The organism is Sphingomonas dokdonensis, assembly GCF_002197685.1.
GTDB classification, from domain to species: Bacteria; Pseudomonadota; Alphaproteobacteria; order Sphingomonadales; family Sphingomonadaceae; genus Sphingomonas; species Sphingomonas dokdonensis.
Window position 1 is genome coordinate 955,974 of the sequence record NZ_NBBI01000001.1, and the last position, 57,671, is coordinate 1,013,644.

Genomic DNA, 57,671 nt, shown 5'->3' on the forward strand with positions numbered 1-57,671 from the left:
TACGACCTCGATCTGGCGCGCCAGGTTTCCGCCGATGCGGTGAAGCAGTTGCGCGACGGGCAGCGCAGCGTCGTCACCGTGACCGGCGATCGCATCCAGACGGTGACGCGGCTTCCCGGCTCGGCCAGCGTCTATCTATACGCCGCGCGGGTTACCAATCCCAAGGAAATGACCACCCAGACCGAGCGTGCGGAAGCGGCGCTGGCGAATTATCGCACATTGCTGGTGCGCGCGCGCACATTGCAGCTGCAATTCAACGCAGCGCTGCTGCTGCTGTCGCTGCTGATCGTCGGAGTGGCGGTGTGGATCGCGCTTGCGGTGGCGGATCGGTTGGTGCGCCCGGTCGCCGAGCTGGTCGATGCGGCACGACGTGTGGAGAGCGGCGATCTGGCAGCGCGTGTGCCCGAGACAAAGGCGCGCGACGAGGTCGGCACACTGTCGAACACCTTCAATCGCATGACCGAGCGGCTCGAAGAGCAAAACAATGCGCTCGTCACGGCGAACGCGCAGCTCGATAACCGGCGTGCGCTGATCGAAGCGGTGATGTCGGGGGTGTCGGCGGGCGTGATCTCGATCGCGCCCGATCGCACCATCCGCCTGATCAACAGCTCCGCACAATCCTTGCTCGGCCTGGCGGATACGCCGACCGGGCGACCGTTGTCGCTGGTGGCGCCGGAGCTGGATGCCTTGCTTGAGGGCACGGCGCGCGAGGCGATCATCCAGCTCAATGCCGCCGGTGAGGCACGCACCCTTGCGGTGCGTATCGCGCGTGACGGCTCCGGCCCGATCCTTACCTTTGACGATATCACCCAGCAGTTGCTGGACCAGCGCCGCGCGGCCTGGTCCGACGTCGCCCGGCGGATCGCGCATGAGATCAAGAACCCGCTGACCCCCATCCAGCTTGCGGCCGAGCGCCTGCAACGGCGCTACGGCGCGAAGGTGGAGGAGGGGGACACCACCTTCTCGCGCCTGACCGAGACGATCGTTCGGCAGGTGGGCGACCTGCGCCGGATGGTGGACGAATTCTCCTCGTTCGCGCGCATGCCCAAGCCCGAGTTTCGAGAGGAAGCGCTGGTGGATGTGGCGCGGCAGACGATGTTCCTCCACGAAGTGGCGCATGGCGCGATCCGCTTCGAGATCCGGCATGACGAACCCGGCCCCGTGCTGGTCTGCGATCGCCGGCAGATCGGGCAGGCACTCACCAACATCGTGAAGAATGCCGTCGAGGCGATCGAGGCAACCGGCCGCGGCGCGGGCGAGATCCTGATGGAGGTCGCGGCGGAAGGTGGCCGTGCGGTGATCACCGTCGCAGACGACGGCATCGGCCTGCCGGCGGAACGTGACCGGATCGTGGAGCCGTACATGACCACGCGAACGCGCGGGACGGGGCTCGGCCTCGCGATCGTCAAGAAGATCGTGGAGGAACATTTCGGAACGATTTCGTTCGCCGACCGTCCCGGTGGCGGAACCCTTGTGACAATGATCTTTGATGCAACCATGCTGGCCGGCCTGATCGGCCACGACGACGCCGCAAGTACCAACGACGGCGGAGAGCTCGCCGCGCTTACCCGTAATCGGACTGCATAATCATGGCGCTAGACATCCTTGTCGTTGACGACGAACTCGACATTCGCGAGCTGGTTTCCGGCGTTCTGGAAGACGAAGGGTATGAAACCCGCACCGCAGCGGACAGCGACGGCACGCTGGAGGCGATCGCCGCGCGGCGTCCCAGCCTGGTCATCCTTGACGTGTGGTTGCAGGGCTCCCGGCTCGACGGGCTCGACCTCCTGGCGGAGATCAAGCGGCGTGATCCCTCGATCGCCGTGCTGGTGATATCGGGGCATGGCAATCTCGACACGGCGGTCGCTGCCATACGGCAGGGTGCCGCGGATTTCATCGAAAAGCCGTTCCAAGCCGAGCGCTTGTTGCTCATGGTGGAGCGGGCAACTGAGACCGAGCGACTACGGCGCGAGGTCGCGAGCCTGCGCCAGTCCGCCGGGCGCGAAACCGACCTGACTGGCAGTTCTGGCGCGATCAACACCGTCCGCGCGACGCTGAAGCGGGTCGCGGCGACCGGTAGCCGGGTGATGATCGTCGGACCGGCGGGCGTTGGCAAGGAAGTCGCGGCGCGGCTGCTTCACGGGTGGAGCCAGCGCGCGAGCAGCCCCTTCATCGTCGTCAGCGCGGCAAACATGACGCCAGAGCGCGTCGAGGAAGAATTGTTCGGCGTGGAGGAGGGCGGGGATCTCGTGCGCCCGGGCCTGCTCGAACAGGCGCATGGCGGGACGCTGTTCCTTGACGAGATCGCCGACATGCCGATCACGACGCAGGGGCGCATCCTGCGCGTGTTGACCGACCAGAGTTTCACTCGCGTCGGCGGCACCCGCATCGTGAAGGTCGACGTGCGCGTCGTGTCCGCGACTGCACGCGACCTGACCCAAGAGATCGCCGAAGGGCGCTTTCGCGAAGACCTCTATTACCGGCTAAACGTGGTACCGGTGTCGATCCCGTCTTTGTCGGAACGGCGCGAGGACATTCCGGCGCTGGTCGAGCATTTCGTCGCGCATTATGCCGCCGAGCGCCGGGTCAGCACGCCCGAAGTCGCGACGGAGGCGATGGTGGCGCTTCAATCCTACGATTGGCCGGGCAACGTGCGGCAGCTGCGCAATGTGGTGGAGCGAACGATCATTCTGGCGCCGGGCGACCGGATCGGTCGGATCGACGTCGACCTGCTGCCGCAGGAGGTGCTGGGCGATCAGGGTGGTGGCAGCGGCGCCGGCGCGATCATGGGCGCTCCCTTGCGCGAGGCGCGGGAAACGTTCGAGCGCGAGTATCTGAAGGTGCAGATCCGCCGCTTCTCCGGCAACATCTCGCGCACCGCGACCTTCATCGGCATGGAGCGATCCGCGCTCCACCGAAAGCTGAAGTTGCTGGGGATCACCGAAACCAAGGACGATTGAGCCGCTGGACCAGCGCGATTGCGCTTCCTACATAGCGGCTTGCACGCAGCATGAGCTGCAAACCGACGCCGGGCACCGGCGCATCGCGGAGCAAACTCCGCCAAAAACGAAAGGGCAACGCCTTATGGCCGACAAACAAAGCTCCTTGCAGGACCTGTTCCTCAACGCGCTTCGCAAATCCAAGACTCCGGTGACATTGTTCCTGGTCAAGGGCGTGAAGTTGCAGGGGATCGTGACCTGGTTCGACAACTTTTCCGTGCTGCTGCGCCGCGACGGCCAGAGCCAGTTGATCTACAAGCACGCGATCTCCACCATCATGCCGGGCGCGCAGGTCGATGCGCAGTCGATCGTCGAGCAATTGGGCGAACAAAGCCGCAAGCAGCCGCTGCTGCAGGAAATCTTCCTCAATGCCGTGCGCAAGTCGGAAGACGCGGTCACGATGTTCCTGGTGAATGGCGTGATGTTGCAGGGGCAGATCGCAGCGTTCGATCTATTCTGTATGCTGCTTCAGCGCGATGGCACGTCGCAGCTTGTGTACAAGCATGCGGTGTCCACCATTCAGCCGTCGCGTCCGCTGAACCTGAGCGACGATACCGCCGAAACGGATGACGATTGAGCACCGGTTTCGATCGCGATCGCGAGGAATTCGCGCGGGGCGCGCGCGCGATCGTCGTGTACCCGGATCTCGGCGGCTCGTCGCGGGATGCGGACGCGCGTCTTGAGGAAACCGCCGGGCTGGCCGCGGCCATCGGTGTGGAAGTGGTCGATCGGCACGCGGTGCGTGTCCGTACGCCGCGTGCCGCGACTCTGATCGGCTCCGGCCAGATCGAGCAACTGGCGGTCAACGGGCGGCAGGAAGAAGCGTCGCTGTTCGTCTTCGACGCCGCGCTTTCGCCGATCCAGCAGCGCAATCTGGAAACCGCGCTGGAAGCGAAGGTGATCGACCGCACCGGGCTGATCCTCGAGATCTTCGGCGAGCGGGCAGCGACCGCCGAGGGCCGACTACAGGTCGAGCTGGCGCACCTCGATTATCAGGCAGGCCGGCTGGTACGCAGCTGGACCCACCTGGAGCGTCAGCGTGGCGGCTTCGGCTTCCTGGGCGGCCCCGGCGAAACGCAGATCGAGGCCGACCGTCGGCTGATCCGCGATCGCATGGCCCGGCTGCGGCGCGAACTGGATCAGGTGACGCGAACGCGGGGGCTGCATCGCGAGCGCCGGCAGCGGGCACCGTGGCCGGTGATCGCGCTTGTCGGCTATACCAATGCGGGCAAGTCAACGCTGTTCAATCGCCTGACTGGTGCGCAGGTGATGGCGGAGGATCTTCTGTTCGCCACGCTCGATCCGACGTTGCGGCAAATCAGCCTGCCCGGAATCGACAAGGCCATCCTGTCCGACACCGTGGGTTTCGTGTCTGAGCTGCCGACGCAGCTCGTCGCCGCCTTCAAGGCGACATTGGAAGAGGTCGTTTCCGCCGATCTGCTGGTTCATGTCCGCGACGTGGCGCATCCCGACAGCATCGCGCAGAAGGCCGATGTCGAGGCGGTATTGGCCGATCTCGGCATGCCGGAAACAACACGGCGGATCGAGGTGTGGAACAAGCTCGATCTGCTCGATCCTAACGCGCGGGCCGAAATGATGAGCGAGGCCGAGCGGCGCGATGACGTGGTTGCGCTATCCGCCTTGAACGGAGAGGGCGTCGACACCCTGCGCCGACTGTTGTCCGATCGCCTGACGCAGGGTCATCAGCGGTACACCATCCACTTGCCGTTGGGCGATGGCGCCAGCGCCGCCTGGCTGCACCAGCATGGTGAAGTGCTGGATCAATCCGTGGAGGACGGCGAGGCCGTTTACGAGGTTCGCATGGCGCCTGGAGATTTCGAGCGGTTCTCCGACTCCAGGAGCGCCGGCGACGAACCGGTTAACGGCTGACGACAGGCTATCGGCTATGGCTTGCGCTCGTTGCGTTTCGCTGCGAGCCATAGCTCCTCCTGATCGGCGAGCGCCTTCCCGGCAATCGATCCGCCGGCTTCGGTCTCCATTGCGGTAAAGCGGCGCTCGAATTTGGCATTGGCCAGACGGAGCGCCGCTTCGGCATCGATGCCCAAGTGCCGTGCCCAGTTAACCACGGCGAACAGGAGGTCGCCGATTTCCTCTTCACGCTCTGCCGGCGCCGCGGCGGCGACCTCTTCGAGTTCCTCGTCGATCTTGGTCCGCGGCCCGGCGGCATCCGGCCAGTCGAACCCGACGCGAGCGGCGCGCTTCTGGAGCTTCTCCGCGCGCAAGAGCGCCGGCAGGCCGAGCGCCACGCCGGCGAGCGCGCCGCTGCCGGCCTTCTCGGCACGCTCCTGCGCCTTGATCGTTTCCCATTGAGACGCCGGCTCGGCCGGATGATCGCCGAAGATGTGCGGGTGGCGACGAGTCATCTTGTCGGCGATTGCGGTCGCGACATCGTCGAAGTCGAAGGCGCCGCATTCCTCGGCCATTCGGCTGTGGAACACGACCTGGAGCAGCAGATCGCCAAGCTCGTCCTTTAGGTCGCCCAAGTCGCCGCGTTCACAGGCGTCCGCGACCTCATACGCTTCTTCGATCGTATAGGGAGCGATCGTCTTGAAGCTTTGCTCCCGATCCCAGGCGCAGCCGCTTTGGGGATCGCGAAGCTGCACCATGATGGTGCGAATGCGGTCGATAGGGGGCATGTTGGTCAAGCTCATGTCTTCCGCCGATAATAAGCATTATGTAAAGCGTGCTAAGTAGCTAGCTTTTTACCCATAGCCATACGAGCGCCGTGACCGCCGTAAAGATTACCAGCCATATGGCTGCCAGTCGGGCCGCCCCCGCGATGGGCACTCGGCGTGCCAGCAGAGCGGACAGCGGTAGCGTCAGCATGAGTACTAGCAAAAGGATCTCTGGGCCGCGGTTCACAGTTCGAAAACCTGGCCATCGTGACATGGTGCCACGGCGTCGGGCAGCATTGCCATCAGCGCAGCATAATCCATCGAGTGGTCCATATGGGTCAGCCCGGCACGACGCGGCGCGAGTTCCTCGATCCACGAGAGCGCCTGCGACAGATGCGGATGTGTGGGATGCGGCTGGCGGCGCAAGGCGTCGACGATCCAGAGATCAAGATCTTCATACAACGCCTGCATGTCCGGCGTCATGCCGCTGATGTCGGTGGCATAGCCGAAAGATGCGCCGGCAGCCTCGAAGCGAAGTCCGGCAGACGTGATCGAGCCATGTGGCTGATCGACCACGCGGATCGCTATCGATCCGATCGTCAGCTTATCAGGTAGAAGCTGAAGGTCGACCGTCGGCGGATAGCCATGATGGCCATCAAAGACGTAGCCGAACATGGCGCGCAATTCCGCGCCGGTCCGCGCGCGCGCAAACCCGTGAACGGGATGGCCGAGCCGGTGGTAGATCTGTCGCAGGTCGTCGATCCCGAATACGTGATCGGCGTGTTCGTGCGTCCAGATCACGGCATTCACCGTCGCTACGTCGGCATCGAGCAGCTGCTGGCGCATATCCGGTCCCGTGTCGACCATGATGCGTGTATCCTCATGCTCGACGATGACGGATACGCGGCGACGGCGGTTACGCGGCTCGGCCGGATCGCAGGCGCCCCAGTCGTTTCCGATCCTCGGCACACCTGACGAGGTACCGCAGCCGAGAACCGTTACCTTCATGCGCGCGTTTTACTGAACAATGCGTAAAAGTTTTCGGCCGTAGCGCGTTGTAGATCCTCGACCTTTTCGCCGCGTAGCTCGGCGAGAAAGCTGGCCGTCTCGGCCACGAACGCAGGTTCGCCGGTTTTCCCGCGGTGCGGCACCGGCGCGAGGAACGGTGCGTCAGTTTCGATCAGCAGCCGGTTGAGCGGCAGCCCGGCGGCGGTCTCCTGGAGCTCCTTCGCGCTCTTGAAGGTGACGATACCCGAAATCGAAATATAGAAGCCAAGCTCCATCGCAGTCTCGGCAAACGCGCGCGTGCCGGTGAAGCAATGAATGACACCGCTGAACGCGCCCTTCCCCATTTCGTCGCGAAGGATCTGCGCGGTATCGGCCTCCGCGTCGCGCGTGTGCACGACGATCGGAACACCGGCCTCTCGGGCAGCGGCAATATGCGCCCGAAAGCTAGATTGCTGCCGATCGCGATCCGAGTGATCGTAGAAGTAATCCAGACCGGTTTCGCCGATGCCGACAACGCGGGGATGCTGGGCGCGCGCCACCAGGCGCGCGGTGTCGACGTGTGGATGCTGGTCGGCCTCGTGCGGGTGGATGCCCACGGTTGCCCAAACATCCGGCTCGCGCTCGGCGGTCGCGAGCACGTCGTCCCATTCACGCTCGCGCGTTGCGATATTCAGCATAGCGGTGACGCCACGCGCGCGCGCGCGTTCTAGCACCGCCCGCTGTTCCTCGGCCAAGCCTTTGTAATTCAGGTGACAATGGCTGTCGACGAGCATCAGGCTGCCTCCACCGGGAGGTCGAGACGCGGGAATGCCGGAGTCGGTGGCGAGAGCGGTTCGCCGCTTTCGGCACGGCGCGCATACCAGCCATCGTCGTCGATCGCGGCATGATCGCGCGCGTCATCGGAAACGCCGAGTTGATCGAGGATCGCGCCGGCACCGCGCGGCACGACCGGTAGAATGGCAATGGCGAGGATGCGGATCGCGCGAACGAGCGTGCAAAGCACGGCATTCATCCGCTCCGGGTCGGTCTTGCGGAGCGCCCATGGGGCCTGAACATCAATATATTGATTACAGGCAAAGACACCGCGCATCCAGATCTCGATGCCCTGACTTAACATCAGGTCACCAAAGGCTTGCTTAAGCCCCGCCGCCGCCACAATAACCTCTTCGATCAATGCGGCATCGGCCGGGTCGGCCCGCCCCGCGGGCGGCAGTGCGCCGAGGTTCTTGGCGATAAACGATAGGGTGCGCTGCGCGAGATTGCCGAACGAATTCGCCAGCTCGGCATTTACCCGCGTCACGATGGCTTCGGCGGAGTAGCTGCCGTCCTGCCCGAAGCTGACTTCACGCAAGAGGAAGTAGCGCAGCGCATCGACGCCGAACGCGGTGGCGAGGTCGGCGGGGTCGACGACGTTGCCGACACTCTTGGACATCTTCTCGCCGCGGTGGAGAACGAAGCCGTGGCCGAACACCGAGCGCGGCAACGGCAGCTGCGCGGAGAGGAGAAAGGCCGGCCAATAAACGGCGTGAAAGCGGACAATATCCTTGCCGATCAGGTGCAGATCGGCCGGCCAATGGCCCATTTCTGCGTCAGGGTAGCCAGCACCGGTGAGGTAGTTGGTCAGCGCATCGACCCACACGTACATGACGTGTCCGGGGCTGCCCGGCACCGGCACGCCCCAATCGAAACTGGTGCGCGAGACGGACAGGTCCGACAGTCCGCCTTCGACGAACCGCATGATCTCGTTTCGTCGGGCCTCAGGCCGAATGAAGTCTGGGTTCGCATTGTAGAGGTCGAGCAGCGGCTGCTGGTACTTCGACAGGCGGAAAAACCAGGTTTCCTCCGCCGTCCAGGTTACCGGCGTGCCCTGCGGGGAAAGCTTCGCGCCCCCTTCCCCGTCGACCAGTTCTTTCTCGTCGTAGAACGCCTCGTCACGCACCGAATACCAGCCCTCGTAGCGATCGAGGTACAGATCGCCCGCCGCCTCCATCGCCTGCCAGATCGCCTGGCTGGCGCCATAGTGATCGGCATCGGTGGTGCGAATGAAGCGATCATAGGAGATATTGAGATTGTCGCACATCGCGCGGAAATGGCCCGACATTTCCGATGCGAGTTCGGCGACCGGCATATTCCGATCGCGCGCGGTCTGGACCATTTTCAGGCCGTGTTCGTCGGTCCCGGTCTGAAAGCGGACGTCGCGACCGGCCTGGCGCTGGAATCGTGCGATCGCGTCGGCGGCGATCGCCTCATAAGCGTGGCCGATGTGCGGCTTGCCGTTGGGATAGCTGATCGCGGTGGTGATGTAAAAGGGGTCGCCCATAGGAGCCCGCCTCTACTATCGTGCGAGCCGCGCGACCACCCCTGCCAGTTCAAACACCGTACCCCCCGGATCAAGCGACAGACCGCGCGCACTGGCAGCAATGCGGCGCACCTCGTCATAGGCATCGAGCGCGACTTTGAGCGCGGTACCCGAGCGATACGGCGCCTGCTCGGCGACAAAGGTCGGTACGCGATCAAGGAACGCTTCGTAGCGTGGCTGCGCTGCCTTCAGAGACAGAGCACGCATCAGTTTCACCCGCTCGACATTGTCGCGGTCGCCATGCTGCGCGATTGAGGCGAGCGCCGCATCGAGGCGGTCGAGCTCCAGACCAGCGAAGCGAAGCGCGCGGCCTGGGGAGCCGGCGCCGGCCTTTGCCAAAGCGTCACGCTCCTGCGCCGACGATTCCGGCAACAACTGTTCCAGTGCAGCGAGCATGTCGTCATGGTCAAGCGGGTTGAAGCGCAGCAAACGGCAGCGCGACCGGATCGTTGGCAGCAAGCGACCCGGGGCATGGCTGATCAGCAGAAAGATCGTGCCGGCCGGCGGCTCCTCCAGGTTCTTGAGCAGCGCGTTGGCGCCGGCGCGTTCGAGATCGTCCACGGCGTCGATCAAGACGACGCGACGCGACCCGAGCGATGGCGTGGTGGCGAATAGCGGTTGAAGGCCACGCACCTGCGATATCGTAATGCTGCGCGCGAGATCGCCGTCCGGCTTGCCGTCCTTCGGCAAGCGTTCCAGCACGCGAAAATCGGGGTGCGAACCCGCCTCGATCAGCGACTTGGTACGCTCCAGCCCCAAGTCGCCCGACGCGCAGGCGAGCAGGTCGGCCGCCGCCTCGCGGGCAAAGCTGCCCTTGCCGATCCCCTGCGGCCCGGCGAACAGCCACGCATGATGGAGGGTGCCGCCCGTGGCTGCCGCCTCGAATGCCCGCCGCGCTGCCCCGTTGCCGCGCAGCATCGTCACGGCAGCAGATCGCTCAGTTCGGACAATAGCAGCGCGGTCACGTCGCCCGGCGAGCGACCGGCATCGACGATGCGGAAGCGGCCAGGCTCGCGCACAGCAAAAGTGCGAAAGGCGCGGCCGACATCGGCGTGAAAATGGGGGCTGCGCTGCGCGAAACGATCTGCACCGGCACCATCGCGCAGCGCAGCCCGGCGGCTACCCTCCGCGACGGGCAAATCGAGGATGAAGGTGCGATCGGGCAGCAGCCCGCGCGAGCCGAAGCCGTGCAGCGCCATGATCGAGGCATCGTCGAGGCCGCCGGCCGCTCCCTGATAGGCGCGGGTCGAATCGATGAAGCGATCGGTGATTACCCAGGTGCCCGCCTCCAGCGCCGGGCGGATCACCTTGTCGACGTGATCCGAACGCGCAGCGGCGAACAGCAATGCCTCGGCACGAGCACCCCAGCGGCTCACCTCGCCCTGCATCAGCAAGGTGCGGATCGCCTCCGCACCCTCGCTGCCGCCGGGTTCGCGGGTGACGCGCACGGACAGGCCGCGCGATTCGAGCGCCGCGGCGAGCGCCCGTACCTGCGTCGACTTGCCCGCCCCCTCCCCGCCTTCAAGCGAGAGGAAGCGTCCGGTCATCCGAACAGACCGGTTAAACCGGCCCAGGCGCGACCGAAGAAGCCGGCCTGCTCGACATCCTTGTCGGCGACCAGCGGCAGCGTCTGCACCGGCAGGCCCGGCGAGGTGATGACGAGATCGGCGACATGCGCGCCAGCCTTGATCGGCGCCTTCAGCGGGCCCTGATAAACGACCTTGGCGGACATCGCAGGCACCGCGCCCGATGGCAGCGCGACCTTCAGATCGCGCGGCGCGACGAGGCCGACGGTGGAAGCGTCGCCAAGCTGCACCTCCGCATCGCTGACCTTGCGCCCCTGCTTCACCACCGGCTTCGCCTGCCAGGCGCGAAAGCCCCAATCCATGAAGCGGACCGATTCGCTAATCCGCTGATTGAAGCTGGTCAGCCCGGCGAGCACCATGACGAGGCGACGACCATTCTGTTCGGCCGAGCCGGTGAAGCCGTAGCCGGCCTCCTCGGTATGGCCGGTCTTCAGCCCGTCGGCACCCTGCACGCGGCCGAGCAGCGGATCGCGGTTCGCCTGGGTGATCGCACTGCCCGAGCCGAGCGTCTTGCCCCAGGTGAACTCGCTGCGCGAATAGAACTGCTTGTAGAGGCGCGGATGATCCTCGATCGTCGACGATGCGAGCTTCGCGAGGTCGCGCGCCGTGACATAGGTGACGCCGTTATCGGGCCAGCCGTTCGACGTGCCGAAATGGCTGTTCGTGAGGCCGAGACGCTTTGCCGCCTCGTTCATGCGCTGGGTAAAGGCTTCTTCGGTGCCGGAGATGCCCTCTGCCAGAACCACGCAGGCATCGTTGCCGGACAGAACGATGATACCGTTTAGCAGGTTCTCGACAGACACGCGCTCGCCCGGCGACAGGAACATGGTGGATCCGGCGGCGGGACCATGCCAGCGCTGCCAGGTTTCGGGGCGCACCTCGAACTCCTGATCGAGCTTCAGCTCGCCGCGCTTGATGAGATCGAACGCCACATAGGCCGTCATCATCTTGGCCATCGAGGCCGGCGGCATCCGGCGATCGGCGTCCTTGGCGAACAGCACTGCGCCGGTGGACAGATCCTTCATGAACGCCACGGGCGCGACCGTCTGAAACTGCGGCGCAGAGGCAGCGGAGGGATAGGCCACCGACAAGGCGATCGCCGGAACCGCCAGATAGGACAAAAGCTTGGTCATGGACGCTCTACTCGGTGCTCTGCTCAAGGCTGGGTGAGGATGGTGGCATCGCCATAGCCGCGCCGCTTGGCGTCGTCACGTGCGCGTTGAGCGGATTTCATGTCGACAAACGGGCCGAGGCGAACGCGGTGCAGCGTGCCCGCAGTCTCGACATGACCATCAAGCGTTCTGGCCAGGGCGCGGGCGCGGGCCGCATCGGAGAGTGCGGCGACCTGCACGAGATACTTCCCCTGCACGGCGCGCGGCGCTGGCGGCGGTGTTGGCTTTACCGTCGATGCTTTCGCAACAGCCGGGCGCGGCGCTGCTGATGCAACCTTCGGCGGCGAAGCTGCAGGGCGCTGTGCGGCCGTGACCGGTTCGGCAGATGGCGCACGGAGCCGCTGGCGCAGCGCAGCAAGCAATGCCGGCGGTGCGGCCAGCCGGCGAGCGGCAGGACGCCCGGCCTTCAATGCCGCGAGATCGGCCGCACTCGCCACGACACCGCGCACCCGGACGGCGGCGTCGCCGTTCCCCGCCAGCACCAACAAGCGGGCGGCCGCAGGCGACAGGATAATTTCGCGCGCGGGAGCGGTCGGTCCGAGCGCGCGATCGACGAGAACAAGGATCGTCTGCCCGCAGCCGAGCGCGGTCACCTCCGCGACCGTTCCCGGCGACAAGGATGAGTGCGCAGCGGTGATCGGCCCCTCACCTAGCGCGGCGGCACCTTCACTGACTCGCGCAATCTCGGCCAAACCAACGGCGTCGTAGCGTGCGGCGCCCATCCCCGATGTGCCGGCCGGCCCACTCGCAGCGGCGGCCTCGGGCGGCAGCGGCACCGACACCTGCCTTTCCGCCTGCGCGGTCGCAACGCTCGTGTGACAAGCGATGGCGATGGCGAGCCCGGTCAACCCGGGCCGCGCGCTATCGCTCCACCGCATCGGCCAGCAGCCCTACCGAAAGCGCGTAAAAGTTCGAGCAATTGTAATCGAGGATGACACGGTAGTTGCTCGTCAGCAGATAGGCGGTGTTGCCCGGGCCGTCCGGCTCCAGCAGCGTTGCCATTACGGCGTCGCCCGGCCAGGCGGCGCCCTGTGGCACGATGCCGAGCGCGCGCCATTCCGCTATGGTACGCCACCCGCTGTGCCGCTCGAACACCCGCTTGCAACGTGGCGAGACGAGCTCGTTGCGCTCGCCGGAGCGATCGTAGCTCGCGGGTACCGACACGGCGATCCCCCAAGGCTGCCCGGCACGCCACCCGGCGTTCAACAGGTAATTGCCGATCGAGGCGAGCGTATCGGCCTGGCTGTTCCAGATGTCGGCGCGGCCATCACCGTCGCCGTCTTTGGCGAGGCGGAGGTAGATCGAGGGGAGAAACTGCGGATTGCCGGTGGCGCCCGCCCAGCTGCCCTTCAGCGTTTCGCGAGGAATGCCGCGATCCATAATCTTCAGCGTTGCGACGAATTCGCCGGCGAACAGCGAGCGACGGCGCCCCTCATAGGCCAGCGTCGCGAGGCTGCGGAGCAGATCGAAATCGCCGGTGTAGCTGCCGTAATTCGTTTCATGCCCCCAGATGGCGACCATGACCGACTCCGGCACGCCGGTTTGTGCCTCGACGCGTGCCAATCGATTGCGATTGGCAGAATAAGCGGCCCGCCCACGCGAGATGCGCGCCGCATCGACATGTCGCGCCTTGTATGGCGCAAATGCCGGAATGCTGGTCGATTGCGGATTGCCCGGCTGCGCACGGTCAAGCTCGACCACCCGGGCGCTATAGGTGAGCGAGGGGAGAACGGCGTCCACGGTTGCCGGCCGCACGCCCTCCCGCAGCGCCTGCGCGCGCAATTCGGGCAGATATGCCTGGAAGCCGGCCTCGTCCTGCGCCGCGGCGACGGTGGGCATGGCGCAGGCAACAACGCACGCGGCGGCCGCGACCTGAACAAAACGACGGGTTATATTGTAAGCCTTCACCCTGCCTGTGTGACACAGGCAGGCTCCAATCGAAACCGCCAATCATCGACGGGCTTGCACGCATCGCCGCAGCACGCCACAGGGCAACGACGACGGATGGGTGGCCGAGTGGTTTAAGGCAGCGGTCTTGAAAACCGCCGTGGGTTCACGCTCACCGTGGGTTCGAATCCCACCCCATCCGCCATGGCGCCGATAAAAGGCGCCGTGCGGGGCGCGTCAGAGCGCAAGCAACTTCGTCAGCAGCTTTTCGGTGAGCGGCTTGTGGAAGCGGCAGCCGGCGGTGAAATCGTCCGCCCACATCACGTCAGCGGCGACCACGCCGACCACGGGAAGCGTGAGGCGGATCGTGCTGCCGCGGCGTAGATTGGAGTGCGTCTGCATGCGGGCGCCGTCGCGCGAGATATCGACGATCTTGCACAAGGTGCGGCGCAGGCCATCGTCGGCGATTCGCACATCAAGCGAAACCGGCGCACGCGGGCTGCGGCGCCGGCCATCGCTTTCAGCTGGTTCATATTCCGCCGCGAACATGACGAGGACGCTAGGTCCGCGGCGGTTAACCAGTCGTTTACTTGCGGAGCGAAAGCCCGCCGAAGCGCTTGTTAAAGCGGGCAACCTGACCACCCTGATCAAGCATCTGACCGCGACCGCCGGTCCATGCCGGGTGCGCCAGCGGATCGATTTCGAGCGTCATCGTGTCGCCTTCCTTGCCCCACGTGGAGCGGGTTTCGTACACGGTGCCGTCCGTCATCTGCACCTTGATCATGTGATAGTCGGGGTGAATATCGTTCTTCACGTCTCTTCTCCGAAACGGCTGGTTCCGACCAGCCTGAAAGAAGCGGCGCGCCTAGCAGACGCGCACACTTCCTGCAATGCAGCATGGCGCATACCGACTAAGCGGCAGGCGGGTCCGCGATCATGGCGGTGAATTCGCATTCCGCCGCCAGTTCATCACCGATCAGCGCGCGACCGGCGAACTTGCACACCCGCGCACGCTTCTGAACGAACGACACCTCCAGCCGAAGCAACACGCCGGGCTCCACCGGCTTGCGGAACTTCACGCCGTCGATCGACATGAAATACACCAGCTTGCCGCTGCCCGACAGGCCCAGGCTTTCGACCGCGAGGACGCCGGCGGCCTGCGCCAGCGCCTCCACAATCAGAACGCCCGGCATGATCGGCCGACCGGGAAAGTGCCCCTGGAAGAACCCTTCGTTGATCGTCACCGCCTTGATGGCGGTGATCGACACGTCGGGCACCAGCTCTTCGACGCGATCGACGAGCAGCATCGGGTACCGATGCGGCAGCGCCGCCATTACCCGGGTAACGTCGAACGGGCCGAGCGCCGCCGAAGAAGCCGTATCGGTCATGTGCGGGATCAGCGGCCCTGCGGGCGGCTACGCTGCGCCGGCTGCGCGGCTGCGGCGCCCTGACCCTGACCCGGCTGCCAGTTCGCCGGCGGCGTGATGCCGACGCTCGGCACCGACTTGTCGAGCTCTGCGGTGATTGCCGGGGTGATGTCGGCAGCCGGCTGCGCGAACAGCGCCGCTTCCGGGCGGAGCAGGAGCGTAACGTTGCGGGCGCGAACGGCGGCCTGAACGGCGTCCGACAGCTTCGCGCTGATCTGCTCGATGGCATAGCTTTCGGCGCGCTGAGCCGGCTCGGTCAGACGGGCGAGTTCCTGCTGTGCGGCCTGCTGCTTGGTCTGGATCGCCTGCGCCTGCGGACGAAGCGATGCCTCGCTGGCGCCGGGAGCGCGCGCTGCCGTCTGATAAGCAGTGACGAGCGGCTGCAGCTCCGCCTGAATCGCGGTGCGGCGGGTGTTCGCCTGATCGAGCTGCGTCTTGTACTGCGCCTGGATCTGCGAACGCGCGGCGGTCCATGCCTTGGAATTGGCGACCGCCTGCTCCGGATTGGCGACGGCAATGCCCGACACCTGCGCGGTGGCGTTGCCGGCCGTGAAGGCAACCGGTGCGGCCAGTGCTGCGGCGAGCAGCATGTGCTTGAACTTGGTCATCAGAACTGAGTCCCTACGTTGAAGGTGATAAGCTTGTCGTCGTCGCCGTCCTGCTTGATCAGCGCGCGGGCGATATCGATGCGGAGCGGACCGAACGGCGAGGTCCAGTTCACGCCAAAGCCGACCGACAGGCGCGGCTTGGCCGAATTGCCAAGGAAGCTTTCCTTGAACGGCTGCGACGCGATCTGCGGCGTGTTCGGGATGATGCCGTTACACAGACCACTGCCGTCCGGAATACCAGCCGCGCACGTGGTTGTAACCAGTCCGCCGGCGGGGTTGGAATAATAGTATAGCGGATTGCCGGCAGTGTCGGTCAGCGGTTTGGGCAACACGATCGAATTGCCGTTCGCGTCGGTGATCGTCTCAAACGTTGCGGTCGGCTGCGGACGGGTGATGTTGAACAGGCTGCCCGCCTGAACATAGACCGACGGCCGCAGGCCGAGCTCCCGCGCGCCCGAGCCGAGCGGGATCTCAAGCTCAATCCGGCCGAGATAGTATGCCGTGCCGCCAAGTGCGTCATCGACGATCTGGTCGCGATCGGTGATCAGCACCTGCGCGCCATTCGCATCGGTCTGGTAGAATTGACGCAGCACGCGCGGGCCGACGCCGCGGATGTCGAAGCCGCGGAACTGCGGCTCGCCGAGGTAGAAGCGGTCGGTGATGCGGATCGGATCGACGCCCTCTACCCTGCTGTCTTCCAGCGGGTGGATGTAGCCACCCTCTGCCAGCGCGGAGAGGATGAACCCGCCGCCAATGCCCCAGTATTTGGCGGCGTCAGCACGGGTACGTAGATATTTCACGTCACCGCCCAAGCCGGCGAAATCCTGACTGAAGGTTAAACGCTGGCCAGCCGACGGCCGCAAGCGGCTGTTGAGGCTGTCGTAAATCAACGAATAACCGACCGACGAGGTCAGTCGATTGCCCAGGGCGTCGCACAGATACCGGCCGGCAAGCAGCGGATCGCAGACGCCGTTGCGGAAGAACTGGTCGCGATCGAGGCTGACCTCGTCATAGGAGAGGCCATAGCGCGCGGACAGCGACCAATATTCGGTCAGTGGCACGCCGGCGCGAATCTGGAAGCCCGTCGACACCTGGCTATAGGTGGTCTGGCGCGTGTTATTGGTGAAGTTGAAAGCGTTCAGGTCGCGCCGGAAGACGTCGACGCCGACCGCGATATTCTTGTCGAACAGATAGGGTTCGGTGAACCCCGCCTCGATCGACTTCGAATAGCTCGAATAGTTCACGCCGAAGCGCAGTTCCTGCCCCTTGCCGCGGAAATTGCGCTGCGTGAGATTGAACTGGAGGATGAACCGCTCGAGGCTGGAGAAGCCGGCCGACAGCTGCAGCTCGCCGGTCGCTTTTTCCTCGACGTTGGCGCCGAGCACGACGCGATCGGGCCCGGAGCCCGGCGTCTGCTTGATCTCGAACTTGTCCTGGAAATAGCCCAGGCTGTTGATGCGATCCTGCGAACGACGCACCTGGAAGCTGTTAAAAGCGTCGCCCTCCGCCAGGCGGATCTCGCGGCGGATCACCTTGTCCTGCGTCTGCGTGTTGCCGGTGATGTCGATACGCTCGACATAGGTCCGCTTCGCTTCCGCGATGTGGAAGTTGACCGACATGGTCAGCGCTTCCCGGTCGCGCTGGATTTCCGGATTGATCTCGGTGAAGGCGTAGCCGAACAGGCCGGTCGTCTGACTCAGGCTGTCGATCGTGTCCTCGATGAGCTTGGCGTTGTACCAGTCGCCCTTCTTCATCGGCAGCGACTTGGCCATCGCCTCGTCGTTGAAATCGCGAATATCGCTGTCGACCGACACGTCGCCGAACTTATAGCGCGGCCCCTCCTCCACCACATAGGTGATGATGAAGTCTTCCTTGTCGGGCGTCAGCTCGGCCACCGCGCTGGTGACGCGGAAGTCGGCATAGCCCTCAGTCAGGTAGAACTGGCGCAGCTTCTGCTGATCGTAAGCGAGACGATCCTGGTCGTAGGTGGTGCTGGACGACAGCAGGCGGAAGAAGCGCGACTGCTTGGTCGCCATCTGCTGGCGCAGCTTGTCGTCGTCGAACACCTCGTTGCCGATGATGTTGATCTGACGGACCTTGGACTTCGGGCCCTCGCTGATCTCGAACACCACGTCGACGCGGTTCTGATCGAGCGCGACCATCTTCGGCTCGACCGAAGCGGCAAAGCGCCCCTGGCGGCGATACAGTTCGACGATGCGCGCGACGTCCTGCCGCACGGCGGAGCGGGTGAAGACCTGGCGCGGCTTGAGCCGGATCTCCTTGGTGATCTTGTCTTCCTTCAGGCGCTTGTTGCCCTCCAGAATGACGCGGTTGATGATCGGATTCTCGCGCACCCGCAGGATGATATCGCCCGTCTCGGCACCTGCCACCTGCACGTCGGCGAACAGATCGCTGGCGTAGAGATCCTTGATTGCCTGATCGAGAGTCTCATTGGTGTAAGTCTGGCCAACCCGTAGCTTGGTATAGCTGAGCGCAGTATCCGGCTCGATACGCTGCGATCCCTCGACCCGCAGCGAGCGGATCGTGCGTTCGACCGGCGGCGTCACGATCGGCGCCACTGCGGGCTGCTGTGCGGGTACGGCCTGCGGCGCACGTGGCGCCTGCTGCTGCGCCGCCGCCATGGTCGGCACGCCCGCCAGCATCGTGCAGCCGAGCAGGAGCGCAGCCGCGCGCGGTCGAGCAAACGAAGTGTTCAATACAGTCACCAAATCCACCCCGGAAAGCCCAAACAAGCCCGTAAGCGCAGCGCCCTGCCCTTGAATCGTCAGCCGATCAAGCGGGCGAGACTGCGCCATAGGCCGAAATTCTCAAGATCGTTGAAGGTTACCAGCAGCATCAGCGCCAGGATCGCGGCAAGGCCGCCCCGGAACGCCCATTCCTGCGCTTCCGGGCCGACAGGGCGCCGGCGCAGCGCCTCGATCCCGTAGAAGAGCAAATGTCCGCCATCCAGCATGGGAACTGGCAGGAGATTGATGAACCCCAGATTGATGGAAACGAGCGCGATGAGGAAGACAAAGGCTTCCGGCCCCAACGTGATCTGCTCACCCGAGACCTTGGCGATCGACAAGGGGCCGCCGAGTTCCTTCACCGAGCGTCGGCCGGAGATGATCTGTCCGATCGTCTCCACCATCATCGAGACGATCTCACCCGTGCGGCGGACCGCGACGACCGGTGCCTCAAACAGGCTGACGGGCACCGTCACGCGCTCGCCGCGCGCAATTCCAAGCATGCCGACGCGATAACTGTTGCCGAACCGGTCGGTCTGCTGCTCCACACCGATGGTGACCGGACGGGTCAATTGCTCACCGGCGCGATCGACCGTCACCTGCGTTTGGACGCCCGGATTGATCCGGGTGTACGACAGCATGTCCTCGAAGATGCGGATGTCGCGGTCGCCAAGCCGCGTGATCCGATCGCCCGGCTGAAGGCCCGCGCGCTCCGCTGCACTGCCCGCAAGCACCGACCCGACGACCGGCGGCGTGCGCGTGTCGCCGAATGCCATGGCGAAGCCGCCAAGGATCAACAGCGCGACAATGAAGTTCACGATCGGCCCGGCCGCGACAATGATCGCGCGCTGCCAGACAGGCTTCGCCTGAAACGTCTTGTTGCGCTCCTCCGCCGGCAAGGCGAGCCATTCCGCCGAGGGCTGGCTGACGGCGTTCATGTCACCGGCGAACCGCACATACCCGCCGAGCGGCAGCCAGCCGATCTTCCAGCGCGTCCCTCGCTTGTCGGTCCACCCGGCGACCTCGCGACCGAATCCGATCGAGAACGCCTCGGACTTCACGCCGAACCAGCGGGCGGCGAGATAATGACCCATCTCGTGCACGAAGACGAGCGGGCCGATCACCAATATGAACGCGATAAGCGTCAATGGCAGGCCGGGAGTTTCGATCAAGCGACGCGATCCTTCACACGCTCTTCCGCCAGCGCCCGCGCCTCGCGATCCACATCAAGAACCGCGTCGAGCGACGAAGGCGAAGCCGGATCAAAGCCTGCCAGCGTATCGGCAACGATTGCGGCAATTTCGAGGTAGCCGATGCGCTCCTTCAGAAATGCCGCAACGGCCACTTCGTTGGCAGCATTCAGAATTGCCGGGCGCGCGCCACCCGCGACAAGCGCCTCGCGCGCCAGCCGCAGTGCGGGGAAGCGCTGTTCGTCGGGCGCCTCGAAATCCAGCCGGCCGACGCGGACGAGATCCAGCCGCTCCCCCGGCGTGGGCATACGATCGGGCCAAGCAAGCGCACAGGCGATCGGCGTGCGCATGTCGGGCGTGCCGAGCTGTGCCAGCACCGAGCCATCGACATATTCGACCATTGAATGGATCACCGACTGGCGGTGCACGACGATTTCGATCTGCTCGGCGGCGACCGGGAAGAGGTGAAATGCCTCGATCAGCTCAAGGCCCTTGTTCATCATGGTCGCGGAATCGACGGAGATCTTTGCGCCCATCGACCAATTGGGATGGGCCACGGCCTGCGCCGGCGTGATCGCACGCATGTCCGCAAGCGCACGGTCGCGGAACGGACCGCCGCTAGCCGTCAGGATGATGCGGCTGACGCGATCGGCGAGCTTCGTGTCGAGGCATTGGAAGATCGCGCTATGCTCGCTGTCGACGGGCAGCAGCGTCGCGCCGTGCCGGGCAACGGCCGCGTTCATGACGTCCCCAGCGGACACCAGCGCTTCCTTGTTGGCGAGCGCCAGCGTGCCACCCTGCTCCACCGCGGCCATGGCCGGACGCAGGCCCGCGCATCCGACGATGGCGGCCACGGTCACATCGGCGCCCATCGCGGCCGCCTCCGCGACGGCAGCATCGCCGCCGGCTGCCTCCACGCCGCTGCCGGCGAGCGCCTCGCGCAATGCGGGAAGACAGGTCTCGTCAGCGACGACCGCCCGTTGGGCGCGGGTGCGCCGCGCCGCATCGGCGAGCCGCGCGACATCGCAGTTTGCGGTCAGTGCCACCACGCGGAACTCGTCCGGTGCGCGCTCGACCAGATCAAGCGTCGACGTGCCGACCGAGCCGGTGGCGCCAAGAATGGTAACAGTTTTCATCGGTACAGGTACGGCACGACCACCAGCAGCGCCGCGACCGGGGCGACCGGCACTACGCCATCCAGCCGGTCCAGCACCCCGCCATGGCCAGGCAAGATGTTGCCCGAATCCTTCACGCCGGCGCGCCGCTTGAGAAAGCTTTCATACAGGTCACCGCCCTGTGCGAGAACGGCGAGCAGCGGCGTGCCGATCGTCATGCGCCACGGGAGCCCATGATAGACATGCAGGATCACCGCCAGCGCGCTCGCCGCAACAACCCCGCCGATCAGCCCAGCCCAGGTCTTGTTCGGCGACAGACGCGGCGCGAGCTTCGGCCCACCGATCGTGCGCCCTGCGAAAAATGCGCCGATGTCGGTCGCCCAGACCAGCGCGAGCGCCCAGAAGGCGAACAGCAGCCCAGCATCCTGGCGCCGCAGGAAAACAAGCGCGAGTACCGGCAGGCCGCAATAGATAACGCCTTTCCCCAACGCCGAATGCCGGGTCACAATCGCGACGAAGAATGCCGCGCCCGCGAGCAGGCCGAGCGAAAAGAAATTGTGCACTTCAAGCACAAGCGAGGCTGGTGCCATCACAGCCAGCGGCACCGATAGGCCATATTGCGCGAGCCGCTTCTCACGCGGCGTCACCTTCTGCAGATCCGACCATTCCGCCATCATGAACAGCGAGATGACGACGGCCAGCAGCCAGAACGCGATGCCGCCAAACCACAAGGCGGCGCTCGCCACCGCGATCATCACCACGCTGGCGATCATGCGCAGCCGCAGGTTGGACGGTGTGCGCAGTTTGACGTCGGGCGGCGTCACAGGCCGCCGAAACGCCGATTGCGGCTGCCGAAGGCCGCGATCGCCTGATCGAGATCGGCAGGCCCGAAATCTGGCCAGAGCGTATCGACGAACAGCAACTCGGCATATGCCGCCTGCCACAACAGGAAGTTCGACAGGCGATGCTCCCCCGACGTGCGGATCAGCAGATCAAGCGGCGGCATGTCGCGCGTTTCGAGTTCGCCCTCGATCGCGGCGGCGTCGATCTGCTCGGGCGGCAGGCGCTCGGCCAACCGGCGTGCGGCGTGCACCAGTTCGGCCTGCGCGCCATAGTTGAGGGCTATTGCCAGGATCGGCCCGGTGTTCGCCGCACAGCGCCGAACGGCATCGTCGATCAGGGCGACAACGTCTGAAGGGAACCGGCCGTAATCGCCGATGATCTTGAGCCGGACGTTCTCCCGCACGAGCTCAGCCAGATCGCTGCGGATGAACAGCCGCAGCAGGCCCATGAGGTCGCCGATCTCCTGCTCGGGCCGGCGCCAGTTCTCGGACGAAAAGGCGTAGATGGTCAGCGCCTCCAGCCCGATCACCCGGGCATGGCGGGTTACGCGTCGGACCGCCTCGACGCCTGCCTTGTGCCCGGCGGCGCGCGGGAGCAGGCGCTTCTTGGCCCAGCGCCCGTTGCCATCCATGATGATGGCAACGTGGCGCGGCATGGCAAAGGGCGACGCCTGCACTGCTTGCGCAACACTCATCGCGCGGCGCCCTTGACCAGCCGCCGCGTCCCGCAAGACGTCGTCCCCGGTCGCGACCAGAGCGCGATCGACAGCGAAACGGGCGTTACACGCGCAAGGTGATCGGAACCGCCCGATGTCACTTGCCCAGGATTTCCTTTTCCTTGGCACCGGCAACCGCGTCGATATCGGCGATCGTAGCGTCAGTCAGCTTCTGCACCTCGACCTCGTGGCGCTTGCGCTCGTCCTCGCCGAAGACGCCCTTCTTCTCGTCCGTCTTCAGATTATCGAGCCCGTCGCGCCGCACGTTGCGAACCGCCACCTTCGCCTTTTCCGAATAAGAGCCAGCAAGCTTGGCCAGCTCCTTGCGGCGCTCCTCCGTGAGATCGGGGATCGGCAGACGCAACGTTTGACCATCGTTGATCGGGTTGAGACCGAGACCAGCCGACCGGATCGCCTTTTCAACCGGGCCGACGTTGCTTTTGTCCCACACCTGCACCGAGAGCATGCGCGGCTCGGGCGCGGATACGGTCGCGACCTGGTTCAGCGGCATGTGGGCGCCATAAACCTCGACGGTCACCGGATCGAGCAGGGCCGTGGAGGCCCGGCCGGTGCGCAGACCCGCCAGATCACCCTTCAGCGAGTCCACCGCGCCGGCCATGCGGCGCTCAAGATCCGCTTTATCATAGGCGGCCATCAGTCATCTCCTGCTCACTCGTGACGATCGTCGAAACGCCCTCACCGCGCAGCACATCGGCAAAATTGCCGTGCTCGCGGATGTTGAACACGACGATCGGGATATTGGAATCGCGGCACAACGCCACGGCACTCGCGTCCATGACTTTGAGATTTTTCGACAGCACCGTGTCGTACGAGATCGTCTCGTAGCGCGTCGCGCTCGACACCTTCTTCGGGTCGGCATTGTAAATACCGTCGACGCTCGTTCCCTTGAACAATGCGTCGCAGTTCATCTCGGCCGCACGCAGTGCTGCGCCGCTATCCGTCGTGAAGAACGGCGATCCGACACCGGCGGCGAAGATTACGACGCGGTTCTTTTCGAGATGGCGCACCGCACGGCGACGGATGAACGGCTCGCACACCGACTGCATCGGAATGGCGGACTGCACCCGCGTATCTACCCCGATCTGTTCCAAGGCATTCTGCACGGCCAATGCGTTCATGACCGTCGCCAGCATGCCCATGTAATCCGCGGTACCGCGATCGAAACCCTTGGCCGCCGCCGCCAATCCGCGGAAGATGTTGCCTCCGCCAACGACGACGCAAAGCTCATAGCCCTGCGCCTTAACATCCGCGATCTCTTCGGCAACACGGCCGGTTACGGCAGGGTCGATGGCCAAGCCATCCGCCCCCATCAGAACTTCGCCCGAAAGCTTCAGGAGGATGCGTTTGTAACGAGGGCTTGTCATTTGATCCGATACAACTGGAGCCGGGCAGCGGAACCTTAGGGAAGCGCCGCAGGAGCCGCAACCACTACTATAACGGCGACGACGCACGTGAAACGTCCTCGCCACACAAAGCTTATCCCGGCGCCGACTGGAGCACCGCCCCCGATTGCCGATGGCAAACGGAAAGCGGAGCCCCGGCAGCGCCGGGATGCAAAAGGTCAGGCGGCGATCACGCGCCGCCCGTCAGCAATCAGACGGCGGTCTCGGCCTGCTTGTTCTGCGGCACGCCCGAGGCAGCCGCAACTTCAGCCGCGAAATCCGACTCTTCCTTTTCGATGCCTTCGCCGAGCTGGAAGCGGACATAGTCCTTCAGCACGATCGTCGCACCGGCATCCTTGCCCGCCTTGGCAACGACGTCGCTGATCTTGGTCTTGCCGTCCATCACGAACAGCTGGCTGACCAGCGCATGCTCCTTGCGGTACTTCGCGATGGTGCCCTCGACCATCTTGGCGACGATGTCGGCAGGCTTGCCACTCTCACCGGCCTTCTCGGCGGCGATCGCGCGCTCGCGCTCGATCTCGGACTCGTCCAGATCTTCCTCGTTCAGCGCTTTCGGGAAGGCGGCGGCGACGTGCATCGCGAGCTGCTTGCCGAGCGCCTGCAGCACCTCGTCCGACGCCTCGCTCTCGAGCGCGACGAGCACGCCGATCTTGCCAAGGCCCGGCGCCTGCTGGTTGTGGACGTACCCAACGACCGCACCCTTGGACACTTCAAGGCGCTTTGCACGACGCAGCGACTGGTTCTCGCCGATCGTCGCGATGTTCTTGGTCAGCACCTCCTCGACGGTGGTGCCCGACGGCATCGCCCCGCCCTTCAGCGCGTCAACATCACCACCGGTGGCGAGCGCGATCTGCGTCACTTCACGGACGAACTGCTGGAACTGCCCGTTCTTTGCAACAAAATCGGTTTCCGAGTTCACCTCGACGGCTGCACCCTTGGTGCCGCTGACCTCGATGCCGACCAGACCCTCGGCCGCGGTGCGGCTGGACTTCTTGGCGGCAGCCGCGAGCCCCTTGGTACGCAGCCAGTCGAGCGCGGCATCCATGTCGCCGCCGGTCTCGTTCAGCGCCTTTTTGCAATCCATCATGCCCGCGCCGCTCTTCTCGCGCAGGTCCTTGACCATCGCTGCCGTAATATCGGCCATCGTGTAATCCTTCCTGTGGATCCGGTGAGGTGGGATCAGCCCTTGTAGAAACCGCTCGTGCCGAGCCTACCGAAGAACCGCCCTTCTCTCCGCATTATTGCAGGGAAGCGACAGTGCTTCGACAAACTCGGCACGAATTGGTGAGGTGCTTGTCGAAGCCCGAGGCTTATGCGTCGACCTGCTGCGATTCTTCAGCACCAGCAGCCGGGACGACCGGATCGCTGCCCAGCGCTTCCTCGGCAGGCGGCTCGGCCATTGCGCCGAAGTCCGCACCGCCACGGCGCTGCTGCTCTGCATTGCCACGCGTCGCGGCGATCGCAACGGCCTCGCAATACAGCCAGATCGCACGGCTGGCGTCGTCGTTCGCCGGGACCGGGAACGCAATGCCGTCCGGCGACACGTTCGAATCAAGAATCGCGACGACCGGGATACCGAGCGTGTTGGCTTCCTTGATCGCCAGCTCTTCCTTGTTCGCGTCGATCACGAACATGATGTCGGGAATGCCGCCCATGTCGCGGATGCCGCCCAGGCTCATCTCGAGCTTGTCGCGCTCGCGGGTCAGTTGCAGCACTTCCTTCTTGGTGAGGCCGTGGGTGTCACCCGACAGCTGCTCCTCAAGTGCCTTGAGACGCTTGATCGAGTTGGAAATCGTCTTCCAGTTGGTGAGCATGCCGCCCAGCCAGCGGTGGTTGACGAAGTGCTGACCCGCGCGGCGTGCCGCGTCCGCAACAGGCTCCTGCGCCTGGCGCTTGGTGCCGACGAACAGCACCTTGCCGCCGCCGGCGACGGTGGAGCTGATGAATTCGAGCGCGCGCGCGAAGAGCGGCACGGTCTGCGAGAGGTCGATGATGTGGACGCCGTTGCGATCACCGAACAGGTACGGCTTCATCTTCGGGTTCCAGCGGTGGGTCTGGTGGCCGAAGTGCGCGCCGGTTTCGATAAGCTGCTGCATCGTGACGACAGGTGCCGCCATAGTCTGTGTTCCTTCCGGTTAGGCCTCTGGGAAGCGGATGACGCGAGCCTGAAAGGCAGCGCACCGGTGGTTTTGCTTCCCATGCGGAGTTGAGGCCCGCGCCCCTAGACGAAATCACGGCATCTATCAAGCGCCGCCACAACCGCTTGACGCCCGCGAACAGGTGTGGAACATAGAAAAGAACGAGACAAGAACGTTGTAGATCTGCTGAGTTAAACGCCCGCTCCTTCGCGAGAAGAGCCGTGCTCGTCAGTAACGAGCACGGGAACGACAGGTGTTTTCAGCTGTTTACGCGGGACGGTTCGCAAGAGCCATGGAGGCGGACAATGATGGCGGTCGTGAGTTTTGCGGTTTTTGCCAGTGCGTTTGTGATCTCGATCTACACCTTGTCGGTGACGATCGGCATGCACAAAGACCGGATCATCGGTGCACTGCGGGGGCAAGCACCAGCAGATCGCCACCCGCTGGCGGCGCTGGTACGCGCCGAGCAGCGGATCGCGGTCAGGCGCTGGGCGGCACAGACGGCGCGGCCGACGTCGGCACACCGGATGCGCGCAGCCGCTTGACCCTGGCGTAGCTGGCGATGCTGAACGGCAAAGCCAGCAGGTAGGCAGTGCTAATGGCGCTGACGGTATGCCAAGGCGCCGTGACTGCCGCTGCCGCGACGATCACTACCAACGCGATCGCCTCGAAGCGGATGTTGCGTCGCAGCCGCATCGACGACCACGACCAGGTCGCCACACTCGATACCATCAGCAATGCCGCCAGCACGGCCCATGGCGCCACGAGGTAGGGCGAGCGGAGCACCGGCTCCTCCGTCCAGAACCACAGAAACATGGGCAACAGCGCCAGACCAGCGCCGGCCGGCGCTGGCACGCCAGTAAGGAAGCCTGCGGATTTGTGCGGCTGGTCATCGGCATCGATGTTTGCATTGAACCGGGCGAGCCGCAGCGCTGCAAACACCGCCAGCATCAGCGCAGCCATCCAGCCGAAACGCGGCAATGACGAGAGCGACCAGAGGTAAAGAATCAGCGCGGGCGACACGCCAAAGGAAATCGCGTCCGCAAGTGAATCGAGTTCGGCACCGAAACGGCTTTCACCGTGCAGCAGCCGGGCGATCCGTCCGTCGATGCCGTCGAGCAGTCCGGCGATCAAAACAAAGGCAACGGCAAGCTGCCAATGCGTGGCGACCCGATCGCTTAGCGCCGCAAGCTCCGGCCCGCGCAGAAGAACGAGATCGTTCTCCATCATGCGTGCCTTGACCGCGAACTGAACGCCACTGAGGCCCGAGCACAAAGCGAGCGCGGTTATTGCGTTTGGCGCGACCGCGCGGAGCGGCAAGCCACGGCGCGGCCGGATTGGGCGCCTCACTGCGCCACGCCCGTGGCAGCGACCACGCCGGCGCGGCCCAGCACGGTCTCGCCGGCGATCGCGCGCTGGCCAAGCGCCACCTGCGGCGCATAGCCGGCCGGCAGATAGACGTCGACGCGGCTGCCAAAGCGGATCAGGCCGATGCGCTGACCCGCCGCAACGATATCTCCGACCTTCACGAAGCCCATGATGCGGCGGGCAACCAGACCCGCAATCTGTGTGAAGGCGACCTTGCGGCCGTCAAATCCCTTGACCACGAAATGTTGGCGCTCGTTATCCTCCGATGCCTTGTCCAGATCGGCGTTGAGGAACTTGCCCGAGATATAAACGACCTGACGAATGGTGCCAGCGATCGGCGAGCGATTGATGTGGACGTCAAAGACACTCATGAACACCGACACGCGGGTCATTCGCTCCGCACCCAGTTCGGCCATCAGTTCGCGCGGCACCGGAACATCGGCGATCATCGTCACCAGGCCGTCTGCTGGCGATACGATCAGATCCTCGCCACGCGGCGTGGTGCGGATCGGATCCCGGAAGAAAGCCGCTACCCAGGCTGTAACGCCGAGCAGCGGCCAGAAAAAGACGCTGTGCACGATGGTCATCAGCAATGTGATGCCGAAGGCGATCGCAGTGAACTTCTGCCCCTCCGGATGGACGGCGGGGAAGCGCCATTTCACGGTGGTGGTGACGGGCAGACCCTGTTCTTCGGGTTTCGGTAATGAAGGCATGCGGCCTTGTGTAGCGGGGGTAGCCGATGTGCACAACGCGGGCGCGGCGATGGTTGATCCCCCGCCCCCTTCCCCCTATCGACCGCGCCAGACCCTCCCTCAAAGGAAACGGATAATGGCCAAGATCAAGGTGAAAACGCCCGTCGTGGAGATCGACGGCGACGAGATGACGCGGATCATCTGGGAATGGATCCGCGAGCGCCTGATCAAGCCCTATCTGGATATCGACCTCGATTACTACGATCTTGGCATGGAGCATCGCGACAACACCGATGACAAGGTCACGGTAGACAGCGCAAAGGCGATCCAGAAGTATGGCGTCGGCGTGAAGTGCGCCACGATTACGCCGGACGAAGCACGCGTCGAGGAATTCGGCCTCAAGAAGATGTGGCGTTCGCCCAACGGGACGATCCGCAACATCCTGGGCGGCGTGGTGTTCCGCGAGCCAATCGTGATCAAGAACGTCCCGCGCCTGATCCCGGGCTGGACGCACCCGATCGTCGTCGGTCGTCACGCATTCGGCGACCAGTATCGCGCGACCGACTTCAAGGTGCCGGGCGCCGGTAAGCTGACCATGAAGTGGACGGGCGAGGACGGCCAGGAGATCGAGCATGAGGTGTTCGACTTCCCGGGCGCCGGTGTTGCGATGGGCATGTACAACCTCGACGAGTCGATCCGCGATTTCGCGCGTGCCTCGCTGAACTACGGCATCAACCGCAATTGGCCGGTGTACCTGTCGACCAAGAACACGATCCTCAAGGCTTATGACGGCCGCTTCAAGGACATCTTTGCCGAGGTTTACGAGGCGGAGTTCGTCGAGAAGTTCAAGGAACTCGGCATAACCTACGAGCACCGCCTGATCGACGACATGGTCGCTTCGGCGCTGAAGTGGAACGGCGAGTTCGTCTGGGCCTGCAAGAACTACGACGGCGACGTGCAGTCCGACCAGGTGGCGCAGGGCTTCGGCTCGCTCGGCCTCATGACGTCGGTGCTGATGACGCCGGACGGCAAGACGATCGAGGCGGAAGCGGCCCACGGCACCGTCACGCGCCACTATCGCCAGCACCAGCAGGGCAAGGCGACCTCGACGAACCCAATCGCGTCGATCTTTGCGTGGACCGGCGGCCTGAAGTTCCGCGGCAAGTTTGACAACACGCCGGACGTCACACGCTTTGCCGAAGAGCTGGAAAAGGTCTGCATCGAGACGGTGGAGAACGGCGACATGACGAAGGATCTCGCGATCCTGATCGGCCCCGATCAGAAGTGGATGACGACCGAGCAGTTCTTTGAGGCGGTTCGCGTCAACCTCGAAAAGAAGATGGCTACCTGGGCCTAAGCTGATTGCGTTATTTATGGCAGGTCCCGGCGAGTGGCCGGGACCTGCCATTATTGTCTAGATACCATCGGGAGATGGCGGCCTATTTTCGGCCGCGTAACGGCCCACGTCGGCCTGTTCGAGAATGCGCTGCGGCCGCGACGCTGTGACGGCCGGCCACATGCCCGATCATACAGAAATGTGCGCTCTGCGACGCGACTTAGCGCCTGCAGCAGAGAGCGTTACTGACAATCACTCCCGATCAAGGCATGGGACGTGCATGGCGATCGGTCTCGACAACCCACAATTTTCTGACGCACTGGTCATCCTCGGCGCTGCCGGCCTCGTCATCCCGGCGTTTGCCCGTTTCAGGATCAGCCCGGTCATCGGCTTCATCCTGGTCGGCCTGTTAGTCGGACCCGCCGGCCTCGGCAGCCAGGTCGATCGCGCGCCGTGGCTTTACTACCTGACGATTTCAGACCCGCACTCGATCGAGCCGTTCGCGGAGTTCGGTATCGTGCTGCTCCTGTTCTCGATCGGGCTGGAGCTGTCGTTCAAACGTCTGTGGTCGATGCGGCGGCTGATCGCCGGGATCGGCCCCGCCGAACTGCTGGGCTCTGCGCTGATCATCGGGGCGGGATTGCACCTGCTGGGGCAAGACTGGCCGGGCGCCATCGGGCTCGGGCTGGCGCTGGCGCTATCCTCCACCGCGCTCGTCCTGCCGCTGGTGGGCACCACCAGCGCGGTCGGCCGCGGGGCATTCGCCATGCTGCTGTTCGAGGACATCGCGCTGGTGCCGATCATCTTTGCGCTGGGTGCCTTTGCGCCCTCCGCCGGTGCGGAAGGTGCCGAGAATATCGGCATGGTGGCGCTGCGTGGCGGCCTCACCGTGGTCGCGATCTACTTGGCCGGTCGCCTGATCCTCCCGCGCCTGTTCGCCCAGGCGGCGCGCACCAAAAGCCCCGAGCTGTTTCTGGCCGCCTCCTTGCTGGTGGTGATCGTTGCCAGCGTTGCGACCACGGCTGCTGGCTTATCACCGATCGTCGGCGCCCTGCTCGCCGGGCTGCTGATCGCCGAAACCGAGTATCACACCGAAGTCGAGGTGATAACAGCGCCCTTCAAGGGTTTGGCATTGGGCGTTTTCCTGATCAGCGTGGGCATGAGCCTGGACCTCAGACTGATCGTCAAGAACTGGTCCGACCTGCTGCTTGCCGTCGCAGGCGTCGTCGCGGTGAAGACGGTCGTGACCTATCTGCTGCTGCGCATCGCCAACGCGCGGCGTGGTATTGCCGCCGAGACGGGCTTGCTGATGGGCAGCCCGTCGGAGACCACGCTGATCGTGCTGGCGACAGCGGCGCAGGCACAGTTGATCCAGCCATCCACCGCCGCATTCTGGCAGACCGTCACTGCCATCGGCCTGACCATCACGCCCGTCCTCGCCAAGGCTGGCAGCGCAGTCTCCAAGCGGATCGAGGGCGATGTGGCTACATCCGCCACACCGCCCGACGTCAGCCAGCATACGGTGATCATCGGGTTTGGGCGTGTTGGCCGGATGGTTGCCGATTTGCTCGATCGCCACCAGCAGCCGTACCTTGCCGTCGAAGCCGACATCGACGCGGTGAAAGCGTCCCGCTTGGCGGGCCGGTCGGTGCTTTACGGAGATGTCATACGGCCTGAACTGGTCGATCGGCTCAATCTCCAGGCGGCGCGCGCGCTGGTGCTGACGATGGACGATCCGGTGCTTACCGTGCGGCTGACGCGGCGCGTCCGAGCGCTGGCGCCGGACCTGCCGATCGTCGCGCGCGCCCGTGATGCGGCGCATGCGACCGAGCTATACCGGGCCGGCGTGACCGACGCAGTGCCGGAGACGCTTGAGAGCTCGTTGCAGCTGTCGGAAGCGGTGCTCGTCGACCTGGGCGTCGCGATGGGGCCGGTCATCGCCTCCATCCACGAAAAGCGCGACGAATTACGCCAGACGATCCGCCAAGGCGCCAAGCTGAACCGCGAGCCACGTATTCGGCGACTGGCGCGCAAGGGCGACATCAACCCGGCGGCGTAGCAGTGACCGACACATTGCCTAGCGTTCGCCGCAATCAAGCACTAGGCCGCGTCGATCATGCAGCCGTCTGACCTTCGCGTCGCACTTTTCAGCGGCAACTATAATTACACGCGTGACGGTGCGAACCAGGCGCTGAACTCGCTGGTCGGCCATCTCCTCAGCCGCGGTGTGGCGGTGCGCGTCTATTCGCCCACCGTCGCCGAGCCGGCTTTCCCTGCAACCGGCGACCTTGTGGATGTGCCCGCCATTCCCCTGCCGGGTGAGCGCGGCGAGTATCGGCTGGCGCGTGGCCTGCCCGCAAAGATCCGGCGCGATCTGGCGGCGTTCGCGCCCAACCTCATTCATGTGTCAGCGCCTGACATCCTCGGGCATCGCGCGGTCAGCTATGCGCGCCGTCATGGGATCACCCGCGTGGCCTCGCTGCACACGCGCTTCGAAACCTACCCGCGCTATTACGGGCTCGCCGTAATTGAACCGGTATTCGAGCGGATGCTCGCCCGCTTCTACGGGCGCGTGGATCGCGTGCTGGTGCCGGGGCCGCTGCTTGGCGACATCCTGCGTGACTGGGGCGTGACGACGCCGACCACCGTCTGGTCACGCGGCGTCAATCATCAGCGCTTTTCGCCGACCCGCCGCGACATGGCATGGCGCCGCAGCCTTGGGATTGCCGACGATGAGGTCGCGATCGGGTTTCTCGGACGGCTGGTCAAGGAAAAGGGGCTCGACGTCTTCGCCGCGGTGGCCGACGCGTTGAAGCGCCGCAACATCGCGCATCGCGTCCTGGTGATCGGCGAAGGGCCGGCGCGCGACTGGTTCGCCTCGCAGGTGCCCGACGCCGCCTTTGCCGGTTTCCAGACCGGCGATGCGCTCGGCCGCTGTGTCGCGTCGATGGACGTCTTTTTCAATCCCAGCGTCACCGAGACGTTCGGCAACGTGACACTGGAAGCGATGGCCGCCGGCGTCCCCGTGGTGGCGGCCCGCGCGTCTGGGGCCGTCGGCCTGGTGGATGACGAGCGTACGGGGTTTCTGGTCGAGCCGCGCGACATCGAGGCCTATGCCGACGCCCTGTCGATGCTGATCGCAGACGCTGAACGACGCGCTGCAATGGGAAGCGCCGGTCATGCGAAAGCGGCAGGTTATCGCTGGGACGTGATCAACGAGACCGTGCTCAACGCTTATTTGAGCGATGCCAAGGCGTTACAAACCTTGTCTCGCTGATTTCGGACTGCGACAAGCCGGTGTTTTTCGGAGCCAATCCGTTCATCGGACGTTCCGTCTCTAACAGCTATATGCGTGATTATCCGCCGATAGGGCGGCCTTCGGAGACGGACTAATGAATATCTTGCGTACCGGTCGCAGCCTGCTGATGGCGACGGCCGTATCCGGCGCCTTGCTTGTGGCCGGCTGCGCCACGGAAACGCCATATCGCCCGGCCACGGGCTCGGGCTTCAACCGCACCGGCTTCAGCGAACGTCAGGTGGAAGCGAACCGCTTTCTGGTGACCTTTGCCGGCAATACCGTGACCGATCGGGACACGGTGGAGCGCTATCTGCTGTTCCGCGCGGCGGAGCTGACGCTTCAGAACGGGTTCGACTATTTCGTGACGGTTGATCGCCAGACCGATCGCCAGGCTCGGACCTATTCGACGCCGGGGGCCGGCTTCGGCCCGGGCTGGGGCTATGGTGGCTGGGGTGGCTATTGGGGCCCGTCGTGGCGCTTCTACGGTCGCCCATGGGGCGGCTGGGGCGGCTGGGGCCCGTGGGGTGGCGGCTTCAACGACTTCGACGTCCGCACCGTCGATCGCTACGAGGCGTCGGCCGAAATCGTAATGGGTCGCGGCGCACCGCCAGCGGGCGAAGTTCGCGCGTTCCAGGCGCGCGACGTGATGAACCGGCTCGGGCCGACGATCATCCTGCCGGAGCAGCGCGGCCGCCGCTGATCTAAACACTAATCAATAAGGAAAAGCCCTCGCCGCGACCGGCGAGGGCTTTTTTCTGTGGCTTGCTGCGGCGGCGACTGACGCCGCGACACGTCTTTGCTGCTGCACGAAGGCCGGCGGGGTAAGCGCCGGCCTGCCGCTGCTCAGACTGCGCCGTGGCAGTGCTTGTACTTGCGGCCCGACCCGCAAGGGCATGGGGCGTTGCGGCTGACGGCCCCCTGCCAACTCTCCGGATCCTGTCCGAGATCGGCTGCGGTCGGCTGCGGAATCTGCATCGGCGGGACCTGCGACTGGATCAGGCCGAGCGTGCCGGCATCGATATCCGCCGAATTGTCCTCGCCCGAGAACGGATCGAAGTGCGTCGTGATGAAGTCCGGCAGATCGGGCAGCGGCGGCGGCGCCTGAAGCTGGAACTGCGCGTGCGCGATCGTCTTCGTCACATCCTCGCGGATATTGTCGAGCATGCGCTGGAAGAGCGCGAACGCCTCCTGCTTGTACTCGTTGATCGGCGTCTTCTGCGCATAGGCGCGCAGGTGAACCACCTGCCGCAGCGCATCGAGCGTCGCGAGGTGCTCCTTCCAGTGATGGTCGAGGTTCTGGAGCAGGATCGACTTTTCGACCTGCGTCCAGGTTTCCGGCTCCAGCTCGGCAGCCTTGGCGGCGACCATGGCATCCGCCTCGGCCTGCACACGCTCGGTGATGATCTCCGGGTCGACCGCATCCTCTTCCAGCCAGCGGTCGATCGGCGGCGTCAGATTCAGGATTTCGGCGAGCCTATCCTTCATACCCTCGACGTTCCACTGCTCGGGATACGAACCGACCGGACACGCCTCGCCCACGATCGTGTTCACCGTCTCGGCGCGCATGTCCTCGACCACGTCGCCGACCGTCTCGGCGTCCATGATGTCGGCACGCTGCTCGTAGATCACCTTGCGCTGATCGTTCATCACGTCGTCGTATTCGACGACCTGCTTGCGGATGTCGTAGTTGCGCGCCTCGACCTTCTTCTGCGCGGTTTCGATCGCCTTGGTCAGCCACTTGCTGCCGATCGCCTCGCCATCCTCAATGTTGTTGCGCATCATCTTGGCAAAGAGCGTGTCCGGCCCGAAGATGCGCAGCAGGTCGTCGTCCAGGCTGAGATAGAAACGGCTCAGGCCCGGATCGCCCTGCCGGCCCGAACGACCGCGTAGCTGGTTGTCGATGCGGCGGCTTTCGTGCCGCTCGGTACCGAGCACGAAGAGGCCGCCAGCCTCGAGCACGCGCGCCTTTTCAGCCGCGATCTCGGCCTTGATCTGCGCCATCGCCGCGTCACGCTCCGGCCCCTCGGGCATACCGGCGAGCTCGTCCTCGGCGCGGAATTCCAGGTTGCCGCCGAGCTGGATGTCGGTGCCGCGGCCCGCCATGTTGGTCGCGATGGTGACGGCGCCAAGGCGGCCCGCCTGCGCCACGATATGCGCTTCCTGCTCGTGATAGCGCGCGTTCAGCACCGAATGATCGACGCCCTCCTGCTTTAGGAAGTCGCTGAGCAGCTCGGACTTTTCGATCGAAACCGTGCCGACGAGCACCGGCTGGCCCTTTTCGGCATGCTGGCGAATGCGCTTGGCGATCGCGCGGAATTTGTCATGCGTATCCTTGTAGAACTCGTCTTCCTCGTCGACGCGGTGGATCGGCTTGTTCGTCGGGATGGTGACGACGTTCATCTTGTAGATGTCGAAGAATTCCGCCGCTTCGGTCGAGGCGGTGCCGGTCATGCCGGCGAGCTTGGGATACATGCGGAAATAGTTCTGGAAGGTGATCGAGGCCATGGTCTGGTTCTCGGGCTCGATCTGCACGCCCTCCTTCGCCTCGACCGCCTGGTGAAGGCCATCGGACCAGCGCCGGCCATCCATCATGCGGCCGGTGAACTCGTCGATAATGACGACCTTGCCGTCCTTCACGATGTAATCGATGTCCGATTTGAACATCACGTTCGCGCGCAGCGACTGGTTCAGGTGGTGCACCACCTGCGTGTTCTCGAAATCGTAGAGGTTGGCGCCTTCAAGCAGCCCTGCCGCTTCCAGCAGCCGCTCGACGCGCTCGGTACCTTCCTCGGTCAGGACGATGGTCTTCTGCTTTTCGTCCTTCTCGTAATCGTCCGGCGTGATCTGCTTCACGACCGCATCGACCTGCATGTAGAGGTCGCTCTTGTCGTCGGTCGGGCCGGAGATGATCAGCGGCGTGCGCGCCTCGTCGATCAGGACCGAATCGACCTCGTCGACGATCGCCATGGCGAACGGCCGCTGGACCATCGACGCGCGCTCGTACTTCATGTTGTCGCGCAGGTAATCGAAGCCGAACTCGTTATTCGTGCCGTAGGTGATGTCGGCGGCATAGGCGTCGCGGCGCTGCTCGTCAGACAGGTTGGGCACGATCACGCCGACCGTCAGGCCGAGGAAGCGATAGACACGGCCCATCCAGTCGGCGTCGCGCGCGGCGAGATAATCGTTCACGGTGATGACGTGGACGCCATCGCCCGGCAGCGCGTTCAGATAGGTGGCGAGCGTCGCGACGAGCGTCTTGCCCTCGCCCGTGCGCATCTCGGCGATCTCGCCGCGATGGAGGACGATGCCGCCGATCATCTGAACGTCGTAGTGCCGCTGGCCGAGCACCCGATGCGCGGCCTCGCGCACGGTAGCGAAAGCCTCCGGCAGCAGATCGTCGAGCTTTTCCCCGTTGGCCAGCCGCTGCCGGAACAACGCGGTCTGGTTAGCGAGCGTCGCATCGTCCATCGCCTGCAGCGAGGATTCGAACGAGGCGATCTTCGCCAGCAGCGGATTGAGCGACCGGACGTAACGGTCGTTGGACGAGCCGAAGAGCGACTTGGCGATGTTGCCGAACATGGGAGAATCCTGATAATCGGAAAGGGCGCGACTGGCCTGCAAACGGCGCGCGCCCGAGAAAAAGCGGTAATGTCCCGGCAATAGCCGGCTAGGAACGACCTATTCGCGCCGGCGGCCGGCGAACACTGGCTCATGAGGCACGAGCGCAAGCGCGCTGCCGCCGCCGAACACGGCAGAGGCGACGAGCGAGGGAAGCCTCGCCACCGGACGACGCGGCGCGATGCGTGCCGCAGCGGCAGCCTTTACCGCCAAGATCGAGCCTTCCGCGACCGCGCGCGCCCGATCCTGCGCGCGCACGCCGCCGCCGACGCCGGTCAGCGCCGATAGCACCGCGGAGAGAAGCAGCAGCAGGTTCACGGGTGCCGACATAGGGTGAGGACGCGACGTGTCCAACCCAAAACCGTTCCCGACACGCGGCCTTGCGCGTCCGATCGACCGATCGCTTTACCGCGCCGCCGGCATTTCGCTGATCTCGACAGAATTACGGTACCTGACCTTTCGGTCATTCTTTCCCTCGATGGCCGGAAACTTCATGTCCTGTACCGCCCAGGGGCAGGCGACATCCGGCGCTTCCCCCGTCAGGGTTTCGAACCTGAGCACGTTGCAGGAGCGTGTTGACCCATCCGGCGCGACGATCAGTTCAAGCTCGACCCAGACGGGCTTCAGCAGGGCAAGACCGTCCGGTCGCCCGGTACCTTTCCAAATGACGCGGTGCGTGATCGTCGAGGTAACCGGCTGCCCCGCCGCCGATTTCGCGGGTTCGTAGCGCATCCGCTGCTTCATCAGGAAACAGGTGTGCTCGTCGAGCGCGTCAGACCCGCTGGGCCCGACAACCTCGCAGCCGCTGACAGATCCATCGGCATCGACCCGGATTCGCACCACGGTTGTCCCCGAAACGCCGTGCGCAGATGCCGGATAATCGTCTGCTGTGATTGCGCCGGCAATCAGCGTGGGTTTGCCATCAGGGACTTCGCCGTCGGTCGATAACGACATCAGCAGCGCCACCAAAGAGACAAAGATGGTCCGGCTCCTGCTGCGTTCAAAGCATTGGGTGGCGATCGAGGAGTCTCATCTAGACTGAAATAATGTCGCAAGAGAAGGTCGATCGGCGCACGCGGCCTGCGCACGGCTGCGCGTGACAAACCGCAGACAGCGGGGCATGGCGGATGCCATGTCGCACGCTGTTTCGCCGCTCGCCCTGCCCTTCCCCGACCTGCCAGATATCGCAGGTGCAACGCCGCGCGTGGCGCGGGCACGGTACAAGGATTGGGATCGCTGCGACTTGAGCTTCGTCACGCTGGACGCGGGCACCACGGTGGCCGGGGTGCTGACGCAATCGAAGTGCCCGTCGCCAGAAGTGGAATGGTGCCGCAAGGCGCTGGTGCTGGGAGAAGCGCGGGCGCTGGTGGTGAATGCGGGGAACTCGAACGCGTTCACCGGCAACCGCGGACGAGCGGCGGTGGAGGCGATCGCCGCGCGGGCGGCGGGGCATCTTGGGTGCCAGCCCTCCGACGTGTTCGTTGCCTCGACCGGCGTAATCGGCGTGCCGCTGCCGATCGACAAGGCGGAGGCCGGGCTGGATGCGGCGTTCTCTGCGATGCCTGCCGACTGGCGGCAGATTGCGGATGCGATCGGCACCACAGACACATACGCGAAGGGTGCGACGGCCACGGCGATCGTCGATGGGCGCACCGTGACGCTGGTCGGCGTGATCAAGGGATCGGGCATGATCGCACCGGACATGGCGACGATGCTTGGGTTCATCTTCACCGATGCCGCGCTCGACGCGCCGTTCTTGCAGAGCGCGCTGACGGACGCCAACGCCCGGACGTTTTCGTGCATCACGGTGGATGGCGACACCTCGACGAGCGACACGGTGCTTGCCTTCGCCACCGGGGCGGCCGGCAATGCACCGCTGGCGGATGAAGATAGTGCGGGCGCGGATGCCTTTCGGGCGGCCCTGGCCGATTTGTGCCACCAACTGGCCCAATTGGTCGTACGTGACGGCGAAGGCGCGTCGAAGCTGATCGAGATCACCGTCGAAGGGGCCGAAAGCGATCGCTCCGCGCATCGGATCGCCATGTCGATCGCGAACTCGCCGCTGGTGAAAACTGCGATTGCCGGCGAGGACGCCAATTGGGGTCGCGTGGTGATGGCGGTCGGCAAGGCTGGCGAAGCGGCGGAGCGCGACAAGCTCGCGATCCGGTTCGGCACGACGCAGGTGGCGCGCGGTGGTCTGGCGGTCGAGGGCTATGACGAGGCGCCGGTCGCGGCGCACCTGAAGGGACAGGAGATCGAGATCGGGGTCGACCTGGGGCTCGGCGAGGGACGCGCGACCGTTTGGACGTGCGACCTGACGCATGGGTATATTTCCATCAACGCCGATTACCGCAGTTGACGCCGCTCGACCGCAGCGTTCGGGCGCTGCTCGCTGATGTCGCCCGAGCGGCGATCCTGCCGCGCTTCGGGCAATTGTCGACCGCCGAGCGGGAGGAGAAGTCGCCGGGCGATTGGGTGACGATCGCAGATCGGGAGAGCGAGGCGCTGCTCGCCACGGGTTTGCGGGCGATCGATCCGCACGCGCGGGTGATCGGCGAAGAAGCCTATGCGAGCGATCCAACCTTGCTGGATGATATTGGCACCGGGCGCTTGTGGCTGGTCGATCCGCTGGACGGGACGAACAATTTTGCGGCGGGCCGCACGCCGTTCGGCATGATCGTCGCGCTGGTCGACGACGGCGTGGTCCAGCATGGCTGGCTGTACGATCCCGTGGCCGATCGACTGAGCCATGCCGCGAAAGGCAGAGGCGCTTTTATCGAGGATGTGCAGGTACGTGCCGTGACGGTGGAACGATCCCAGCCGATCGCGACCTATTCGAAATATTGGATGTCGGACGAGAAGGCGGCGATGCTGGAGCGGCGCGCTGAGGGTATCCTGTCGCTGAAGGAAGGACTGCGCTGTGCCGCCGCGCAATATCCAGCGCTGGTGGACGGGCAGTATGACGTCGCGCTCTTCGAGCGGCTGTTCCCGTGGGATCACGCGGCGGGCGCGTTGTTCGTCAGCGAGGCGGGTGGGAAAGTCGCACGGCTGGACGGTAGCCCCTATCGGCTGGAACGCCGTGATGTTGGGCTGCTTGCCGCGGCCTCGCCCGAATTGTGGAACAAGGCCGCGGCGGTATTCGGCGGCTGATCAGGCGAGCGCGCCCTCAAGCCAGGACTTGATCCGGCCCTTGGGCTCGGCGCCGACCTTGGTCGCGGCCGGGTTGCCACCCTTGAACAGGATCATGGTCGGGATGCCGCGCACGCCGTAGCGGCCCGGCGCATCGGGATTTTCGTCGATGTTGATCTTGGCGATCGTCACCTGCTCGCCAAGCTCATCGGAAATTTCCTCGAGGCTCGGGCCGATCATCTTGCACGGGCCGCACCATTCCGCCCAGAAATCGACTAGCACCGGCTTGTCGGACTCGATCACATCCGCGTGGAAGCTATCGTCAGTGATCTTCTTGGTCGCCATGGTAACAATCTCCTTTGCACTCCAATCTAGGAGCGCCGATCGGCACACTCAACGATCGTCGGGCAAGCTTTGCTCCGCGCGACCCAAGCCGGGCTTGTGCGCAGCCAGCAGCGATGCCGGCAAATGGATGAGCAGCGGCGCCGACGTGTACAGCAACGCCGCCTCGACCGGACGATCGGGGAAGATGACCGAGAGCGCCGCAGCATAAGCCGCCATCTGGCGCAGATGATAGGCCGGCACCCCTGCCAGATCGGTGGGCGCGAAGCGGCCGGTCTTGAAGTCGACGAGCTGAACGCGCTCCGGCGTGACGAGCAGGCGATCGACGGTACCGGCGATCACCAGCCCCCCATCGATCACCGCGCTGATCGGCACTTCGCCCAGCGACCCCGCGCCGAACAGCGCCGCGGTCTCAGGATCGGCGAGGATGCCGCAAACGGTGTCGATCAGCGCGCCACGCTCGGCTTGGTCGGCGATCTGGCCGACCTGCAGCAGCCACCGATCGGCGGCAGCGCGCCGTTCGGAGGGAGTGACAGCCGGCAATCGCTCGAACAGACCGTGGATCAGTCGCCCACGCTGCGCTGCGGCGCGCATCGCGGGGGTGGGCGGCGGATCGGCGACCGCGTCTTCGCCGATCGATGAGGGCGCAAGCGGGCGCGGCGGGCGGGCCTCGGGCGGGGCGGGGCGGCGCGCCCAGTCAGGTAGCGAGGTCGGCGCCGACTTTTCCGCGTCGGTGGACGGACGCGCTGGCACCGGATCGGCCGGCGCGGTGCCACGAAAGGCCCTGCCCTCACCCGTCGGCACGCCCAAAGTATCAAAGGCGCGCTCTGCGGCGGCATACCAGCTCGCCTCCGGCGGGCCGTTCCGATAGCGTGCGCTGAGCGATCCGGCGATGATCAACCGTTCCTCCGCGCGGGTGGCGGCGACGTAGAACAGGCGCCAATGCTCCTGCCGTTCGCGGCTCTCCGCTTCGGCGGCTACGTCGGCGATCGGCCCGGCGCGCTCTGCGGGGCGCGGTGCGAAGACCGGGATCGGCGCCTCGGCCCCGTCCGGCGTCCACATCAGCGTGCCGCCGCGCGTGGCATCGGGATCGGCCGTCGCGTCGGCCAGGATGACGACCGGCGCCTGAAGCCCCTTGGCGCCGTGCGCGGTCATGACGCGGACGGCGCTCAGCACGCCCTCCGCCTCGCGCTTCACCTCCACCTCGCCACGGTCGAACCAGTCGAGGAAGCGTTGCAGCGACGGAGTGGCGGTGGTTTCGAATTCGAGCGCGGCGCTGAGCAGCTCCTCGATCGGATCGCGCGCCTCCTCGCCCAGCCGCGCGAGCAAGCGGCGGCGCCCCTGCAAGGGGCCGGAGAGTATCTCTTCGAGAAAGCGATACGGGGTCGAGAAATCCGCGCGTGCGAGCATCGCGTCGAGCGGACCGAGCAGATCGCGGTGATGCGCCGACAGGTGGCGCCACAGGCTGGTGGTGCGCGGCACGGCGCGGGCGAGCAGCTCCTCCTGCGACCAGCCGATGAGCGGCGAGACAAGGAGGTTGGCCAGGCTGAGATCGTCCTGCGGCTGGAGCACGAAGCGGATCGCCGCCAGCAGATCCTGCACGGCAAGCGGCGCGTTGAGGCGCAGGCGATCGACGCCCGCGACGGGCACACCCTCCGCATAAAGGCGTGCGACGAGCAGCTGGGCGATCTCGCCGCGCCGCTTGACGAGCACCATGATGTCCTCGGGACGGATCGGCCGCCCCTTGCTTTCCAGCATGACGCCGCTGTCCAGCCAGCCGCGGATCTGACGCGCGATGCGGGTGGCGTTGGCGCGGACGGCGTCATCGATCCATTCCTCGTCGCCGGCATCGTCCTCCGCGGCGCCGGCCGCGATCGGTTGCCATAGCTCGACGCAGCCCGGCCCTGCGACCTCGCTGGCGTGCGGCGGCATGTCGTGATCGAGCCCCAGCGCGTCCGAGCCGAGCGCCGCGACCGCGGCGTCGACGAACTCGAGCACCGGGCGGGTGGAGCGAAAGGACGAGACGAGCGACAGCCGCTCGAACGGCAGTCCACGCTCCTCGTCCGGCATGCGGTCGTCGCCGGCGACCTCGGCAGCCTTGGCGGCGAAATACCGCTCGGCGGCGCGAAAATTGACGGGATCGGTGCCCTGGAAGCCGAAGATCGCCTGCTTGTGATCGCCCACCGTGAACAGCGTGCGGACCGACGGCGCATAGACACCGCGACCGACGAAATATTCGTCCACCAATGCGCGCACGATGCGCCATTGCGCGATGTTGGTATCCTGCGCCTCGTCGATCAGGACGTGTTCGGTCGTCTGATCGAGCTTGAAGCGGACCCAATCGCCGATGCCGGGCACGTCGAGCAGGCGCGCGGTGGCGGCGATGAGATCGTCGAAATCGACCAGACCGCGGCGGCGCTTCGCGGCCATGTAGGCGCGCGCGTAGTCGCGGCCGACCGTCAGCCCCTCGGCGAGCAGATCGGCATAGGCGGCGCGGACCCGCAAGCTCAGCAGATCGGCGCAGGTGCCGTGGAGGAGCATGGCGAGATCGGCATAGTCCGGATCCTGCGGCGCCTGCCCCTTGCCGAACGAGCGCGGATCGCCGTCTGCCTTCGCCCAGACGAGGTGAAGCTGGTCGAGCGTCGCGGCGCGCTGCTCGGCGCCTGCCTCCAGCCAGGCGGCAATGACACCGGCCCGCTCCGTGCCCTTTTTGCCGCCCCAGCCGCGGTTCAATGCTTCAATCGTCTCCAGTGTCGACCGGTCGATCGCATCCTCGCCGCACGCCTCGCGGATATGCGCCTCGACATCGCCGCTGGGCAGGTCGAGCGTGCGGCGGAGCCACGGCTGGATGCCGGAGGGCAGCGCCTCGAGCGCCGCGCCGGCGCGGGCACAATCGTGAAGATAGCGTTCCGCCGCCACCTCGCCCAGCCGGATGCTGAGCTTGCCGACGGCCTCGATTGGCGCGGTGCGACCTTCCGCCTCCGCAGAGACGAGCACCTCCGCCAGCGTCGCGCGGGCGAGCACCGCTTCCTCGCGCGCCTCGATCGGGCGGAAGCCGGGAACGAGCGCCGCCTCGACCGGGAAGGCGGCGAGCAGGCCCTGACAGAAGCCGTGGATCGTCTGAATACGCAGGCCGCCACCCGGCGCATCGAGCACCTTGGCGAACAGGGTACGGGCACGGTCGCGCTGCGCCGGATCGCCCGGCTCGCCCAGCGCGGTCAGGTCGGCGAACAAGTCCGCGTCCTTCATCCGCACCCAGGCGGCGAGACGCTGATTGACGCGGGCGGCCATCTCGGCCGCGCCGGCCTTGGTAAAGGTGAGACACAGGATCGCGGAGGGATCGACGCCGCGCAGCAGCAGGCGGAAGACGCGGGCGGACAGCACCTGCGTCTTGCCCGTGCCCGCCGAGGCGGAAAGCCACACGTGAGCGTCGGGCGCACTGGCGCGGCGCTGCTCCCCGCGCAGCGGTGGAAGCGGGCGAGCGCCCGAGGCGCCGCTCACCAGCGGTCCCCGGCGGGCATGTGGCGATCAGTTCTCACGGCCGTACCATTCGTCGCGGCGCATCAGCTGGTCATATTCGGCATAAGGCGCATATTCGGGGTGGAGCTTTGCGGTAAAGGCGTCGTCACCGGTCAGCCAGCGCTGCGCCGCATCGGTGAAGACGGCGCGGGCACGGTCGACGAACTCGCCGGTGAGGACGCGATCGTTCTTGCCGTTCGGATCGACGGGCGTGCTGACGCTGCCGAACGAGCCCTCGCGATTCTTGGCGAGTGACCAATATTCGAAGCCGCCGGCGGTGCCGCCGATACCGGCAAAGCCGCCAGCCTCAGCGATCGCGCCGAGCAGGCCGAGCTGCATGGAGAAGCCGGCGCGCACCGCTGCCGCCGAGGGTGCCTTGCCGGTCTTGTAATCGACGATGCCGAGCGTGCCGTCGGGCAGACGGTCGATACGGTCGAAGCGGCCGGAGAGATCGATGCCGGCGATCTGCGTGCCGCCGCGCCCCTCGGCGGCGATGACCTTGCGCCCGGCCTGCTGCTCGGCGGCCATGCGCTGCGCGATCCATTCCACCGCCGCGAGCAGCCGGGGCTGCCACAGCGCCCGGATCAGCGGATGCGTGCCGGGATCGCTCAACATGGCAATGGCAAGCGGGCGCAGGGCGTCCACCTGGCAGGCGTGATCGCGTGCCCAGGCTTCCAGCACGCCGTGAACCGCGGTGCCGCGCCACGCAGCGGTCGGATCCGCATCGACCGGCTCCAGCGCGGACAGACGCAGGATGCGCTGCGCATAGAAGGCGAAGGGATCGGCCTTGAGGCGATCGACCTGGGTCACCGACATGGCGGTGGGGCGCAGCGCGGCTGGTGGTCGGGGCGCCGGGCGGGACGCCGGCTTGGGCGTGCCGGCGTCGTCGATCAGTCGGGTCCAGCCCTCCAACTGACGATCGCGCGCGCGGTCGAACTCATCGCCGGCCATCGCCGCGAGACGCAGCCACAGCCGCGACGGGATGGCGGGCGCGCGTGCATCGCGCCGGGCGCGCGTGATCAGCACCTCGCGCGCGCCCAGCCCCTGGCCGAAATCATGCGCAGCGACACCGATCGACCGTTCGAGCCCCGGCAGGCCAAGCGTCGCCCGGATGCGGGGCGCAAGCCATGGATCGGGCGCGGCGCTGGCGGGCCAGGTGCCTTCGTTGAGGCCGCCAAGGATCATGAGGTCCGCCGATTGCAGCCGGGCCTCGATCAGGCCGTAGATGGCGAGCCGCGGGTGCCCGCCCTGCGGCGGACGAACGGCGATCTCGTCCATCAGCAACCGCAGCATGGGGGCAAGATCTTCGGGCGTTGCGCTGGATGGACCGGCCGGCGCCTCCGTCTCGAGCTCGGCGAGCAGATCGGCAGCCGCGCGGCCGGCAGGGCCACGCCACGCCTCCATCCCGGCGAGCGCGTCCGCCGCGTCGCGCAGCGCGGCAACGAGTGTTGCGAGCGGCGCTGTACCGTCAGCAAAGGCGGTAGCGAGCGGATCGAGCAAGGCGCGCACCTCTGCCCACCAGTCACCGGCACCGTCGCCAAGAGCCGCGGCAATGCCGTCCAGACCGGGCGATGGCCGCGGGCCGCGCAGGTTTCGGTCGAGGCGCCGCGCGCCATCGAGCCAGCGCGCTCGCGCATCGCCGGCGCGCACCAGCGGATGCTTCAGCAAGGTGAGCAGCGCGAGCGGGGCGAAGCGCTCGGTTGCCGCGTCGCAGATTGCCGTGAGCAACGTGCCCGGCGGCGTGATCGACAGTGGCCGACCCGCGCTGTCGTCCACCTCCAGCCCCCAGCGAGCGCAATGCGCCGAGACGCGGCGGGCAAGCGCGCGATCCGGCGTGACGAGTGCGGCGGTGCGCTCGGGCTGCTCCACGGCGGCGCGGAGCGCGAGGGCGATGGCCTGCGCTTCCTCGGCCGGGCTCGACAATTCGGCGACGCGCACACCGGCGAGCTGGCGCTGCTGCGGCCGCAATGCCGTCCAGCGGGCGGTATATTCGGCCGGCGCAAGCGCGGTCGCGATCGTGCGACCACGCGCTTCGGAGGCGTCATGATCGCTGCCGTCGGGCCAGCGCGCCGCGTCAGCGCGCGCGAGGCCCATGCGTTCGAGCAATTGCTTGAGGTGAAACTGCGGATGAACCTCGATCGCGCGCGGCGCACGGCCGGTGACGGGATCCGGCTCGTGCGGGCCAAGCGCCTGCCACTCGGCCTCGTCCATGTCACGATCGAGCCCGGCGAGCACGACGAGGCCGTGATCAAGCATGGCGACGCGGCGGAGCAGACGGGCAACGGCCGGTGCGGCGTCGGTGATGCCCGCGGCGCACACGAAACCGGGCGGCGGATCAAGGCGCCAGCGTTCCGCCAGGCGGCGGAGCAGCAGCACGCGCCGCGTTGCGCCGTCGATCCGGCCGAGCCGCGCCAGCTCATCCGGCCAGTGATCGAGCACCACGCGAAAAAGCTCCAGCGACGCGCGCCAGTGATCGGTCAGGTCGCCAAGGTCGAGCGATGACAATCGCGCGGGATCGACTTCCTCGACGATCAGCTGATCGAGCGTGCGCGCGAGATCGCCAGCCAGTCGCACCGCCTCTGCCGTGTCGAGATCAGGCTTCGCCTCCTTCACCAACCGCGCAAGGATCATGCGGCGGGTCAACGGCGCGACCGACGGCGGCGGCGGATCGGGCGCGTCGGCGGGGTCGAGCGCGGCGCCGATCGCTTCGCCAAGATCGTCCGCAAGGATCGCCACAAGACGCGGCAGGACGAGCGCGCCGCCACGCGCCCGCACAAAGGCGTTGGTCACCGCCAGCTTGGCGCGATTGTTGGGCAGCAGCACCAGGCCGTGCGCGAGGCCCAGCGGGTCGTCGCCGAAGCGCCGGATCAGCCCGGCGACCAGCGCGTCTGCAAATGCGCGATGTGACGGGATGGTGAAAAGCTGCGGGGCGGCGCGATCACCCATCGATCAGCAAGGCTTCTGCCCGCGCGATCGCTGCCGGCGTGCCGACATCGACCCACAAGCCCTGATGGACGACGCCGAAGGCCCGCCCCGCCGCGATCGCGCGCTCCCAGAAAAGCATGGTCGAAAACGGCCCGTCAGGCGCATCTTCGAGGATCGCGGGGTTCAGGATCTGCACGCCGATGAACACGAAAGGCGCCAAGCGGCCGGCGCGACGCCGGCTGGTGATGCGGCCGTCGCTGGCGATGTGGAAATCGCCCTGGCCCCGATGGCAATGCGCCCGGGCCAACGGCACAAGCAGCAACAGCACGTCCATCTCCGCCGGGTTCCAGCGCGCCGCCAGCAGCGACAAAGCGTCGATCGGGCCATCGAGCCAGAAATTGTCGCTGTTCACCACGAGGATCGGCTCGGTGCCGAGCAGCGGTTTGGCCTTCATCAGCCCGCCGCCGGTTTCCAGCAGCTGCGCCCGCTCGTCCGACACGACGATATCGAGTCCCTTGACGCTTTCCAGATGCCCCCTGAGCGTGTCGGCAAGATAATGGACGTTGACGACGGCACGCCGCACGCCCGCGTCGCGCAGGTGATCGAGCGTGTGATCGAGCAATGTCTTGCCCGCGACCTTGATCAACGGCTTCGGGCGGGTCGCCGTCAGCGGGCGCATACGCTTGCCCAGCCCCGCAGCCATCACCATCGCGGTCTGCGGCACGGCGGCGGGCAGCCCGGGGCGGATAACGCGCGGCTTGCTCATCGCGCGCTCAGGGCCAGAGGATCGCCGCGCATCGCCGCGGGGATGTTGGCATCGAACCACGCCGCCACGGGCGCCAGCTCCGGCCGGGCGAGATCGCGCTCCAGATAGGTCCAGACGCGCGGGCAGAGCTGCGGGTAGCGATCCTTGCCGTCACGCTGCCACAGCCGAGTGAAGATGCCGATGATCTTCGCGTTCCGCTGCGCACCGAGCACATGATAGGCGCGCATGAACGCTTCGCCTTCGCCGGTCGCCGCGCAATAGCGCGCCAGCATCTGTTGCTCGAGCGCGGGTTCGACATCGCGGCGTGCATCCTGAAGCAGCGACACGAGATCGTAGGCGGCGTGGCCGGCAAGCGCATCCTGGAAGTCGAGCAGGCCAAGCGTGCGCGCGGCGCCGACCAGCATCAGGTTTTCGACGTGATAGTCACGCAGCACGGTGACCGCGCGATCATATTGGGCATGCTGAAGCACTGCGTCCCAGGCGGCGACATAGCCGGCTGTGTCGACCTCCAGCCCCACCGCCGGGCAATACCATTCGACCAGAAGCCCGGCTTCGCGCTGAAGCTCGGCGCGATCATAGGGCCGCCAGTCGCCGGCCGGGTGCGTGCGCAACAGAACCAGCAGGTCGACGGCGTTTTCGTACAGCACAACGGCGCCGTCCGGCTCGGCATCGATCGCCTCGCGCATGCGATCGTTGCCGAAATCCTCCAGCAGCACGAGACCGCGCACCTCGTCGATCGCGTGAATGCGCGGCGCGCCGAAGCCCCGCTCCGTCAGCCAGTTCGCCACGGCGATGAACGGGCGCGGGTCCTCGTGCGGCGGCGGCGCATCCATCAACACGGCGCTGCGGGCGCCGTCGACGATGCGGAAATAGCGGCGGAACGACGCATCCCCGGCCAGCGGCAGGATCGTCGCTCCGGCCCAACCGTGCGCTGCAAGAAACAGGGGCGCATCGGCGGGCGGCGTCATATCTAGGACCATCGGCGCTCCCATGCCGCCGGCGCATCCCAAGTCAAGCGCCGCGCGCCATCCGGTTCGATCGCGAGCGTAAGTCGCAGCGCATCGGGCCACGCATCGGGCCCGGCGCGGTCGGGCCATTCCACCAGCAGGGCGGCATCGAACAACGCTTCGTCAAGGCCGAGCTCAAGCATCTCGTCAGGGCCATCGAGCCGATACAGATCGACGTGCAGCACGGGGAAGCGCACCTCGGGCGGGTCATAGGGCTGAACGATCGCGAAGCTGGGGCTCGGCGCTTCACCCGCCAGGCCGAGCCCGGCGAGGAGCCCACGGGCGATGCTCGTCTTCCCCGCGCCCAGCGGCCCCGACAGGGTAATCACGTCGCCGGGGCGGATCACCTCGGCCAGTCGCGCACCCACTGCGAGCGTGGCCGCGGGATCGGCAAGATGCACGTCGCCTCGCGTCATCGCGGCAGTTCAGCCTTCACCAGGGTGCCCATGCCAACCTCGCTTACCAGCGAGATGCTGCCGCCATGCGCCTCGACGAACTGCTTCGCGAGCGGGAGGCCGAGATCAAGCGCACGGACGCCGCGGGTGGTGGTCGGCTGGGCGAAGCGATCGAAGGCGTGCCGCGCGGCCTGCTCATCGATCCCCTCGCCATCGTCCGACACGATGATCCGCGCGTGTTCGTCATCACCATCGACATGGAGCAGCACGCGGCCACCCGGTGCCGCGGCGTTGATGGCGTGCCGCAGCAGATGCTCCACCGCCTCGCGGATGCGGCGCGGATCGGCACTCAGCTGCCCGGCGCTGGCATCGATGGTGACGGCGAAGTCGATCCCGCGATCGGCAGCAGCTCCTTCCATCCCCGCGGCTGCGGTGCGCGCCACATCAGCCAGCTCCATCACCTCGCGTCGGAGCGGCATGTCCCGCTCGCCCTGCGTCAGATCGAGCACCTCGTCGATCAGCATGCCAAGCCGGCTGACCGAATCGAGAATGGCGGTGACATATTGCTCGGCCTGGTCGGGCAATGCGCCCGCGTAGCCGGCCTGGAGCATCTCCGCGAAGCCGCTGATCGAGGTGAGCGGCGTGCGCAGTTCGTAGCTCATGTTGGCGACAAAGGCGGTCTTCACCTGATTCGCGGCCTCGAGCGCCGCCGCGCGATCGCGCAGCGCCTGCTCGGCGCGGCGGCTGTCGCTGATGTCGAGCATGGTGAACAGCGCATTGCCATCGGGCAAGGGAACGGCGGCAAAGGCGAAATGACGGCCATCGGCCAGCGCCACGCGGCCGTTGCGTTGCTGGCGATCCGCCGTGGCCGACCGAACCAGCTCGCTGACAAGGGTAGCGCGGTTGGGCGTCCGCAGCTTGGGCGCGATCTTATCGGCGACCGCATCGACCCGCGGATGGCTGTTGAGAAAGTCTTCTTCGAAATCCCACAAGGCGCGGAAGCGATGGTTCCATAGCTGCAGCCTGCCATCGGCGGCAAACACGCCCAGCGCCTCGAACAGATTGTCAAAGGTGGCTGTGCGTACGCGGAGCAGCGTGTCGCGGGCAGAGGCGAGCTGCACCTCTTCCGTGCGATCCTCGAAGATCAGCAGGAGCCCGCCGTCTGGCAGCAATTGCGCGAGCACGCGGATGTGGACGCCGCCGGGCAGGTGCCACGTTTCCTCCGTGGCGGCATCGGTACGGGTGAACCAGTCGCGCCGCTCCGCCTTCCAGCCGGGAAAGTCGCGGACCTCGGGTAGCCGGTTCGCCTCGCGCATGCGCTCCAGCACCCGGTCGAACTCGGGGCGATCCGCCAGCCATTCGCCGCGCATCGCGAACATGCGCCGGAACGGCTGGTTGCAGAACAGGAGCGCGCGGTCGCTGCCGAACTGCGCCACGCCGGCGGACAGACGATCGAGCATCGCGCGCTGGGCATTGGCGAAGCGTTGTTCGCGCGCGCGGGCTTCCTCCAACTCCTCGACGTCGATCGCAAAGCCTGCGACGCCGCCGCCCGGCAGCGGCACGTCGTAGAGCTGCATCGACCGGCGGGCGCCGCCGATCGTGGCGGGCAGCACGCGCACTTCGGGCCGCCCCGTCTCCCGCGCTGCGGTGGCGCCGGCGAGCGGGCCGCCCTGCCCCGAGCCTTCGATCAACTCCACACCGCGTGCCACCACGTCGGCGGCATCGGCGCCCTCCACTGCCTGGACATAGGCGGTGTTCACCATCGACACGCGAAGATCGGGGCCGCGATACCACATCGGCAGCGGGGCTGCCTCGATCAGTCCGGTGAGTGCGTTGAACGCCTCGCGCACCTGCGTCTGCTCAACGGCGAGACGCTCCGCCTCGGCCTGCGCCTCGCTGGCATCATGCACCCAGATCACGACATCGGCGCTGCCGGCCACCGCCGGCGCACGCGCGCCGCGCAAGGTGAGCGTGCGTGCCGCGCCGCGCGGGCGGACCTGGCGCACGAAGGGCTTGCCCGAGCGCTGAACGGCGATCACGTCGGCCAGCAGATGCTCAGCATCACGCGGATCCAGGCCGCCGCCTGCCGCGCTGAGACCGTCGAAGGCCGTTGGCGGCTGCACCAGGCCGAAAAGATCCGCGACGCGCGGCGGCATCTCCATGCGATGATCGGGACGCACCAGCATCGGCTGCATCGGCGCGCCCGCCAGCAGCCCTTCCGCCAGGACCAACCGGTCCGTCTGCGCCGACGCGGCCGACAGCGCCGCCAGCCCGCGGCTGAGCACCAGAACGGCAGCCGCGATCAGCAACAACAGGACAACGCCCGCGGCGATGAGCATGAGCGTGGTCAAGAACGGGGCGAGTCCAGCATGACGGCGCCCACTTCTACGCCCCTGGGGGGCGACATGAACAGCCTACATCTCCCCGCGGGCCCGGCGAATGGCATACCATTTCGCCACATTCGCATTGTGCTGTTCCAGCGTGTCGGCAAACACGTGCCCGCCGGTGCCGTCCGCGACGAAATAGAGCGCCGAGGTTTGGGCAGGGTTCAACACCGCGTCGATCGACGCGCGCCCCGGATTGGCGATCGGGCCGACCGGCAGGCCGGGACTGGCGTAGGTATTATAGCCGTTCTTGTCCTGCAGCTCGGATCGCTTGATGCGTCGACCCAGCGGCTTTCCCTTGGTGATTGGGTAGATAACGGTCGGGTCCGCCTGGAGCGGCATGCCCAGCTTCAGCCGGTTGGCATACACCGCCGCGACCGTGCGCCGCTCGGATGGCTTACCTGTCTCCTTCTCTACGATTGACGCAAGGACGATTGCTTCCATCGGCGACTTGACGACGCTCAGCTTGGTACGCTTCTTCCACGCGGCGGCGAGATAATCGGTCATCGCCTTCTGCATGCGACCGACCACCGCCGCCCGCGTGTCGTTCAGCTGATAGGCATAGCTGTCGGGCAAAATGGATCCTTCGCGCGGCACGGGCACGTTGCCCGTCAGCCCCTCGGCGCGCATCAGCGCCTCGTGCACCAGGATCGAGGGATAGCCTTCGGGTACCGGCACCAGCCGCTGGCGCACCTTGCCTTCTTCCAGCAGCGTCAGGATGTCGGATGCGCTGGCGCGTGCGGGGATCGCATATTCGCCCGCCTTGATCGGGGCGCCGCTGCCGAAGAACCGCGCATAGCCGCGGAAGCGTCGTGCGGAACGGATCGCGCCCTGCTTTTCGAGTTCGCTCGCGGCGCGCGACAGGCTCGCGCCCTCCGGCACGACGATGGCGAGCGGCTTGGCCGCGGGGCCCTCGCCCGACCAGTCGCGCCCCACCCAGTATAGCGCCGCGATCAGCGCGAGGCCGATGAGGAGTCCGAAACAGCCGACCTTACGCATGTGCCTTCATTTCCTCGGCGACGGCCGAGGCCAGTCGCGGCCAGCCCGATCGTGCGCCCCGACCATCGCCGGGACGCACAAGGAGGTTAGATCGCCTTCATCACCAGCGACGCGTTGGTGCCGCCGAAGCCGAAGCTGTTGTTCAGCACCGCGCGCACCTGGCGCTTCTTGGCGGTGTGCGGCACCAGGTCGACGCCCGCACAATTGTCGCTCGGATTGTCGAGGTTCAGCGTCGGCGGGACGATCTGGTCGCGCATCGCGAGAATGCAGAAGATGCTCTCCACGGCACCCGCGCCGCCCAGCAGGTGGCCGATCGCGGATTTGGTGGACGACATCGACAGGTCGCCGATCGCATCGCCGAACAGCCGGCGTACGGCGCCCAGCTCCAGCTCGTCGCCAAGCGGCGTGGAGGTGCCGTGGGCGTTGATGTAGTCGATGTCGGACAGCGACAGGCCGCTCTTGCGCATCGCCATTTCCATCGAGCGGAACGCGCCCGAGCCTTCCGGATGCGGCGCGGTGACGTGATAGGCGTCGCCCGACAGGCCATAGCCGATCACCTCGGCATAGATCTTCGCGCCGCGCGCCTTGGCCCGCTCATATTCTTCCAGCACGACCACGCCGGCGCCCTCGCCCATGACGAAGCCGTCGCGATCCTTGTCATATGGACGGCTCGCCTTTTCGGGCTGGTCGTTGAAGTTGGTCGATAGCGCGCGCGCCTGGGCGAAACCGGCGATGCCGAGCGGACAGATCGCGCCCTCCGCGCCGCCCGCCAGCATAACGTCGGCATCATCCATCGCGATCATGCGCGCGGCGTCGCCGATCGAGTGTGCGCCGGTCGAGCAGGCAGTCACGACCGCATGGTTCGGACCCATCAGGCCGTATTTGATGCTGACCTGACCCGAGATCAGGTTGATGAGGCGCCCGTGCACGAAGTGCGGGCTGACGCGGCTCGGCCCCTTCAGCTCGCAGACGAGGGACTCGCTGGCGATGCCCGGCAGGCCGCCGATCCCGGCGCCGATCGAGCAGCCGGCGCGGAACCGCTCGGCTTCGCTCATTTCGGTCAGCCCGGCGTCTTCAAGTGCCTGGCCGGCGGCGTCGATACCGAACACAATGAACGGATCGACCTGGCGCTGGATCTTGTGATCGACACGCTTGCCCGGATCGAAACCATATTCGTGACCGGCCGGCTTCACCTCGCAGGCGATGCGGCACTTCTGGTTGGAAGCATCGAAATGCGTGATCGGACCGGCGCCCGACTTGCCGGCGATGAGATTGGCCCATGCTGTTTCGACATCTGCGCCCAGGGGCGTGACGAGGCCAAGACCGGTGACAACAACGCGGCGCATCGCGCTACTCCATGAAATTCATAACGAAACAGGCGTTCATAACGAAACGGCCCCCCGCCCACTAGCCGGGGACGGGGAGCCGCTCGAAACCGTATCGGGTGCATCGTGCGGCGCGACGCCGCCCTGCGCCCCGGTCAGGCGATCAGCCCTTGTGCTCGTCGATGTAGGTGATCGCATCGCGCACGGTGGTGATCTTCTCGGCGGCGTCGTCCGGAATCTCCACCCCGAACTCTTCCTCGAACGCCATCACCAGCTCGACAATGTCGAGGCTGTCCGCGCCGAGATCGTCGATGAAGCTCGCATCCTCGGTCACCTTGTCGGCTTCGACGCCGAGATGCTCGACGACGATCTTCTTCACGCGGTCGGCGGTCTCGCTCATAGTCATTCCCTTTTGTTCATTCAGAGGGGTGGTTAAATCCTGAACGCAGGTAGAACGGGGTTCGCTGCGTTACAAGTCTGCTTTAGACCATTGCCATGCCGCCGTTTACGTGCAGCGTCTGGCCGGTGACATAGCCCGCCTCACGCGACGCAAGATAAACGACCGCGGCACCGATGTCTTCCCCCGTGCCGAGGTCGCCGGCGGGGATCTTGGTAAGCAGCGCGGTTTTCTGCGCGTCGGGCAGCACGTCGGTCATCGCCGAGCGGATGAAACCGGGCGCCACGCAGTTCACCGTGATGTTGCGGCTGGCCAGTTCCTGCGCCAGCGCCTTGGACATGCCGACGAGGCCAGCCTTGGATGCGGCGTAATTGGCCTGCCCCGGATTACCGGTCTGCCCGACGACCGAGGTGATGGAGATGACGCGGCCGAACCGCTGCTTCATCATCGGCTTGGCGGCGGCGCGGATCAGCCGGAAAGCCGCCTCCAGATTGACGCGGATCACCTGATCCCATTCTTCGTCCTTCATCCGCATGGCAAGGTTGTCACGCGTGACGCCGGCATTGTTGACGAGGATGTCGAGCCGCCCGCCCAGCGCCTCGGCCGCGGCGGGCACCAGCCCGTCCACCGCCGCCGCATCCGACAGGTTCGCCGGCACCGCGACATGGTCCCCGCCAAGCTGGTCGCGAAACGCGTTGAGCTTGTCGGCATTGGACCCCGACACCGCCAGCCGCGCCCCCTGCGCCGCCAGCGCCTGCGCGATCGCCGACCCGATCCCGCCCGAAGCCCCGGTGACCAGTGCAGTCATGCCTGAAAGGTCGAACATGCAAATTACTCCTCAGATATCCGGTTCGCAGCGGTAGCGGCCATCGCCCGTGATCGCGGCAAGACGCAGCAACCGCATTCGCAGTGTCGCTCCACTTACAGCGTCTTCAGCAAACCCTCGATGTCGTCCATCGAAACGACGCTTACCGCATTGGCGTCGGGCGCGATGCGCTTGACCATCGGAGTCAGCACCTTGCCGCCGAATTCCACGAACTCGGTTACGCCCGCTTCCACCATCGCCAGGACCGATTCGCGCCAGCGCACCATGCCGGTCACCTGCTCCACCAGAAGGCGGCGGATCGTATCGGGGTCGCTCGCCGGCGCCGCGATGACGTTGGCATAAACCGGCACCAGCGGCGCAGAGACACGCGCCTCGGCCAGCGCTTTTTCCATCGCATCAGAAGCGGGCTGCATCAGCGGGCAGTGAAACGGCGCCGAGACGGGCAGTGCCACCGCACGCTTGGCGCCATGCTCCTTGGCTAGCCCGATCGCGCGGTCGATCGCGGCCTTCGCGCCGGAGATCACCACCTGCGAGGGATCGTTGTCGTTGGCGACGGTGCACACCTCGCCCTCGGCCGCCGCGGCGGCGATCGCCTGCGCCTTGTCGAGATCGGCCCCGAGCAGCGCGGCCATGCCACCTTCGCCCACCGGCACCGCCGCCTGCATCGCCTGCCCGCGCAGCTTCAGCAGCCGCGCGGTCGTCGCAAGGTCGAACGCGCCGGCCGCGCACAAGGCGCTATATTCGCCCAGGCTGTGCCCGGCGACGAAATCCGCCTTGTCGGCCAGCCGCACGCCGCCTTCCTGTTCCAGCACGCGCAGCGTCGCGATAGCGTTGGCCATGATCGCCGCCTGCGCATTCTCGGTCAGCGTCAGTTCGTCCGCCGGCCCTTCGGTCATCAGACGGAACAGATTCTGGCCGAGCGCCTCGTCCACCTCACCGAACACCTCGCGGGCGTGAGGGCTGGCGGCGGCGAGTGCCTGGCCCATGCCGACGGCCTGGCTGCCCTGTCCGGGGAAGATGAACGCACGCATCGGAGCCTCCTGAAATCGAAGAGGCGGCCGGTAAGCGCCCGGAGGCGCCTTGGTCAACCGGCAGGCGTGCGGACCAGCACCATAGCCGGGCTCGGCCCGAACATGCGCCGGGCGATCGGCGCGGGCACCAGCGGCTCCAGCCCGATGGTGCGCAACGCGGCGCCCAGCCGCGTCGGCGGCGAAGGATAGGTGGCGACGACCTGCCCTGCCGGCGCCGCATCGGCCGGCGCGACGACCAGCCCGCCGGGCGCCGCCGGCAACGGGCGCAGGTTGCGCTGCCCAATGAACGCCATGGAGATGTCCGCGCGGCGAACGTCGCTCGCCTCCCCCGCGATCGCCTCGCCCGGATGCGCCTCGGCCGCCATCACCAGCGCCTCCATCGACCAGCGCGGATGCGCGTTGCCGACACTCATCAGCAGGAGGTTGCTCGAAACCAACGCCGCGAGGATCAGCGCGCGCCACCACGCGCTCAGCCGATCCAGCCACACCGCCAGAACCAGCACCGCCGCCAGCGCCGCCAGCATGAAGTAACGCGGGTTGAGCACCAGCTTGGTGTAAAGCACCGACACCAGGAGGAAACTTACCACCGCCATCCACGCCAACACCGTCATTGGCGCCCGCCGCGTCTCCGGCACCAGTCGCCACCCCCCCAGTGCCACTGCGACGCCGACCACCCAGAACAGCAGCCCGAAATCGTCGTTGATCAGCAGCACCAGCAGCGGATCGATCGGCGGCCACAACAGAAAGTTGCCCTCCATGTTCGCGGCACGATCCATATGGTCGTCATGATTGAAGGCGATGGTGTAGCGGCGCAGCGGATCGCCGGTCATCGCATATTGGAACAGCGCCTCGCCAAGCAGCACCGCCGCCGCACCCGCGCCACAAGCGATCAGAACGCGTCTGGGCACCGGGCGTCCGATCAGGAACAACGGCCCGAGCGCCGCCAGGGCGAGCACGCTCGTTTCGCGGCACAGAACCGCCACCCCGAACAGCGCGCCGCCGAGTGCCGCACGGACGAGCCCACGCCGATCCTCGCTGCTCGTCCCCATCAGCCACGCGCCGCCAAGCAATGCCGCCGCCTCGGTCAGGTCGACGCTCACCGTGGTCGCATGGCTCACCACCACCGGCAGCGTCGCGGTCAGCAGCGCCGCCATCCATCCGGCGCGCTCGCCCGCCACGCCGGCCGCAAACCGTCCGGTCACCGCCACCAGCACCACGTAGAAAAGGATCGCCGTAATGCCGAAGGCAACGAAGTTCTGACCCACCACCGCCAGCACCGCGGCGAAGGTCAGCGTCAGCGGAAAGCGCGTCGACCAATGATCGCTGCCGGCAAAGGGCGGGTCGGTCAGCCAGCGGACCGCACCGGCATGATAGAGCGAATCGTCCGACGCCATGTAGCCGATCCAGCCGACGAACAGCGCCACGACCATCGCGATCGCCACAAGAGCCGCCCATCCGCTCCGTGACCCGCTATTCGCCTGGCCTGCGTGGGACAAATGCTGAGCGCTGCCCGGTGGGGTGGCGCGCGAGAGATCGGTGGTCGACATGGCCGCCGCTGATAGCAGTTTGGAGTGTAGAAATGCTTGCCGCCTGAACCGTTGTTCAGCCTTTCGCACAGCTTGCGACAAATCGCGACCAAATGCCCGGATCACAGCGATGGGCGGGATACATTCGGCGCCCAGATAGGTTCTCGACGCCGCGGTATCGGCGCCGCTTGTTGAGTAAGAAAAGGAGCAGTCCCATGTTCAAGAAGCTGATCCAGGCAACGGTTGCAGCCTCGCTGATGGCGACCCCGATGATCGCCGGCGCAGCCGAGGCGCAGCGCCGCGAAGTGACCACCACGACGGTCAAGCATCGCCCCAACGGCACCGTCGTGCAGAAGACCACGGTTCGCCGCGCGCCCACCTATCGCACATGGCGCCAGGGCCAGCGCTTCGACCGCCGCTATGCCCAGAACTATCGTGTGGTCGACTATCGCCAGTATCGCCGGGCCAAGCTGTATGCGCCGGGTCGTGGGCAGCAGTGGGTCCGTTCGGGCCGCGACGCGGTGCTGATCAGTGGCAATGGCAACATTCTGCGCGTCATCTCACGCGTCTTCTAAGACTTGCATTTATTGCGGTTCCGCGTATGGGAGCCGACAGCACGGGCGGGATGGCTTCGGCCTTCCCGCCCTTTGCTGTTGTGGACGACAGCCGGAGGGGCATGGCACGGGGCCATGTCAGCGATCGGCCAAGGAAGGAAAGCACATGGCTCTATACGAGCACGTGTTCCTTGCGCGCCAGGATTTGGCACAGGCGCAGGTGGACCAGATGGCGGAAGCCGTCACCAAGATCGTCGAGGATCATCAGGGCAAGGTCGTGAAGACTGAGACCTGGGGCCTGCGTTCGATGGCCTATCGGATGGCCAAGAACCGCAAGGCACATTACGTAATGATCGAGATCGACGCACCGGGCGACACCG

52 protein-coding genes and 1 tRNA gene (2 of these 53 cut by a window edge) are annotated in these 57,671 nt (G+C 66.0%); 13 read left to right on the plus strand and 40 right to left on the minus strand.

The features are described 5' to 3' along the window. The 4 genes in view from SPDO_RS04530 to hflX are tightly spaced (at most 4 nt apart) and all read left to right on the plus strand, a layout consistent with a single transcriptional unit that may run on beyond the window. Positions 1-1,587, plus strand: the 3' portion of a protein-coding gene (locus SPDO_RS04530) for a sensor histidine kinase (protein ID WP_088366187.1). Its footprint begins 651 nt before the window's first position; only the last 1,587 of its 2,238 coding nucleotides appear in the window; its start codon lies beyond the left edge, outside the window; its stop codon occupies positions 1,585-1,587. 2 nt (positions 1,588-1,589) lie between these two features. Then, complete coding sequence (gene ntrX / locus SPDO_RS04535; protein ID WP_088366188.1) at positions 1,590-2,960, plus strand: nitrogen assimilation response regulator NtrX; 1,371 nt, start codon at positions 1,590-1,592, stop codon at positions 2,958-2,960. A 4-nt stretch (positions 2,961-2,964) separates the two neighbouring features. Next, entirely contained in the window at positions 2,965-3,576 is a 612-nt protein-coding gene (gene hfq, locus SPDO_RS04540) for an RNA chaperone Hfq (RefSeq protein WP_425441921.1), read from the plus strand. Beyond that, positions 3,573-4,889, plus strand: a complete 1,317-nt coding sequence (gene hflX, locus SPDO_RS04545; RefSeq protein WP_088366190.1) for a GTPase HflX — start codon at positions 3,573-3,575, stop codon at positions 4,887-4,889. Before hfq ends, hflX begins: the two co-directional genes overlap by 4 nt. Before the next feature lie 14 nt (positions 4,890-4,903). Here the strand turns inward: hflX and mazG are convergent, their stop codons facing one another. From mazG to SPDO_RS04590, 9 genes are all read right to left on the minus strand, one after another. Further along, positions 4,904-5,671, minus strand: coding sequence for a nucleoside triphosphate pyrophosphohydrolase (mazG, locus tag SPDO_RS04550; RefSeq protein WP_211279988.1), 768 nt, complete (start codon positions 5,669-5,671; stop codon positions 4,904-4,906). 207 nt (positions 5,672-5,878) lie between these two features. Continuing rightward, positions 5,879-6,643 (minus strand): MBL fold metallo-hydrolase, encoded by a 765-nt coding sequence (locus SPDO_RS04555; RefSeq protein WP_088366191.1) that lies wholly within the window; start codon positions 6,641-6,643, stop codon positions 5,879-5,881. Next, complete coding sequence (locus SPDO_RS04560) at positions 6,640-7,416, minus strand: TatD family hydrolase (RefSeq protein ID WP_088366192.1); 777 nt, start codon at positions 7,414-7,416, stop codon at positions 6,640-6,642. Before SPDO_RS04560 ends, SPDO_RS04555 begins: the two co-directional genes overlap by 4 nt. Further along, entirely contained in the window at positions 7,416-8,963 is a 1,548-nt protein-coding gene (gene metG / locus SPDO_RS04565) for a methionine--tRNA ligase (protein ID WP_088366193.1), read from the minus strand. The genes SPDO_RS04560 and metG overlap by 1 nt, the downstream gene beginning before the upstream one ends. A 15-nt stretch (positions 8,964-8,978) precedes the next feature. Beyond that, a complete protein-coding gene (locus tag SPDO_RS04570) occupies positions 8,979-9,926 on the minus strand; it encodes an AAA family ATPase (RefSeq protein WP_088366194.1) in 948 nt (315 codons plus the stop codon). Continuing rightward, complete coding sequence (tmk, locus tag SPDO_RS04575; protein WP_088366195.1) at positions 9,923-10,549, minus strand: dTMP kinase; 627 nt, start codon at positions 10,547-10,549, stop codon at positions 9,923-9,925. Before tmk ends, SPDO_RS04570 begins: the two co-directional genes overlap by 4 nt. Continuing rightward, positions 10,546-11,721, minus strand: coding sequence for a D-alanyl-D-alanine carboxypeptidase family protein (locus SPDO_RS04580; RefSeq protein WP_088366196.1), 1,176 nt, complete (start codon positions 11,719-11,721; stop codon positions 10,546-10,548). The genes tmk and SPDO_RS04580 overlap by 4 nt, the downstream gene beginning before the upstream one ends. Positions 11,722-11,744: 23 nt before the next feature. After that, positions 11,745-12,353, minus strand: a complete 609-nt coding sequence (locus SPDO_RS04585; protein WP_211279989.1) for an SPOR domain-containing protein — start codon at positions 12,351-12,353, stop codon at positions 11,745-11,747. 268 nt (positions 12,354-12,621) lie between these two features. Beyond that, complete coding sequence (locus tag SPDO_RS04590; protein ID WP_088366198.1) at positions 12,622-13,599, minus strand: lytic murein transglycosylase; 978 nt, start codon at positions 13,597-13,599, stop codon at positions 12,622-12,624. Between the two features lie 163 nt (positions 13,600-13,762). On the opposite strand from SPDO_RS04590, the gene SPDO_RS04595 reads away from it, so the two are divergent. Next, positions 13,763-13,852 (plus strand) — tRNA-Ser (locus SPDO_RS04595). Between the two features lie 32 nt (positions 13,853-13,884). On the opposite strand, the gene SPDO_RS04600 is transcribed toward SPDO_RS04595, so the two are convergent. The 15 genes from SPDO_RS04600 to SPDO_RS04675 form a co-directional block, all read right to left on the minus strand. After that, the gene (locus SPDO_RS04600; protein ID WP_088366199.1) at positions 13,885-14,196 is read right to left on the minus strand and encodes a PilZ domain-containing protein; all 312 of its coding nucleotides are present in this window, start codon (positions 14,194-14,196) and stop codon (positions 13,885-13,887) included. A 37-nt stretch (positions 14,197-14,233) separates the two neighbouring features. Further along, entirely contained in the window at positions 14,234-14,461 is a 228-nt protein-coding gene (rpmE, locus tag SPDO_RS04605; protein WP_088366200.1) for a 50S ribosomal protein L31, read from the minus strand. A 97-nt stretch (positions 14,462-14,558) separates the two neighbouring features. Beyond that, positions 14,559-15,035, minus strand: coding sequence for a 3-hydroxyacyl-ACP dehydratase FabZ (fabZ, locus tag SPDO_RS04610; RefSeq protein ID WP_088366201.1), 477 nt, complete (start codon positions 15,033-15,035; stop codon positions 14,559-14,561). 8 nt (positions 15,036-15,043) lie between these two features. Further along, complete coding sequence (locus SPDO_RS04615) at positions 15,044-15,682, minus strand: OmpH/Skp family outer membrane protein (protein WP_088366202.1); 639 nt, start codon at positions 15,680-15,682, stop codon at positions 15,044-15,046. Further along, positions 15,682-18,399: an outer membrane protein assembly factor BamA gene (gene bamA / locus SPDO_RS04620; protein WP_425441922.1), complete on the minus strand. Its 2,718-nt coding sequence runs from the start codon at positions 18,397-18,399 to the stop codon at positions 15,682-15,684. Before bamA ends, SPDO_RS04615 begins: the two co-directional genes overlap by 1 nt. A 68-nt stretch (positions 18,400-18,467) precedes the next feature. Further along, a complete protein-coding gene (locus SPDO_RS04625; protein ID WP_088366203.1) occupies positions 18,468-19,601 on the minus strand; it encodes a M50 family metallopeptidase in 1,134 nt (377 codons plus the stop codon). Next, positions 19,598-20,755 carry a 1-deoxy-D-xylulose-5-phosphate reductoisomerase gene (locus SPDO_RS04630; RefSeq protein ID WP_088366204.1) on the minus strand — a complete coding sequence of 386 codons (1,158 nt, stop codon included), beginning with the start codon at positions 20,753-20,755 and terminating at the stop codon, positions 19,598-19,600. Before SPDO_RS04630 ends, SPDO_RS04625 begins: the two co-directional genes overlap by 4 nt. Next, the gene (locus SPDO_RS04635) at positions 20,752-21,507 is read right to left on the minus strand and encodes a phosphatidate cytidylyltransferase (RefSeq protein ID WP_088366390.1); all 756 of its coding nucleotides are present in this window, start codon (positions 21,505-21,507) and stop codon (positions 20,752-20,754) included. The genes SPDO_RS04630 and SPDO_RS04635 overlap by 4 nt, the downstream gene beginning before the upstream one ends. A gap of 47 nt (positions 21,508-21,554) precedes the next feature. Continuing rightward, positions 21,555-22,271, minus strand: a complete 717-nt coding sequence (gene uppS, locus SPDO_RS04640; RefSeq protein WP_088366205.1) for a polyprenyl diphosphate synthase — start codon at positions 22,269-22,271, stop codon at positions 21,555-21,557. A gap of 118 nt (positions 22,272-22,389) precedes the next feature. Then, the gene (frr, locus tag SPDO_RS04645; RefSeq protein ID WP_088366206.1) at positions 22,390-22,947 is read right to left on the minus strand and encodes a ribosome recycling factor; all 558 of its coding nucleotides are present in this window, start codon (positions 22,945-22,947) and stop codon (positions 22,390-22,392) included. After that, positions 22,934-23,677 carry a UMP kinase gene (gene pyrH / locus SPDO_RS04650; RefSeq protein ID WP_088366207.1) on the minus strand — a complete coding sequence of 248 codons (744 nt, stop codon included), beginning with the start codon at positions 23,675-23,677 and terminating at the stop codon, positions 22,934-22,936. Before pyrH ends, frr begins: the two co-directional genes overlap by 14 nt. Before the next feature lie 229 nt (positions 23,678-23,906). Continuing rightward, positions 23,907-24,860: a translation elongation factor Ts gene (gene tsf, locus SPDO_RS04655; protein WP_088366208.1), complete on the minus strand. Its 954-nt coding sequence runs from the start codon at positions 24,858-24,860 to the stop codon at positions 23,907-23,909. Positions 24,861-25,026: 166 nt separating this feature from the next. After that, the gene (gene rpsB, locus SPDO_RS04660) at positions 25,027-25,833 is read right to left on the minus strand and encodes a 30S ribosomal protein S2 (protein WP_088366209.1); all 807 of its coding nucleotides are present in this window, start codon (positions 25,831-25,833) and stop codon (positions 25,027-25,029) included. Between the two features lie 501 nt (positions 25,834-26,334). After that, the gene (locus SPDO_RS04670; protein ID WP_088366211.1) at positions 26,335-27,204 is read right to left on the minus strand and encodes a CDP-alcohol phosphatidyltransferase family protein; all 870 of its coding nucleotides are present in this window, start codon (positions 27,202-27,204) and stop codon (positions 26,335-26,337) included. Further along, complete coding sequence (locus SPDO_RS04675) at positions 27,201-27,935, minus strand: phosphatidylserine decarboxylase (RefSeq protein WP_088366212.1); 735 nt, start codon at positions 27,933-27,935, stop codon at positions 27,201-27,203. The genes SPDO_RS04670 and SPDO_RS04675 overlap by 4 nt, the downstream gene beginning before the upstream one ends. Before the next feature lie 115 nt (positions 27,936-28,050). Here SPDO_RS04675 and SPDO_RS04680 point away from each other — a divergent pair, with 115 nt between their 5' ends. The 4 genes from SPDO_RS04680 (at position 28,051) to SPDO_RS04695 (ending at position 33,248) form a co-directional block, all read left to right on the plus strand. Continuing rightward, the gene (locus tag SPDO_RS04680; RefSeq protein ID WP_088366213.1) at positions 28,051-29,271 is read left to right on the plus strand and encodes an NADP-dependent isocitrate dehydrogenase; all 1,221 of its coding nucleotides are present in this window, start codon (positions 28,051-28,053) and stop codon (positions 29,269-29,271) included. Between the two features lie 259 nt (positions 29,272-29,530). Next, positions 29,531-31,309 carry a cation:proton antiporter domain-containing protein gene (locus SPDO_RS04685; RefSeq protein WP_088366214.1) on the plus strand — a complete coding sequence of 593 codons (1,779 nt, stop codon included), beginning with the start codon at positions 29,531-29,533 and terminating at the stop codon, positions 31,307-31,309. Between the two features lie 57 nt (positions 31,310-31,366). Beyond that, positions 31,367-32,527 carry a glycosyltransferase family 4 protein gene (locus SPDO_RS04690; RefSeq protein ID WP_088366215.1) on the plus strand — a complete coding sequence of 387 codons (1,161 nt, stop codon included), beginning with the start codon at positions 31,367-31,369 and terminating at the stop codon, positions 32,525-32,527. Positions 32,528-32,642: 115 nt separating this feature from the next. Then, positions 32,643-33,248, plus strand: a complete 606-nt coding sequence (locus SPDO_RS04695; RefSeq protein WP_245829105.1) for a CC0125/CC1285 family lipoprotein — start codon at positions 32,643-32,645, stop codon at positions 33,246-33,248. Between the two features lie 143 nt (positions 33,249-33,391). Here SPDO_RS04695 and secA read toward each other — a convergent pair whose 3' ends face one another. From secA to SPDO_RS04710, 3 genes are all read right to left on the minus strand, one after another. Then, positions 33,392-36,127, minus strand: a complete 2,736-nt coding sequence (secA, locus tag SPDO_RS04700) for a preprotein translocase subunit SecA (protein WP_088366216.1) — start codon at positions 36,125-36,127, stop codon at positions 33,392-33,394. A 99-nt stretch (positions 36,128-36,226) separates the two neighbouring features. Then, positions 36,227-36,484 (minus strand): hypothetical protein, encoded by a 258-nt coding sequence (locus tag SPDO_RS04705; protein ID WP_088366392.1) that lies wholly within the window; start codon positions 36,482-36,484, stop codon positions 36,227-36,229. Between the two features lie 87 nt (positions 36,485-36,571). Next, entirely contained in the window at positions 36,572-37,132 is a 561-nt protein-coding gene (locus SPDO_RS04710; protein WP_143559575.1) for an energy transducer TonB, read from the minus strand. Between the two features lie 166 nt (positions 37,133-37,298). Between SPDO_RS04710 and argJ the strand changes: the two genes are divergently transcribed. Continuing rightward, entirely contained in the window at positions 37,299-38,525 is a 1,227-nt protein-coding gene (gene argJ / locus SPDO_RS04715; RefSeq protein WP_088366218.1) for a bifunctional glutamate N-acetyltransferase/amino-acid acetyltransferase ArgJ, read from the plus strand. After that, positions 38,522-39,316 carry an inositol monophosphatase family protein gene (locus tag SPDO_RS04720; RefSeq protein WP_088366219.1) on the plus strand — a complete coding sequence of 265 codons (795 nt, stop codon included), beginning with the start codon at positions 38,522-38,524 and terminating at the stop codon, positions 39,314-39,316. Before argJ ends, SPDO_RS04720 begins: the two co-directional genes overlap by 4 nt. Here the strand turns inward: SPDO_RS04720 and trxA are convergent, their stop codons facing one another. The 13 genes from trxA to SPDO_RS04785 all read right to left on the minus strand — a co-directional run bounded on the left by trxA (position 39,317) and on the right by SPDO_RS04785 (position 56,653). Continuing rightward, complete coding sequence (gene trxA, locus SPDO_RS04725) at positions 39,317-39,640, minus strand: thioredoxin TrxA (RefSeq protein WP_088366220.1); 324 nt, start codon at positions 39,638-39,640, stop codon at positions 39,317-39,319. It lies immediately after the preceding gene. A gap of 48 nt (positions 39,641-39,688) precedes the next feature. Beyond that, positions 39,689-43,138: a double-strand break repair helicase AddA gene (addA, locus tag SPDO_RS04730; protein WP_088366221.1), complete on the minus strand. Its 3,450-nt coding sequence runs from the start codon at positions 43,136-43,138 to the stop codon at positions 39,689-39,691. A gap of 27 nt (positions 43,139-43,165) precedes the next feature. Beyond that, positions 43,166-46,102, minus strand: coding sequence for a double-strand break repair protein AddB (addB, locus tag SPDO_RS04735; protein ID WP_088366222.1), 2,937 nt, complete (start codon positions 46,100-46,102; stop codon positions 43,166-43,168). Continuing rightward, positions 46,095-46,847, minus strand: coding sequence for a nucleotidyltransferase family protein (locus SPDO_RS04740; RefSeq protein WP_088366223.1), 753 nt, complete (start codon positions 46,845-46,847; stop codon positions 46,095-46,097). Before SPDO_RS04740 ends, addB begins: the two co-directional genes overlap by 8 nt. Then, positions 46,844-47,815, minus strand: coding sequence for an aminoglycoside phosphotransferase family protein (locus SPDO_RS04745; protein WP_211280003.1), 972 nt, complete (start codon positions 47,813-47,815; stop codon positions 46,844-46,846). Before SPDO_RS04745 ends, SPDO_RS04740 begins: the two co-directional genes overlap by 4 nt. A gap of 2 nt (positions 47,816-47,817) precedes the next feature. After that, entirely contained in the window at positions 47,818-48,270 is a 453-nt protein-coding gene (tsaE, locus tag SPDO_RS04750) for a tRNA (adenosine(37)-N6)-threonylcarbamoyltransferase complex ATPase subunit type 1 TsaE (RefSeq protein WP_088366225.1), read from the minus strand. Next, a complete protein-coding gene (locus SPDO_RS04755; RefSeq protein WP_088366226.1) occupies positions 48,267-50,588 on the minus strand; it encodes a sensor histidine kinase in 2,322 nt (773 codons plus the stop codon). The genes tsaE and SPDO_RS04755 overlap by 4 nt, the downstream gene beginning before the upstream one ends. A 75-nt stretch (positions 50,589-50,663) precedes the next feature. After that, the gene (gene mltG / locus SPDO_RS04760) at positions 50,664-51,632 is read right to left on the minus strand and encodes an endolytic transglycosylase MltG (protein WP_088366227.1); all 969 of its coding nucleotides are present in this window, start codon (positions 51,630-51,632) and stop codon (positions 50,664-50,666) included. Positions 51,633-51,718: 86 nt separating this feature from the next. Beyond that, entirely contained in the window at positions 51,719-52,978 is a 1,260-nt protein-coding gene (fabF, locus tag SPDO_RS04765; RefSeq protein WP_088366228.1) for a beta-ketoacyl-ACP synthase II, read from the minus strand. 142 nt (positions 52,979-53,120) lie between these two features. After that, positions 53,121-53,357, minus strand: coding sequence for an acyl carrier protein (locus tag SPDO_RS04770; protein ID WP_046410516.1), 237 nt, complete (start codon positions 53,355-53,357; stop codon positions 53,121-53,123). Between the two features lie 82 nt (positions 53,358-53,439). Then, positions 53,440-54,180, minus strand: coding sequence for a 3-oxoacyl-[acyl-carrier-protein] reductase (fabG, locus tag SPDO_RS04775; RefSeq protein WP_088366229.1), 741 nt, complete (start codon positions 54,178-54,180; stop codon positions 53,440-53,442). Between the two features lie 95 nt (positions 54,181-54,275). After that, complete coding sequence (gene fabD, locus SPDO_RS04780; protein WP_088366230.1) at positions 54,276-55,211, minus strand: ACP S-malonyltransferase; 936 nt, start codon at positions 55,209-55,211, stop codon at positions 54,276-54,278. 53 nt (positions 55,212-55,264) lie between these two features. Beyond that, positions 55,265-56,653 carry a glycosyltransferase family 39 protein gene (locus tag SPDO_RS04785; protein ID WP_158212139.1) on the minus strand — a complete coding sequence of 463 codons (1,389 nt, stop codon included), beginning with the start codon at positions 56,651-56,653 and terminating at the stop codon, positions 55,265-55,267. A gap of 299 nt (positions 56,654-56,952) precedes the next feature. Here SPDO_RS04785 and SPDO_RS04790 point away from each other — a divergent pair, with 299 nt between their 5' ends. Continuing rightward, entirely contained in the window at positions 56,953-57,312 is a 360-nt protein-coding gene (locus SPDO_RS04790; RefSeq protein WP_088366232.1) for an RcnB family protein, read from the plus strand. 145 nt (positions 57,313-57,457) lie between these two features. Beyond that, on the plus strand, positions 57,458-57,671 hold the 5' portion of the coding sequence (gene rpsF / locus SPDO_RS04795; RefSeq protein ID WP_088366233.1) for a 30S ribosomal protein S6. 155 nt of this gene lie beyond the right edge of the window; 214 of the gene's 369 nt are visible here — the first part of the coding sequence; it begins with the start codon at positions 57,458-57,460; the stop codon falls past the right edge of the window.

Coding starts and splice junctions, on each gene's coding strand:
- ntrX (WP_088366188.1), top strand. CDS start 1,590: ATGGCGCTAGACATCCTTGTCGTTGACGACGAACTCGACATTCGCGAG.
- mazG (WP_211279988.1), bottom strand. CDS start 5,671: ATGAGCTTGACCAACATGCCCCCTATCGACCGCATTCGCACCATCATG.
- SPDO_RS04555 (WP_088366191.1), bottom strand. CDS start 6,643: ATGAAGGTAACGGTTCTCGGCTGCGGTACCTCGTCAGGTGTGCCGAGG.
- SPDO_RS04560 (WP_088366192.1), bottom strand. CDS start 7,416: ATGCTCGTCGACAGCCATTGTCACCTGAATTACAAAGGCTTGGCCGAG.
- metG (WP_088366193.1), bottom strand. CDS start 8,963: ATGGGCGACCCCTTTTACATCACCACCGCGATCAGCTATCCCAACGGC.
- tmk (WP_088366195.1), bottom strand. CDS start 10,549: ATGACCGGACGCTTCCTCTCGCTTGAAGGCGGGGAGGGGGCGGGCAAG.
- SPDO_RS04580 (WP_088366196.1), bottom strand. CDS start 11,721: ATGACCAAGCTTTTGTCCTATCTGGCGGTTCCGGCGATCGCCTTGTCG.
- SPDO_RS04590 (WP_088366198.1), bottom strand. CDS start 13,599: ATGCCCACCGTCGCCGCGGCGCAGGACGAGGCCGGCTTCCAGGCATAT.
- SPDO_RS04600 (WP_088366199.1), bottom strand. CDS start 14,196: ATGTTCGCGGCGGAATATGAACCAGCTGAAAGCGATGGCCGGCGCCGC.
- fabZ (WP_088366201.1), bottom strand. CDS start 15,035: ATGACCGATACGGCTTCTTCGGCGGCGCTCGGCCCGTTCGACGTTACC.
- SPDO_RS04615 (WP_088366202.1), bottom strand. CDS start 15,682: ATGACCAAGTTCAAGCACATGCTGCTCGCCGCAGCACTGGCCGCACCG.
- SPDO_RS04630 (WP_088366204.1), bottom strand. CDS start 20,755: ATGAAAACTGTTACCATTCTTGGCGCCACCGGCTCGGTCGGCACGTCG.
- SPDO_RS04635 (WP_088366390.1), bottom strand. CDS start 21,507: ATGATCGCCAGCGTGGTGATGATCGCGGTGGCGAGCGCCGCCTTGTGG.
- uppS (WP_088366205.1), bottom strand. CDS start 22,271: ATGAGTGTTGCGCAAGCAGTGCAGGCGTCGCCCTTTGCCATGCCGCGC.
- frr (WP_088366206.1), bottom strand. CDS start 22,947: ATGGCCGCCTATGATAAAGCGGATCTTGAGCGCCGCATGGCCGGCGCG.
- pyrH (WP_088366207.1), bottom strand. CDS start 23,677: ATGACAAGCCCTCGTTACAAACGCATCCTCCTGAAGCTTTCGGGCGAA.
- tsf (WP_088366208.1), bottom strand. CDS start 24,860: ATGGCCGATATTACGGCAGCGATGGTCAAGGACCTGCGCGAGAAGAGC.
- rpsB (WP_088366209.1), bottom strand. CDS start 25,833: ATGGCGGCACCTGTCGTCACGATGCAGCAGCTTATCGAAACCGGCGCG.
- SPDO_RS04675 (WP_088366212.1), bottom strand. CDS start 27,935: ATGCCTTCATTACCGAAACCCGAAGAACAGGGTCTGCCCGTCACCACC.
- SPDO_RS04680 (WP_088366213.1), top strand. CDS start 28,051: ATGGCCAAGATCAAGGTGAAAACGCCCGTCGTGGAGATCGACGGCGAC.
- SPDO_RS04685 (WP_088366214.1), top strand. CDS start 29,531: ATGGCGATCGGTCTCGACAACCCACAATTTTCTGACGCACTGGTCATC.
- SPDO_RS04690 (WP_088366215.1), top strand. CDS start 31,367: ATGCAGCCGTCTGACCTTCGCGTCGCACTTTTCAGCGGCAACTATAAT.
- SPDO_RS04695 (WP_245829105.1), top strand. CDS start 32,643: ATGAATATCTTGCGTACCGGTCGCAGCCTGCTGATGGCGACGGCCGTA.
- secA (WP_088366216.1), bottom strand. CDS start 36,127: ATGTTCGGCAACATCGCCAAGTCGCTCTTCGGCTCGTCCAACGACCGT.
- argJ (WP_088366218.1), top strand. CDS start 37,299: ATGTCGCACGCTGTTTCGCCGCTCGCCCTGCCCTTCCCCGACCTGCCA.
- trxA (WP_088366220.1), bottom strand. CDS start 39,640: ATGGCGACCAAGAAGATCACTGACGATAGCTTCCACGCGGATGTGATC.
- addB (WP_088366222.1), bottom strand. CDS start 46,102: ATGGGTGATCGCGCCGCCCCGCAGCTTTTCACCATCCCGTCACATCGC.
- SPDO_RS04740 (WP_088366223.1), bottom strand. CDS start 46,847: ATGAGCAAGCCGCGCGTTATCCGCCCCGGGCTGCCCGCCGCCGTGCCG.
- SPDO_RS04745 (WP_211280003.1), bottom strand. CDS start 47,815: ATGACGCCGCCCGCCGATGCGCCCCTGTTTCTTGCAGCGCACGGTTGG.
- tsaE (WP_088366225.1), bottom strand. CDS start 48,270: ATGACGCGAGGCGACGTGCATCTTGCCGATCCCGCGGCCACGCTCGCA.
- SPDO_RS04755 (WP_088366226.1), bottom strand. CDS start 50,588: ATGCTCATCGCCGCGGGCGTTGTCCTGTTGTTGCTGATCGCGGCTGCC.
- mltG (WP_088366227.1), bottom strand. CDS start 51,632: ATGCGTAAGGTCGGCTGTTTCGGACTCCTCATCGGCCTCGCGCTGATC.
- fabF (WP_088366228.1), bottom strand. CDS start 52,978: ATGCGCCGCGTTGTTGTCACCGGTCTTGGCCTCGTCACGCCCCTGGGC.
- SPDO_RS04770 (WP_046410516.1), bottom strand. CDS start 53,357: ATGAGCGAGACCGCCGACCGCGTGAAGAAGATCGTCGTCGAGCATCTC.
- fabG (WP_088366229.1), bottom strand. CDS start 54,180: ATGTTCGACCTTTCAGGCATGACTGCACTGGTCACCGGGGCTTCGGGC.
- fabD (WP_088366230.1), bottom strand. CDS start 55,211: ATGCGTGCGTTCATCTTCCCCGGACAGGGCAGCCAGGCCGTCGGCATG.
- SPDO_RS04790 (WP_088366232.1), top strand. CDS start 56,953: ATGTTCAAGAAGCTGATCCAGGCAACGGTTGCAGCCTCGCTGATGGCG.